The sequence below is a fragment of the Chryseobacterium sp. KLBC 52 genome (assembly GCF_003347605.1).
GTDB lineage: Bacteria > Bacteroidota > Bacteroidia > Flavobacteriales > Weeksellaceae > Chryseobacterium.
This window is the reverse complement of the sequence record NZ_QDFZ01000010.1, coordinates 1-57,671: the sequence shown is the minus strand read 5'-3', so window position 1 is coordinate 57,671 and position 57,671 is coordinate 1. Positions and strand designations below refer to the sequence as shown.

Here is a 57,671-nt window from a genome sequence, read left to right as displayed (position 1 = left end):
TTCGGACGGACTTTCCTTTGAAATTTTTAAATCGGTGGAAATCACCTGCCCTGTGGTTTTCTGTACTGCTTTTGATCAGTATATGCTGGATGCTTTTAAAAGTAAGGGGGTTGACTATGTTTTGAAACCATTTTCAAAAGAAGATATTGCCGAAGCCCTGAGAAAGGTTGATGAACTGAAAAAATTCTTCCAGAAGAACGAACTTCCGGATCTGGAATCCATCATACAGAAAATCAGCCAGCCTGCTGCCTCAGGTAAGAGCAGTTTTCTGGTTTTTAAAAATCAAAAGTATACAACGATCGCTACTGAAGACATTGCTTATTTTTACATTCATAATGAAATCACCCATCTTGTAACATTCACCAAAGAACAGTTTCCCCTTACGCAGCCTTTGGGGCAAGTGGCAGAACAGGTGTCTGACAGGCAGTTTTTCAGAGTTAACCGGCAATATCTTGTTAATTTTAAAGCCATTAAGGAAATGGAACATTATTTTCAGCGTAAAATACTGGTAAAACTTACCATTGAAACTCCCGAAAAACTTTTAATTAATAAGGAAAAGACCCATAGTTTTTTTACTTGGCTGGAAGATAGATAAGGTAGTAAGGAAGCCGGAGGTTGGGCACTGGAAGTACTTGAAGACATGATAATCTATAAAAGTCTTATTTAAATAAATTATAACCCTGATTGATATGATCAGGGTTTTCTTTTGCTTTAATTTTTTAATCTTCCTGGCTTATACTAAAAATAAACCTCTATTCCTTTTCGTGCTCAGAAACTTCCAGCCTCCAGCGTCCCTCTCCCTGCCCTAAAATACTTCCCCCTACAATTTCCGGATTCACCTCTTAATTTGTCCGGTTTACCCTTTTTTGCATTTTTTTGCCCTTGCAGAGTATCTACTTTTGAATCAAATTAAAAGACATGATACTAAAAAACTTAATCACAGTAAGCGCTTTTACCGCAGTATTATTTGCTACTTCAGCATTTATTCATCAAAATAAAGATCAAAAGACAGCACAGCATCCAACATCTGAAAACAGTGGTTTCGCCGTTCTTGAACTGTTCACTTCAGAAGGCTGCTCCAGCTGCCCTCCTGCAGATGAACTGATGGGAAAAATTGAAAAGGAATATCAAAATGAACCTGTTTATCTTCTCTCCTACCATGTGGATTACTGGAACCGCCTTGGATGGAAAGACCGTTTCAGTACTGCAGAAAACTCACAAAGACAACAGCAGTACAGCCGAATATTGAATTCACAGGTTTATACCCCACAGCTGGTAGTAAACGGAAAAACAGAATTTGTAGGCTCTGATGAAAACAATATCAGAAATGCCATTCAGAAAGCTTTGTTTGCTTCTAAAAAAACAAGTTTAGAATTATCTGCAACCGTTTCTCAGAACACAATTAATGCTCATTACAAAGCAACCTCCACAGATTCTCAGAATATACTTCTCGTTAATCTGGTTGAAAAACATTCTTCCACTCAGGTAGGAAAAGGGGAAAATGAAGGACGTCATCTGCATCACTGGCAGATTGTTCACAAACAAAACCCAATCACTTTGACTAAGCAGCAGGAAGGAACGACAACATTTCAACTTCCGGAAGGTTTTTCTCCTGAAAACTGGGAAGTCATCGCTTTTATTCAGAATATGAAAACCGGAGAAATTTCAGGATCAGCAAAAACGGCTTTTAAATAAAATACTATACAGTTTAATTATCACTAAAAAATTTACAACAATGAAAACAAAAACAACAAAAATCATCTATTGGGCAGGCGCAATTTTTATGTCATTATGGTTTGGAGCCAGCGGTTTCTTTGAACTGACAAAAAATCCTGTGGTATGGGACATTACTCAACAACTTGGCTATCCGCCTCATTTCATTTATATATTGGGAGTTTTTAAAATCTCAGGAGTTCTGGTTCTTCTGCTTCCCAATAGATTATTAAGATTGAAAGAATGGGTATTTGCAGGAATGTTTTTTGACATCCTTTTCGCTTTCTTTTCGAAAATTGCTGTGCTTGATTTTCCGTCAACGGTAGATGCAATAATTGCTTTTTCTGTGCTAACAGTAACTTACATCATGTTCAGAAAGCTGTATTCTCCTGAATTGGTATTTGGAGAGGCTTAATATTAATACAACTCTAGTTTTTTCTTATGTTTGAAACAGATCCTTCCGTTGCCTGGGAGGATCTGTTGTATTATAAGTCTGGGCTAAAGCCCTATGAATGAGCATTGTTTGTAAGAGCGGACTAAAGTCCGCTGCGATTGATTAACCACCCCGTCAAAAATTCTGTGAATTTTTGCCACCCCTCCGGAGGAGGGGAATGTTGAGCACCTATTTATTAATCAAGGTCAATGTATTCCTTATCCCTAATCCTCTTTACCTCTCACCTGCTACCTGCCACCTACTATCTGCTACCTGCTACCTAATTCATAAAACTTTCCGGAAACCATTCAAATGCTGTTGCTTTTTTCTTTGTGTATCCCAAACCTGGCCATGGTAAATGATAAGCAAATGCTCTGATTTTGGTATCTGCCAGTTGCTGCAGGAGTTTTTTTCTTGATGCCGTTGCAATATCCAGATCAGTGTCACCAAAATAGCCCCATTCAGGATGTGGGAAAAGAACTACATCGGAATGAATCAAATCTGCGATATAGATCAGCTTTTCATTGCCTGAAGAGATGGTTGTAACGGTTAAACCTGGTGTATGACCAGGTGCTAACTGAAAACTAAAATACTCATATAGTGGATGATTAAGGTCATAGAATTTCAATTTGGGCTGAATGGTTTTCAGAATATTCTGAACTGCCGGAATAACCTGATTAAGAAATTCAGGTTGTGTTTTTAAAGCACTGTTACTGAAATCTTTGACTGTAGCTTTCATCCAGAAATCATGTTCTGTTTTAGAAATAAAAATATTGGCATTGGGAAAAACAAACTGATTCTGTTTATCTACCACTCCTCCGATATGGTCGGGATGGGCATGGGAAATAAAAACATCGGTAATATCTTTCGCAGAAAACCCTGCTTTTTGGAGACTTTTTAATAGAAATCCGGTTCTTTCATCAGCAAAAATCCCCATTCCCGTATCGAATAAAATGAGTTTATTTTTTGTTTTAACCAACAGAATATTCATCGCCATATCGATATAATTTTCCGGTCTGAAATTGTTTTTAAGGATTGATTTCAATTCTGCAACAGTTCCTCTGGGAGCGAATGAGTTCAGGTTTTCTTCATGAATATATCCGTCTGTCAGGACAAAAAGTTCCAGTTCTCCGAGCTTTAATTTTTTAAAACCGGAAAGGTCATCACCAGTTGTTTCAACAGTTGTTTTAGACTGTGCCATTAAGCCGGAGAAAGGAATCATGCTCAATGTTCCTGCCAATAATCCGTTCTTTAATAATTCTCTTCTGTTCATAGCTGAATGCTTTTCATTTTAACATTTAAAACAAAAAAACTGAGTTCCTTCATTATCAGGAACTCAGTTTTTATATGAATCGTTTTTAGTTGTTTACCAGTTTCATTGATCCTTCTGTATATCTTTCCCCTACGTTAGGGTATTTTTTCAGGATCGCATCAATGGTATCCAGATCTGATTGGGAAAGTTCAATATTGATAGCTGCAATATTTTCTTCAAGATATTTAATCCTTTTTGTTCCAGGAATCGGGATAATATCGTCTCCCTGACTCAATACCCATGCCAGGGCCAACTGAGTTCCTTTTACTCCTTTGGAAGCTGCCAACTCGTTAATCTCGTTAGCCAGTTTGGTGTTATTTTCAAGATACTCTTGCTGGTAACGCGGTAGTGATTTTCTGAAATCATCATCTCCAAGATTCTGCACCTCATAAATATTGGTAAAAAGACCTCTAGCTAATGGTGAATAAGGCACCAATGAAATTCCAAGCTCTCTGATGGTTGGTAAAATCTCATTTTCAACATCTTTGGTAAGGATGGAATATTCTGACTGTAATGCTGCAATCGGGTGAATTTTGTTCGCTTTTCTGATAGATTCTGCTGAAGCTTCAGATAATCCGATATATTTCACTTTTCCGGCTTTCACAAGCTCTGCCATAGCGCCTACTGTTTCTTCTACAGGAACATTCGGATCTACTCTGTGGGCATAATACAAATCAATAGTATCTATTTTTAACCTTTGAAGACTTAGATCTACGGCCTGTCTGATCCATTCCGGGGAACCGTCAAAATATGTTCCGGGAGCCCCACTGTGACTTGCTTTACCATCTTTAAACCTGAACCCGAATTTGGTTGCAATAAAAATCTTATCTCTGTTTGGAACTAAAACTTTAGAGATCAGTTTTTCATTTTCTCCATTGGCATACATATCTGCCGTATCCCAAAAGTTGACTCCCAAATCCAGTGCTCTGTGAAGGGTATTGATACTTTCCTGCTCGTCTGTAGGACCATAAGCAAAACTCATTCCCATACATCCTAAACCAATTGCTGATAACTGTTCTTCTGTGTTTCCTAATTTTTTAAATTTCATGATAGGTATGATTTAATTTTATATGACAAAATTAGAACATCCGGAACGCAGCCACGATATAGAATTCAAACTAAGAATTATAAAATTCAAACAACATCCATTCTTAGGGCATTGGGAGTAATTCCGGTTTGTTTTTTAAAGTAATTGGTAAAATAGGCAGGTTCTTCAAAGCCCAATCCATAAGCAATCTCAGAGATATTCCAGTCTGTATGTTTCAACAAGGCATTGGCTTCCTGAATAATTCTTCCCGTAATCTGCTGGCTGGTTGTTTTCCCTGTAATCTCTTTTACCGAACGGTTCAAAGAATTCACATGAATGGAAAGACTTTGAGCATAATCATTCGGAGTTTTTAATTTCAAAAAAGCCTCAGGACTGTCGATAGGAAATTGTCTTTCCAATAGTTCCATAAATAAGGACGCTACTCTTTGTGAAGCATTCTGATAAGGTTCAAAACTCTCCGCAGGCTGCATTCTCATCGTTTCATGAATCATCAGATGGAGGTAGGCTCTCAGCATATCATATTTGTGAATATAATCTGACTGAATCTCCGTCATCATTTTGGTATAGATCTCAGAAAGTATCTTCTGCTGTTCTTCATCGACAAAGAAAACCGGAGTTCCTCCAATCTTGAAAAGCGGAGAATCCTGAAGGTTTCCCATACGGCTTCCATTATGGAGAAACTGATCGGTAAAAAGGCAGAACCAGCCTTTCTGATCCTCATCATCCGCTTCCCAGGAATAAGGAATAATGGGATTGGAAAACAATAACGCAGGACGGTCTACTTTGATCCATTTATCAGCATAATGAAGTTTTCCTTTTCCAATGATGAGTGAAATCTTATAATAATCTCTCCTGCTGTAAGGAGTATGCGGAGAGCAATACTCCCGTGAAAAGACATTGAAGTGCCCCATTTTATTCACCCCAATACATTGAGATGCCAGATTGGGAGCATTCCTTTCATAAAAACCTTTGAGTGATTCGTGTGATTCCATAGATCAAAGTTATAAAAATCAAACCAAATACATCATAACAATTATGGGACTAAAAAATTAAATGGCTGACAATCCTGCCAGCCATTTAAAAGTGAATATTGAGTTGATTATAATCTAATTTCAGTCATCATGTCCATGACCATGATGTTTATTTTGTTTTTTGTAGTATTTCTCCTGATTTTTATAATACTTCTCCTGTTGTTTACGGTATTTTTTATAATCGTTTTTATTTCTTCCGTAAACGATTACAGGGTTTTGTCCTCTGTAGTATTTCTTTTTAAAGATGATATACTTTTCTCTGCCCAGAATTCTTTCCAACTCAGAATAACGGTCGTTTCTCCATCTTCCCGGCTCTACAACATACACTCTGTTCCAGGTATCATAATCACGATATCTGTCATTTAACACATAAATCTGATTAGCCTGTGTTGTTGAAAGCACAAGATCCGTAATTACTCTTTGCCAGTTGATATCTGAGATACTCCTTCTGTAATCATTATAATAATCTGATTGGGCATAACTCAAACTGAAGGTCCCAACCAATAATGCTGTTAATATTAACTTTTTCATTTCATTCCACTTTAAAAATAATTATCAAGTGATAGTCAATTAAAGTGCCAATTCTTAATTACAAATACTAATATTTGTTAAAAAAAACCACAAACAACTGATTATCTTTGAATTATTTTCTGTATTTTTTATTAAATTCTTAACATTAATTATTCTAAAGTTATGATTAGATCCCAAGAATTAGTAAACAACAACCCTATTATATATTAATAATCAACACATTGCAGATTTATAAAAACACCTATATTTAAGTTTCGGCTAAAGCCGTAGGAGAAATTATATATTGTATGGCGGGCTAAAGCCCACCTCTATTGATCCTGACCTACGGATATTTAATGGTAATATCTTTTATCTTTTATCTTTTACCTTTCACCATTTATGTTATAAAATTCGTTAAGATTCCTGAAAATTATTATTTCATATGATTTAATTTTGTAATTTTAATGGAGAGAATGTATTTACGGAGACGTTCTCAAATTATTTTAATCAACCAAATCTTACATTGTTATGGAAAATATAAAGTTTCAGGTATCTCAATATCAGGATGAATTGCAGCTACTTATCGATGGGAAAAAGGCAGGTTATATGTCCATAGAGGTTGACGGAAGACTGCTAATTGTATTTTATACGAAACTTGACGAAGAGCGTGAGGGAAAGGGATACGCCAAACTATTGCTGGATGAACTGGTACGCTATGCAGAAGAAAAAGATTTGCTTGTAGACCCGGAATGTGATTTTGTAAGACAACAGTTTGAAAATCACCCCGCAAGATATAAAGAAATCTGGCATGCCTGATCAGCTTTCCCACCAGGCTGTAAATTTCTGTTCTGAATGATTCAGATCTACTACCTCGCCGATCATTGGAGTGAGGATATTCAGTTTTTTTTCTTTCCCAAGGGCTGTTATCTTTTGTAAAGGCTCATTCCATGGATGAAGCGCCAATGCAAATTTAGCAGCATGAACCGGGATTATATGATCCGCTTTCAGGTCAATAGCAGCCTGAACAACATCTTCAGGCAATGTATGGATATACCTCCATGCCTCTCCATATTGTCCATTTTCAAGAACAGCATAATCGAAAGGTCCATATTGCTCACCTATTGTTTTGAAATGGGAATCATATCCACTGTCTCCGCCCAGGAAAATTTTCTTAGTGGGTGTTATCAGAACGTAAGAACTCCAAAGGGTATCATTCTGTCTTACTCTTCTGCCGGAAAAATGCCTGGCAGGAGTAAAAATAATTTTTATATCATTTTTCAGAGCAGCTTCTGTTCCCCATTCTTCTTCAATAAGTTTACTCTCCGCATACCCCCATCTTTCCAGGTGCGCTCCTACTCCCAAAGGAATTATAGCCATTCCTGTTTTTTCTTCGATAGATTTCACAGTTGGGTAATCCAGGTGGTCAAAATGATCATGCGTTATCACAAGATAATCAATATTCGGAATATCTTCCGGTTTAAAAATATCTGATCCTTTGAAAGCTTTATTAAAGTATTTAAAAGGTGATCCATAAAGACTCAGGACAGGATCTATTAAAAAGGAAACCCCATCGGTCTGCAGATAATAAGATGAATGTCCCAGCCAGATAAATACATCCTCGTTTTTATCAATATTTTTCAGATTGGTATGAAGGGATGGAATGGCTTTTAAAGGTTTCAACAATGGATCTTTTTTTCCTAAAAAGAAATCGTAGGTTACTTTCCACATCTTATAGCCCTCGGTAATGGAAGGAGTATGACTGATATTCCGGAACTGTTTCTTTTTATAAAGTTTCGACTGTCTGATACGCTTCAGTCTCTTCCCTTTTGGCACTCCTCCAAATGCCTTCATATTGATCACTATAAAAAAAGTTATCGTCAAAACAGCTATACACGTAATAATCCAGTAAATCATCTGTAAAAAATAAATATCAAATGTATTGACTTTTGCTTTTAAATGAAAGTTTATTCCATTTTACTCCATTTTTTAACTAAATTTATCATGTATTTTTAAAAATTTATTACCCGTTTAGCTCGGGATTAATTTTAAACTTTCTATTTTAGCACCCTAAAAAACTCAGATATTGAAAAATTATTCGGTAATATTTCTTCTCGTTATTTTTTCGTCTTGTGCCTCTATCAAAAAACACAACGAACAACGGGCTTCATGTATTCCACCGGAGCAACTTAAAGAAGATGTGGATTTTGCGTATTCAAAATTACAGCAAATGCACCCTCAATTATACTGGTATATTCCCAAGAAGGAGCTGGAACGTAAATTTGACAGCCTTAAACAAACCCTCATCGAGCCTCTTACTCCTCTTCAGTTTTATTTCAAACTTCAACCTGTCATTGCAGGAATTCGGGAAGGACATCTTTCATTGAGAATTCCCAGAAAGAAATTTACCAAAAGCGAAATAAAAAAACTGGAACATCAGAAAGGGATGTTCAGTCGTTTTGAATATTATATTTCAGGGGATCGGATGTACATTATTCAGAATAAAGATTCTATTGAACATATACAACCGGGAACTGAAATTTTATCCATTAACAATGTTCCTGTTTCAGATTATATCAAGAAGTACAAAAGCCTGATCAGCAGTGATGGTGACAATACCACTTTCCATCCTTATTTTTTGAAGGACCTGTTCTTTAATTTTTATACCGCAGAAAATGGATTTGACAGCAAAGCTACTCTTGAAACCCTATACCAGGGAGAAAAAAAGACGTATACCTTAACCAGAGAAACAAAATCTGATTCTGATCTTGAAAAGGATAAGGAAATGCAGAAAAAGACCCCGGAAAAGAAACTGAACGATTATGTAGCTTCCAGTGATTCTTATAACAGAAGCTTCAAATTTCTGGACAAAGACAGTACTATTGCTTATATTAAGGTGAAAAGCTTTTCAAGGGATTATTCGGATGAGTTTTATAAAAAGACTTTTGCCAAGATCAACCTTGCAAAATCTCCTTACCTCATCATAGATGTCCGAAATAATTATGGCGGCTCTTTGTATGAAATCAATAACCTGTATTCGTATTTAGCTGATGAACCGTTTACGCTGATCAAACCTTCTCAGTTAACTTCAAGAAATGCCCCTCTGCGCACCAATTATTTCAGAAAAAGCACTCCTTTGGAATATGCTCTTAAAAGTATTGCCTATCCGAGCTACTTTTTTGCCCAGACTTTCAGTACCTATAAAAAGGATGGAAAGGTGTTCTACAAAATGAAGGCTGACAAACCTACAAAACCTAAAAAGGATGCCTTCCACGGAAAAGTTTTTGTACTGATTAACGGAGGAAGTTTCTCGGCATCTTCTATTATTACCGCTAAACTTAAAAATGATAAAAGAGCAACGCTTGTGGGAGAAGAAACAGGTGGTGCCAATGATGGAACCGTTGCCGGTTTTTATTCCTACCAAAAGCTTCCCAATTCTGAAATCAGGTTTCCCATAGGATTACTTTTGGTACAGCCTAATATCAGTTTTTCAGATTCACGAAAAGGGGTTGTTCCCGATGTGACTGTTACTGAAAACATGCAGGATATTATCGACAAAAAAGATCCACAGCTGGATTGGATAAAAAACGAAATTGCCAAAGAAAAAGAAAATAAGGGACAGTAATGCATATAGGTTCGGCGGGCTGAAAGCCCGCCGAACTCTTTGTTATCCTTTTAATTCTTCTAAAAGACCTTCAATATATTGGATATATCTTCCATAGTAGCGTTGATACCAGAATCTTCCAACAAAATAAAGCAAAAATAATCCTACGGTTACTGTACTAATTAAGACCACCGCAATCTTCAATTCACTCAAAGGTTTTGGCCACGGGATAAACTCCAGGACAATAAGAATTTCACAGACAAGAAACGGGGCAAAACTGATGTAGTATGAGAGGTAATACTGTTTATTAAGATTGAGCTGCATCACCAGATCTTTCAGAGAGTCATAGGTTTTGGGGGCTGGATTACTGATTTCATTATACAGTTTAAAGAACTTACTGAAAAAGAAAACAGTAACAATAAGCATGGAAGCAATTAATACGGTTATGTACAATTGAAGTTTAAAGGGTCTGCACACAGCGCACACCAGAAAAGCGAAGACAAAGATTCCTATCATCCACCAGAATTCCACGCGCATATTCTTGCGTATTTTTTCAAGGGGAAGATTCAGTTTATTGCTCTGTTCTATGCTTATTTCGGGAGTTTCCTCCACAATATCTTCGTTCCAGGTATTTTTCAATTCATCGATATTCATTGGATTACTGATTTTAATGTTGGTTGGTTTTTATTTGGCTTAAGATATCTTTAAGTTTGTTTTTGGCCCGGTTCATTTTCACTCTTGCATTGCCTTCTGAAATTCCCATCTGTTCGGCAATCTGCTTTCCTGAAAAATCTTCCAGATAATAGAAGATAAAGGCCTTGTCAATAGAATTAAGCTGATGGATAGCTTTATACATTTCAGTCAGGCGCTCTTCTTTACGCTCATCATAATCTTCCTGAACAATGATCTGATTGGAAAAATCTTCATGGGTAATAAAACTTCTTCTCTTTTCTGTTTTAAGGAAAATAATAGCGGTATTCAAAGCAATTCTGTACAGCCATGTAGAAAATTCACTTTCGCCTCTGAAACCGGGAAATGCTTTCCAGAGCTGATAGGTAGTCTCCTGAAAAAGATCATCACGGTCATCTTTTTCAGTCATGTACATCTTAGCAATCTTAAACAGGATTCCTTTATGCTGTTCAATTTTACTGATAAACTCTTGTTCTAATGAGGTCATAGCTTGTTACTCTATAGAGTTAGTTTTCGTTTAAAAAAATTGTTACAGATTTTTACAAAAGAAATAAAAAAAACCTGGCAGAAAATACAGCCAGGCCTCATTGTGTTTTTTAAGCTTATTACTATTTCCTCAGAATAGTATGAGTCGAAATAATTTTTTCTGACCTAATGAGTTAGTAGAAAAAAAGTAAAAATGTTACATCAAAAAAAGCAATAAGCTGATATTTTTTATATCAGCTTATTTATTTTAAGTATTTAATTCTTTTATTATTTAAAATCTAAGAAATCATCTTTTTCAAGATAATGGTTCAGGGCAGTGATAAGCTGAGAAGAGCTAATATCAGCACGCTGTCTGAAAGCAAGATCCACCACATCCTGAATATTTTCATCAGAACACATATATTGAAGCTTGTTATGGAAAACGAAATCAGGTAAGATTTCATTATCATGCTCACCGATATCCAAAGGATCTCCGATAAAAACTTTCATTTCGGGTTTAAATTCATCTGTTGATGAATAGACTGCATAATTATATTCCGGATCAAAGGATGCCTTCCTATCCTGTTTGCTCTTTACCAGTTCCAGAAATTCCTCTATAGAATACACCTGATTTTTAAAATCATCCATGTGATATTTTTTTACAACTCAATGTTCTAAAGATAGAAATTTTACAGAAGATAGCGTAATTTCTAATTTAGTTTATTTAAAGCCCTCTGCAATGATCCGATATCCAGAAAATCAAGTTTTGCTCCCACTATAATAATGATCAAAAGAACAATTGTCAGAAATAAAATGATAAAAAAGTACATGGATACAAACCATATCACAGTATTCAGAATATTTCCTTTAATCCCCATTTTATTCATAAAAAATTTCTGTGAGCGTTCAAACCATGTCTTTCTCTTTTCAACTTTTGGACTTACGTCAATTCCATTAAGTTCATCTACCAAACGTACTATATCATTAATGTATCTTCCGTACATATAATAGATCCAGTATTTGATGATAAAAGCGATCAACAAAAGGGTAATCAGAAGGCTGATCCCGAAAATAGCCAGGTTATATTCCCTGTCAAAATGAAAATTGATCTGAATCAGAGATAAAAGAAACCCAAGAGGAATATAGGCAATATAATAGGAGATATAAATCTCTTTCGAGATGAGAAGCTGCGTTTTGAGAGTAAACAGATCATAATTTGTATTGGTACTGTTTTTTCTAAGTAGCTTATACAATTTCAGGAAGCGGGAATAAAAATAAACAATAATAGCAAGGGTCAGAATGGTGACAAATACTGAAATCGTTTTAATATTAGAGTCCTTAGAGGCGAAAGGAAAACCTGTTAACAGCAAAGGCAGTGTTACAATCATCAGCCAGAATTCAGTTTCCATATTCACTTTCAGCATCTGCAGCGGAGAGTGTATTTCCTTCTGTTTTTCCAGAGAAATTTCAGGGGATTCCTTCCCTGTATCTTTATTCCAAAGTTCTTTAAAGTTTTCTAATTCCATAGTGTTATTTTTAATAGGAACCTGTACCCTGTCTGGTAATGATCTCTTTCAGTTTTTCTTTTGCTCTCTTCAGCTTTACCCGTGTATTCACTTCAGTAATTCCCAGCTGTACAGCAATCTCTTTTCCGGAAAAACCCTCTAAAAAGAAGAAGATAAGGGCTTTATCTATGGGGCTCAACTGATGGATGGCTTCATACATCCGCTTCATATTCATATCATCCGTATCATTATAAGGTTCCTGGCGGGCACTCAGCCCATCGACATTCTGATTCTGTATAAAACTACGTTTTTTTTCACTTCGCAAAAAAACAATTGCTGTGTTAAGCGCAGTTCTGTACAGCCATGTGGAGAAATCACTCCTCTTTTGAAAATCACCATATGATTTCCAGGCCTGGTAAATGATCTCCTGATAGAGGTCATTCTGATCGTCCTTATTATCCATATACATTTTAGAGATCTTGAAAATAACACCTTTGTGTTTTTCAATTTTCTCTAAAAATTCTTTTTCGGGTGAAGACATGATTTACACACTGATCCTTAGATAATATTTCTAAAAAATACCATCTTATTATAACACAAAACTCTAATTCCGGCATTAAGTTAAAAAAATCCTCAACAAACCAAGGTGTTTATTGAGGATTTTTATTTTATGTTAAATACAATATCAGTCAGAATCAGAAAATATAATCTGTACTTAAAAAGTTAGAATCATGTTCCCTTACAATAGTATTCAGCAGCTCCTTATTGGAATCTGTCAGTTTCGCAGCTACCAGAGACCGGATGGAGAATGAACGGAGCGCATCAAAAACAGAAAGTGTTCCTTCTGCACTGTCTTTTCTTCCGGTAAATGGAAAAACATCGGGACCTCTTTGTGCCTGGCAGTTGATATTGACACGGCTTACAAGATTTACAAACGGATCAATCAGTCTCGCTACTTCATGAGGATCTTCACTAAAAATACTTACCTGCATCCCATGAGAAGCATTCACCTGATATTCTATAGGTTCTTCTATATCTTCGAACGGAACAACAGGAATCACAGGGCCAAACTGTTCCTCATGATAAAGCTTCATATCACTGTTTACAGGATATACTACAGCCGGGAAAACAAAAGATTCATCTGTATAGCCTCCATCTTTATTCAGTACTGCAGCTCCTTTCTGTAAAGCGTCATCAATACATTCTTTCAGATAAGCTGGTTTATTGACCTCCGGAAGTGGAGTTACTTTCACATCTTTCTCCCATGGCAGTCCAGCCTTTAAAGCAGAGACAGCAGCACTTAATTTCTCTGTAAACTCCAATGCCACTTCTTTCTGAACAAATATCAGTTTCAGTGCTGTACAACGCTGTCCATTGAAAGAAAGTGCACCCAAAATACATTCACTCACTGCCACATCCAGGTTTGCATTTTTGGTAACAATGGCTGCATTTTTTGCATCCAGACTTAGGATAGCTCTTAAGCGATTCACTTTCGGGTGTAGTTTTTTCAATCCGTTGGCCACTTTACTGGATCCGATAAAGGCAAGAACGTTCACTTTCCCGCTTTCCATAATCGGAGTGATGATTTCTGATCCTTTTCCATATAATGTATTCACAGTTCCTTTCGGGAAGGCTTCTTTGAAAGCGTTCAATAAAGGATAATGAGCAAGGACACCATGTTTCGGCAGTTTAAAAAGGATGGTATTTCCCATGATCAAAGCCGGGATCAGGGTGGTAAAAATTTCATTCAGAGGATAATTGAAAGGTCCCATACTTAACACTACGCCAAGCGGTGCCCTTCTGATCTGTGCTATAGTTCCTTCCGCCTGTTGAAAGCGGGAAGATTCCCTGTCAAGATCTTTTAATGCATCAATGGTTTGGTTGATATAATCTACAGTACGGTCAAATTCTTTAGTAGAATCAGCCAGTGTTTTTCCGATTTCCCACATCAGTAGTTTGATAACCAGATCTCTCTGCTGGATCATCAGGTACACGAATTTCTGCATACATTTGATTCGTCCTTCCACAGACATTGTCGGCCACTCACCCAGCCCATTATCATAGGCTTTTACGCAAGCTTCGAGAACTTCCATAGCCTCGTTCGGGCCAATATTCGGAATACTTCCCAGAAGTTTTCTTTCCAATCCGTTTTCTGTGGGGATGCATACCGGGGAATAAATTTCCGTGACATCTCCTTTCCATTCTACCAGTTCGCCATTCAGAAGATAGGTTCTCTGATGGATCACCGGAACTTTATACTCTTCCGGAATTTCGTTTTCTCCTTTAAAAATGTGATGGAATGATGCTGTATTTTCTGAACTCATAAATCTTTCTATTTTTTTATGTGATAAGACTGAGATTGTCTCAAAATTTAAATTATTTGACTTTTGTCATTCTGAAAGGAAGAATCTTTGTTGATTTTTATATGAGATTCTTCATTACATTTTATTTCATTCAGAATGACACCTTTGAAACTACTACATTTTATAATATAAAGGTAGAGGTAAAATGTGTTGAAAAAAATAATCTGACAATAGATTCGATCTATTTGAATTAAAATTAATCTTAGCTCCTGAAAAAAGAATAATTTAGCTTAAAAATAAATTTCATGTTTTCAAAATTAGTTTGCGGCACACTGCTATTCTTCTCTGCAGTAGGCTTTGCACAAAAATCTAAAGCAATCAATACTGTTTTAATGGGAGGAAAGGAAGTTCATACCTATGCCAAATTGCCGGCACTGAATAAGCCGGCTCCTAAATTTACCCTTACCGATGTGAATATGAATGACCAGACCTTGGACTCCTTCAAAGGAAGATATGTTATTCTGAATATCTTTCCGAGTGTAGACACTGGTGTTTGTTCTGCTTCTGTACATCATTTCAATGAAGAGGCTGGAAACCTTCCCAATACGGTAGTACTTTGTATTTCCAAAGACCTGCCGTTTGCCCAGAAAAGATTCTGTGGAGCGGAAGGAATTAAAAATGTGGTAATGCTTTCCGATTTCCGTTCGGACTTCGGATGGAACTATGGGGTGGAACTGGTAGATTCTGCAATGAAAGGTCTTCTGAGCAGAGCGGTTGTGGTGATAGATCCTTCAGGTAATATTATCTATGAAGAACAAGTGCCTGATATTTCTCAGGAACCGAACTATGAAGCGGCTATTGCGGCTGTGAAATAATAAATTATTTTAAACCATTAAGAAAAATTAAATAGTTAAGAATATTAAGATGAAGTGCGCAGCTTAAAAAACATCTTCGATGTTTCCCTTAACTTACCTTGACAACTTCAATGCTCTTAATGGTTCAAAAAATAAAACTCAGCGACTTGCTGAGTTTTTTTATGTTATAATTGTTTTGTTGGAAAAACGCTAAGGCGCAAAATGACATTAAAAACTTTCTGTTGTAAGGCGCAAGGATTTTATCGGAGATAAAATTTCACACCACCAATGTCATTGCGAACCGAAGGTGAAGCAATCTCAATATTCTCCGGCAGATTAGGCGAATTAAGCAGATAAATATGAAAAAGATTGTAAGATTTGTGGGAAAATAAAGAGTCTTAATTTGTTTTATATTTTTTTCTTTTTGTAGTAATTACGATTACCCCATCTTTGGCTTTTTCGCCATACTTTACTACAGCAGAAGTTCCTTTCAGAACATTCATTGTTTTTATCAGATTAGGATCCAGTGCATTTAATGCCTCAAAATCACTTATTTTCCCATCTACAATATACATAGGTTTATAGACTGCTCCGCTTGAAGGAGCTCCACCAATACGTATATTGCTATTATCTTTAGGTGCCTTCCCAATAACTCCTGATAATTTTGATACAATTTCTTTATTTTCCTTTTCTTTGACTTCTAATAAAGCACTGGCAGGCATTACTGCAACAGAACCAAGCCATTTTCTGTCTCTTTGAGTACCAAAAACAATTTCATGTTCATCTTCAGTCTTTAGGGTATCACAGGTTTTATTTTGCTGTGCATTCACACTTACAATCCCTCCTGTTGTCAGCATAGCTCCTACCGCAAACTTTACAAAAAGAGAATTAATATAAGAATAATGCAAATCCCTGTTGAGCTGTGATGGATTAAAAGCTCCACAAATTTCCTGCGAAGCATCAGCAAAAACATCTATAATCTCATCATCCGATGCTCTTCTGAAATCTCGCACGGTTTTGGAACAGACCGCACAAAATCTTCCTTTCTCATCTGGTGTCATGGCATTCCAATTTTCATGACAGGGTTTGGGTATGGTTATTTTCATAGGATTCTTTTCTTATAAAGATGCATTAGTGAAAGAATAGGTTGGAATTGCTATTAATTGTTTTTGTTGAAAAACCATTTAATCACTGTTGAGATTCCTTTAGAATGACAATAGGGACAAAGATCTATACTGGTTGTGAGAATTAAATATGCACAACATTTGTCATTCAGAGCGTAACGGAGTGGAGCGTGGAATCTAATAAAGTAATTAACAACATCGGCCTTTGTCCAATATAAAAAGAAAAATACAAAAGGCTTTAACCAAAACTTAATTTTAAATTTCGGCTAAAGCCAATCTTATTACGCACAAAAGAAAACGGGCTAAAGCCCGTTCCTATTGACGTATTGGTACGTACAAAAAATGGGCTTCCTTCGTCTACGCGCAAAATAATAACCTGTTCCTATTGATATTGAGATTCTTCATTCCATTGCATTTCAGAATGACAGTTTTCCTTACAAATATTAGTTATGATTCTACCAGCATTGCACCATCTTTTAAAATCAAATACTCCTGTCCTACTTCCTCAGAAATATTTTTCAAATCCTGCTCGTCAAAAACCTGAGGAATATAGCATTTTTCATGAGCAAACAACCCGTAATGGATAGGCACCAGCTTTTGGGCGTGTAGAAGACGAGCTGCAGCAAATGCTTCTTTCAGATTAAGGGACGCGGGAACCGGGCTGTATTCTAATCCAATGATCTCGAAATTCACTACCACTCCGTTTACGGGTAAGAAAGCGTAATCTATATTGGCGTTTTCTTTTCCAAGCTTCCAGAACTGGTTATGCCAGATGGTATCTCCACCATGAAAGATTTTAGTATCACCATCATCTACAATCCAGGAAGACTGTATTTCTCCTACGCCATCCATCGCAAATACCGGTTTGAAGGTGATGTTGTTTTCTGTGAAGGTTTCATCAAGATCAAGAACGATCATTTCAACATCAGGTACAAGTTTTCTTACAATAGGCTCCAGTCCTGCGTAGACGATCAGTTTTCCATCTTTCTTTAAACATTTTCGGATTACTCCTTTATCAAAATGGTCAAAGTGCATATGCGTAAACAGGATATAATCTGCCTGTACGTGGTCTGAAAATTCTATGAGATTCTCTACAGCATCTCCCAAAACAGGTTTGTGATAAGAGAAATCTTCTACCGCGTCTATTAGGATAGTTTTGTTGTGAGAAGTAATGCGAATACCTGCCCAGTTTAATTTTTGTATTTCCATATTCTTTTTTCAGCAAAGGAAGAAACTTACGGAAGGCCAGTCAATAAACAAAAGATAATTAATGAGGGGGTCTTGCGGATGGGAGCTGGGTGATGGAGGATTGAAGTTGATTATTTCTCTACAGTTTCTATTGCCTTTTCTTTGAATTAACAGTAAGGATTTTATAAACGCAAAGTTTTTATTGATTAACAGCAGATTCTAAGGGGGCAAAGAAGGCGGCAGAGCCGTTGTCTAAGCTAATGGTAAGAGCACGCACGCTTCATCAAATCGATTGAAAATCGATTCATCCTTTGCTCACTTAAAATAATGTGGATTTAAATTGAAACTTTGCGTTAAAAAAACTCAGCAAGATAATATACTCTTAGTAACTTCTTTTATTATCTTCAATTTCCAGCCCTCTTACAAAATTCTTTTTCTGATCCTGCTCAAGGAAATAGGCGTAATCCCGATATAAGAAGCCAGGTATTTCAGAGGAATATTTTGAATGTAATGGGGTTTGTTCTTCAGCAGGTATTCATAAAGGTCTTGCGGAGTGTTTTTCAGCAGAAGCATTTCCCTTTTCATCGCAGCATTCAGTTTTCTGCTCAGATAATAATTCTGTACGAAACGGCAGTGCGGATTTACAGCAAACAGGTCTTTCACCTCATCCAGAGTGATTTCCCATGCCAGTCCTTTGTTGATGGACTCGTAAACGGCATCGGAACTTTTTTCTTCAACAGTAAAAATATCACCGGGAAAGTAGAATTCTGCACAGATCTCGGTGTCGATATCTGAGGTACTGTTGATGTAGTATTTACGGACAAGCCCATCTTCTACAAGATAGGCTTTGTTGTCAGTAAATATATTTTTCTTTGAAAATTCAACCTCAGCAAACTTCTCCCATACAGGATCACTATCCTCTACGTTCAGGTGTGAAAACAGTTTTTTGTTGATGGTTGCCAATGTTGAATTTTTATATTACAATAAGTTTTCGTCTACAAGGTTCGGAAGGGTCACTTTTAAGTTTGGTTCTGCTTCCATCGCTCTTTTAATGGCGAAAACAGCGCCTTCATTTCTTGCCCAGCTTCTTCTTGAGATTCCGTTGTTTACATCCCAGAAAAGCATGGATTTTAATCTTCTGTCGGCATCATCACTTCCGTCAAGAAGCATTCCGAAACCTCCGTTGATCACTTCTCCCCAGCCTACTCCACCACCATTGTGAATGGAAACCCAGGTAGCTCCACGGAAACTGTCCCCAATCACGTTGTGAATGGCCATATCTGCTGTAAATCTTGATCCGTCATAAATATTGGAAGTCTCTCTGTAAGGAGAATCTGTTCCTGAAACATCGTGATGATCTCTACCCAATACAACAGGTCCTATTTCCCCATTTTTAATGGCTTTGTTGAAGGCTTCCGCAATTTTCATTCTTCCTTCTGCATCTGCGTAAAGGATTCTTGCCTGAGAACCAACTACCAGCTTATTTTCCTGTGCTCCTTTAATCCATTGAATATTGTCTTTCATCTGCTGCTGGATCTCTTCAGGAGAATTCTTAACCATTTCTTCTAATACGGCACAGGCAATATCATCTGTCTTCTGAAGGTCCTCAGGATTTCCACTGGAACATACCCAACGGAACGGTCCGAAACCATAATCAAAACACATAGGCCCCATAATATCCTGTACATAACTCGGGTATTTGAATTCTCTTCCCAATGTCGGATTTTCTGCCATTACATCTGCTCCGGCTCTGGAAGCTTCCAGTAAAAAGGCATTTCCGTAATCGAAGAAATACGTTCCTTTTGCGGTATGTTTATTGATGGCTGCTGCGTGTCTTCTCAACGTTTCCTGAACTTTTTCTTTGAATAACTCAGGATTTTCAGCCATCATGGTATTAGATTCTTCAAAACTTTGTCCTGCAGGATAGTAACCTCCCGCCCAAGGATTGTGAAGTGAAGTCTGATCCGATCCGATATCGATTCTTAAGTCTTCCTGATCGAATTTCTCCCAAACTTCCACAATATTTCCAAGATAAGCCAAAGACACGGTTTCTTTGTTCGCCTGTGCTTCTCTTACTCTTTTTACCAATGCATCAAGATCTTCATGAATCTCATTCACCCATTTCTGATCGTGGCGGATTTTCGTGATTTTTGGATTCACTTCTGCACATACGGTAACACAGCCTGCAATATTTCCTGCTTTGGGCTGAGCTCCACTCATTCCTCCTAATCCTGAAGTAACGAAAAGTCCTCCTTTCGGTTCTTTCTTGATTTTTCTGAAGGCATTTAACACGGTAATCGTCGTTCCATGAACAATCCCCTGAGGACCGATATACATATAACTTCCTGCCGTCATTTGCCCATACTGGGTAACACCTAATGCATTGAATTTCTCCCAATCATCCGGTTTTGAATAGTTCGGGATCATCATTCCATTTGTTACAACAACTCTTGGCGCATCTTTATGAGAAGGGAACAATCCCATCGGATGTCCTGAATACATCACCAATGTCTGATCATTATTCATTTCTGACAGATACTTCATCGTCAACAGATACTGTGCCCAGTTTGAGAATACTGCTCCATTTCCACCGTAAGTAATCAATTCATGAGGGTGCTGCGCTACCGCATAATCCAGGTTATTCTGAATCATCAGCATAATGGCTTTCGCCTGCTCAGATTTTCCGGGATAGTCTGTGATAGGTCTCGCCTTCATTTCATAATCCGGACGGAAACGATACATGTAAATTCTTCCGTAATCTTCCAGTTCCTGCTTAAATTCAGGAATCAGTTCTGCATGAAACTGAGGTTCGAAGTAACGTAAAGCATTCTTCAATGCCAGTTTTTTCTCTTCTTCTCCTAGAATTTCTTTACGTTTCGGAGCATGGTTGATATTGGTCTCGTATGGTTTTGGTTGCGGCAGTTGATTAGGAATCCCCTGCTGTATCTGTTCTTGAAATGTCATATTACTATTTAAAGGTCTATGTTTTAAACAATGTTTGAAGTTTTAAAGATATTCAAAATAGGAAATATAGGCAAGGGGTGAGGGGAAGAATGGTTTAAAGTTTAAGGTTTAAGGTTTAAGGTTTAAGGTTTAAGGTTTAAGCAAAATTATGAAATCTGTAAACCAGCCACCATTTGATATTAAATACTATATTTGAATAAATGCGCCTCAATTCCCCTCCCTCGGAGGGGTGGATTTCAAAGTTTTTAACTTTGAAAGACGGGGTGGTCAAAACACAACAATGAAAGAAATCCTCACCATCATCAACGGAATTCCGATCCGCAGGAATTTCGTTGAAAATCTACCCTACAATCCCTATTTAAAAGCATTATCAAAAGAAAAACGTAAAGCCCGGATTTTGGCTGAAGTGATCTTCTGGAAGAAAGTACGTGCAAAAAAATTCTATACCATAGACTTTGACCGACAAAGGATTATCGGAAATTATATTGTTGATTTCTATGTGAAAACTTTAGGACTCATTATAGAAATAGATGGTTCAAGCCATGATGAAAAACAGGTCTATGATGGGATAAGAGAAGAATATCTTGAGTCTTTGGGGCTTTTGGTTTTAGAATCAGTGATTTTGATGTGAGGAATAATCTGAATGTGGTGATGAGGGAGCTGGAGGATTTTATTGTGCTGCACTATGGAACCACCCCGTCTTCAAAAATCTAAAGAATTTTTGAATCCACCCCTCCGAGGGAGGGGAATTGCCCTTACCCATATTAGTCATTATTCAATATAAAAAAACCTTACTGAAATTCAATAAGGCAGATTTTTGTATCGTTAAAGTTTAGGTTAAAACATCATCGTTTTCTTCTTCATGGTCATCTTCATTATCGCTGAGACTCCAGTAGTTGTTTTCTTCATCTTCTGCTCCTATTTCTTCCATTTCATCATCGTCTTCAGCTCCAGGGATATCTAAGCCTTTATCTATTTTATCTTCATCAAAATCTTCATCCAGAATAGGATTTCCGTCTCCATCAAGTGGAATATGTTTTTCTTTCTGGAAAATATCTTCATTGGGATTATAATCCATTTGTTCCAGCTTTCTGTTCTGTTCATTAATATTGTCTTCCGGTATCATGATAATGTTATTTAAGGGTTTACATATTTAAAACAAAAATAATTCCAAGTTATGCTGAATAATCAGAATAAACATCAGGATTTGCGCAATGTGGCATTTTTTTATTTTTCGAAAAGGCGATAATATTTCCTGCAGCCAGTCTGGCCATTCCATTTCGGGCTTCAACAGTTGCAGAGCCGACATGTGGCAGAATGCAGACAGTTGAAAGTCCCAGAATAGGATCATCTGCAGACATCGGTTCCGGATTGGTAACATCCAGACCGGCTCCCCAGATTTTCCTGTCAACAAGTGCCTGATACAGATCTTTTTGGTTGTGAAAACCACCTCTGGCTGTATTGATGAAAATAGCATTTGATTTCATCTGCTCAAATATAGAATAGTTGAATAATTCTCTCTGCTCAGGAGTGAAATTAGCGTGTACGCTCAATACATCTGATCTCTGAATCAGTTCTTCAAAAGAAACATAAGTTGCCCCCAACTCGTTTTCTGCTTCTTTATTTTGATGACGGTTGTGGTAAATGATATTCATTCCAAAAGCCTTTTTTGATTTCTCAGCCATTTCATAGCCGATACGTCCCAATCCAAAAATACCGAGTGTTTTTCCGTACAGCTCCTGTCCTAAAGCATGTAAAGGGTCAAATGTACCCCAATTGTCATCTTTTACTTTCTGAAAATTATAACTTGCTCTTCTGGCAACAGACTGCATCAGTAAAAAAGCAACATCTGAAGTAGCCCTGCTCAAAACATCCGGAGTATTTCCTACCGGAATATTTCTTTGGGTAGCTTCTTTAATGTCAACGTGATCAAATCCTACAGAGTATAAGGCAATAGCTTTGACATTCGGGCAGGCATCAAAAAAATTCTTATCATATTTGAAATCTCCGCCCACATTGAGTATGGTGTCAGTGTTTTTACAGTAATGAATCCATTCTTCGTAAGAAAGGTTTTCTTTTTCCGGAAATATAAGTTCCAGACCGGCCTCATTCAGCATTTCAATTCCTGTTTCGGGAATTCTTCTATTGATAAAAACTTTCATTGTACTGTTCTTTAATGATTGTAAATAAAAAAACCTCACTCGCAAAAAGTAAGGTTATTGAACTTTAATATTAAAAAAATTATTTCTTTTCATCTGAATGTTTCGATTCAAAATCTATTTATTTTCTGTGATGGTGATTGTATACTGAGGGTTTTAATTCTATCAATTTTCATTCCGAAACCGAGTTAAAAGATTTTAAATTTTGATTAAATCAGATGAATTTTATCTATGAAAAATAGATTCTCTAAAAGCCAAACTAGCAGGCTTTTGCCGTTCTGATTGAGAAAGAATTTTATTGACTAAGCTGTATGAGATTCTTCATTACATTGCATTTCATTCAGAATGACGCACTCTTTAGAAATCTCTTACTATTGATTCGTATTCCCGAGCATCGGAACAAATTTATAGGCTCCAAATTCTTCTTTTTCAAATTCTGTAGGACCTACTTTTGTAAATCGGTATAAAACCTGTTCATCCGTTGGGCCTAATGGAATTACCATTATTCCTCCGACATTCAGTTGTTTTAAAAGTTCTGTAGGTAATGTGGAAGCACCACAGGTTACAATTATTTTGTCGAAAGGAGCGAAAGTGGGAAGTCCGGCAAAGCCATCTCCAAAACTTTGGAATTTTGGAAACAGATGAAGTTCTCTGAGTTTCTTTTTGGAAAAATCAAACAGGTCTTTCTGCCTTTCCACCGTATAGACATGAGCTTTCATCGCCATTAACACTGCGGTCTGATATCCGCATCCTGTTCCAATCTCCAACACTTTTTCACCTGGTTTTACCTTCAATAGTTCAGACTGTTCCGCTACCGTGGAAGGATGGGAAATGGTCTGATGTGCGAGAATGGGAAATGCCCTGTCTTCATAGGCAAAATCTTCAAAAATACTTTCGATAAAAAGGTGTCTCGGAACTTCACTCATCGCCGAAAGTACATTTTCATCCGAAATACCAATTCTGTTTCGAAGGTAATCTACTAAAATCTTTCTTTTTCCTTTATGTACAAACGAATCCTGCATTTGACAAAAGTAATAAATTAGAAATTAGATTTCAGAAATTGAAGCAAAGAATTATCCACAAAAATAAAGCAATCAAAAAATGACTGCTTTGTTTTTATTCCTTAATTCCACTTTATCGGATAAGGTCCGTAAAAATCGCTGAAGGTATTATCAGCACATTTTTTTCTCACAAAAAAATTATAATTCACTGTTTTACTTAATCCTACATAAATAGCTTTTTGACCTGCAAACACCAAATCTCCGCTTGCAGGAGGAGCAATACTTGTTGTTAAAACAGTTTCATATGCAGAAACGCCATCATTTTCCCAGGACACTGTAGCATCAAAAACAGAAGAATTCGCAGAAGAGGTTGTTTTTGAATAGGTTGCATACTCCGGCTTTACACAGGTTGTTGTATTAGTAGCCAAAACAGTAACAGGTCCCGCCCAGTGGCTCCGTCCATTAGCTATTCCACAATTTTTTCTCACATAAAGGTCGTATTTATTATTCTTATAGAGAAGAAGGTTATAAAAATACTTGTTGGTGACCACTGTAGTTCCCTGTCCCAAAGAGAAACCCTGTTCCCCATACTGTACTTCAAAATATCCTTCGCCCTGACTTATAAAGCTCCAGGAAAGCTTGTTATTTCCTTTTTCAAATATAAGATTTGTTGGAGTTCCACATTGAGCCTGCGGGTCATATGGACTATCTCCAATACATCCTGCAGTACATAATCCCAGGATGAACACAATCGAAATTATTCTTTTCATAGTTATTTTTCAGACCGTGAATTTACTGTAATTTCTTTAATGAATACATGGGCTTCATCTTGAATATCTCCAAGTGAAAAGTCATGTATTTTATAAATGTACATTCACTATCTTTACAAAAATTTAATACAGCTATGTTAAAAGCAGGTTTGGTAGGTGCCGGACACTTGGGAAAAATACATTTAAAACTTCTTAATCAGTCAGATAGATATGAATTTGTAGGTTTCCATGATAAAGATGTTGAAAACGGAAAGAAATTAGAAGCCGAATTCGGATATCAATATTTTGAAAATTTTGATGATTTACTGGAACAGATTGACATGCTTGACATTGTCACTCCTACAATTTATCATTATGATTATGCTTTAAAGGCTATTGAAAAAGGTCTTCATTTCTTTATTGAAAAACCGGTAACCCAAACTCTTGAGCAGGCAGAAGAAATTCTTCGTTTATGCCAGGAAAGAGGAATCAAAGCACAGGTAGGACACGTTGAGCGATACAACCCAGCGTTTATTGCTACCAAGGAATACATCAGTACTCCGATGTTTATTGAAATCCACAGGCTGGCTGAATTTAATCCACGTGGTACAGATGTTTCTGTAGTATTGGATCTTATGATTCACGATCTTGATATTTTATTAAGCATTGCTAAATCTAAAGTGAAAAATATCCACGCAAGCGGTGTTTGTGTAGTAAGCAAAACTCCGGATATTGCCAACGCAAGAATAGAGTTTGAAAACGGATGTGTGGCCAACCTTACCACTTCCAGAATTTCTATGAAGGCGATGAGAAAAAGCAGATTCTTCCAGAAAGATGCTTACATTTCCGTTGATTTCCTTGAGAAAAAGGCTGAAGTGATCAGAATGAAGGATGCTCCTGAAAACCCTACTCCATTTGATATGATTATTGAAAATGCAGAGGGAGAAAAGAACCAGATTCTGTTTGAATATCCGAATATCCAGCCTAACAATGCTATTCTGGATGAATTAAACTCTTTCGCTGATGCGATTACGGGCGACAAAAATGTAGAAGTTTCTCTTGAAGATGGAACCGAAGCATTGAAAGTAGCTTTAGAGATTATGAAACTGATCAGTTAACATGAAAATAAAGTCTGCACTATTTTTGGCAGCAATCACAATGCTATCTTGTCATCAGAAAAAAAATGGTTACGAGATAGATTGTGATGATCAAAAAAAGCAGGCACAAAATGATTTCAATTATAAAAATTATACCTGGACCAATTTCTCTGGCTTAGGCTATGATTATCTGGGTGAAAAGGAATTTATAGAGCTTCTGAATCAGAATCATATAAAAACACAGCAAATTCCCATATCTTGTGTAAGATTTCCGAATGATCAGTATGAAAACTGCCGGGAAATCGAGATGAACAGACTTATTTTAAAAAGATTCGGAAAGAAATTTATAGACTCATTGCGCTTTACCGCAAAGCAACTGTTTATAAAAAATCATCCCGATGAAATATTTTCATATGAAGAATGTGATGATATTTCGCGCTATCCTAGCTCTACCACAGACAATCAGTTTGAAAAACTACAAACTGATTATCTAAAAAAATTTCCTACACCCCAAGGATATAATTCAAAAAAGGAAAAGTTTTATTCCTACACTTCAGCTTCTTTTATTATTACTAAAAACGGAAAAATTAAGGATTTATCAGTAAAAAGTGAATTTCAAAACAAAAAAAACAATATATTTGAAAAACAATTCAATAAACAATTGAAAGATTTTGTTTTACACACGCAATGGATTCCTGGCAGAATAAATGGTCTGAATGTAGATTCTTACTATGATGCCACCATTCATTATGACTAATTTCTAAAAAATTCCTATTATTTAAATCATTGAAACTACTATGAAAAGAGCCATTCTATTATCCGCACTTTTATTGTCTCAATTTGGGACATCACAATTACTGAAGACTTCAGGACAGAAAATCGTTAATGATAAAGGTGAAAATATTCAATTGAAAGGCCTTGGGCTGGGCGGTTGGATGCTTCAGGAAGGATATATGCTGAAAACTGCTGATTTTGCAGGCCCTCAGTATAAGATTAAGGAGAAAATTGCAGAATTAATTGGTGAAGACGGAATGAATGAGTTCTACAAAGCTTATCTTAAAAATGGAATCACAAAGCAGGATATCGACTTTCTGGCCAAAGCAGGATTCAATTCTATAAGGCTTCCTATGCATTACAATCTTTATACACTACCGATTGAAAAGGAACCTGCTAAAGGAAAAGATACGTGGCTGGAGGAAGGTTTTAAAATGACAGATGATCTTCTTCAATGGTGTACAGATAATAAAATATATTTGATTCTGGATCTTCATGCTGCTCCTGGAGGGCAGGGAAATGATGCGAACATCTCTGATAATGACAAATCCAAGCCTTCACTTTGGGCGAATGAAGAAAATCAGAGAAAAACAATTGCACTTTGGAAAAAACTGGCTGAACGATATAAAGACAATCCATGGATCGGAGGGTATGACCTGATTAACGAACCCAACATCAATTTTACAGGTAAAAACCCGAATGGTACAGATGAAATGTCCAATGCTCCGCTCTGGAAACTTCAGAAAGATATTACAGCAGCCATCAGAGAGGTGGACAAAAAGCATATTATTTTCATTGAAGGAAACGGCTGGGGGAACAATTATAACGGACTTCCGGCGATCTGGGATAATAATATGGCCTTCAGTTTTCATAAATACTGGAATTACAATGATGATCAAACGATTCAATTTGCTCTTGATCTCAGAGAGAAGCACAATATGCCGATCTGGCTTGGAGAAACCGGTGAGAATTCCAATGTATGGTTTACCGAGCTGATTCAGCTTTTGGGCAAGCATAATATCGGTTATGCCTTCTGGCCGATGAAAAAGATTGATAATATTGCAGGAATCACCAATGTAAAAATAACGCCGGAATATGAAAAGCTATTGGATTACTGGAAAAACGGAGGTGAAAAACCTTCTAAAGAGTATGCCAAAAAAGCTTTACTACAGATTGCCGATCATTATAAACTAAACAATACGGAAATTAAAAGAGATGTGATTGATGCGATGTTTAGACAGATTACAGATGCTTCTACGAAACCTTTCGGAAATCATCAGGCTCCGGGAAGAATATTCGCTTCAGAATATGATTTGGGAAGAATGGGTGCTGCGTATCTGGATAAGGATTTCATCAATCTTTGGGTAAGTGATCCGGCAAAAAGATCAGAATGGAACTCCGGACAGCAGATGAGAAATGATGGGGTGGATATTTATAAATGTAATGATAAGGTGACGAATCAATATTATGTAGGAAAAACAGAAAACGGAGAATGGCTTCAGTACACAATTCAGTCCAAAGAAAACAAAAATTATACATTTGATATCAGGTATGCATCAGCCAATGATTCTAAAGTAAGAATTGAAACAGCTTCCGGAAAAGTTTTAGCTACAGTTTCATTGGCATCTACTGGTGGAAATGAAAACTGGAAAACGGTTTCAGCAAAAAACATCAGCCTTCAGAAAGGAGAAAACAAGATCAGAATTGTCTTTGAAAATGATGGTGTTAATCTGAATTATTTTGAATTAAAATAGTAATAATTGTCTTAAATTGCAGCTCTCTTCCGGTCTTCGGAAGAGAGCTTTTTTAATGATCATATTATGAAAAAAACAGCATTCTTTTTCCTTCTGATTTCAGCATTTACCTTTGCTCAGACCTCTTTATTAGAACAGAAAATAAACTCAATTCTCAAAAACAAAAAAGCGACGGTAGGTGTTTCTGTCCTAGGTTTTGAAAATGGATTTACATACAATAAAAATGCAGACAAAAAGCTCCCGATGCAGAGTGTATTTAAATTTCACATTGCCGCAGCAGTTCTGAACGATGTAGATCAGGGAAAACTTTCTCTGGATCAGAAAATAAAATTGGATCAATCAAACTTGCTGGAAAATACATGGTCGCCACTTCGTGATCAATATGCCGGAAAGAATGCAGAAGTTCCGTTAAGTGAAGTCATTGAATATACGGTTGCCAAAAGTGATAACAACGGCTGTGATATTCTTCTCAGACTATTGGGAGGAACCCAGACTGTTCAAAAATTCATGGATTCCAAAGGGGTAAAAGGTTTTCAGATCAAATATAATGAAGAGGACATGCATAAAGACTGGAATGTTCAATATGAAAATTACAGCACGACAAAATCAGCAGTTGATGTCCTTAAAAAATTCTATGACGGGAAATTACTTTCCAAAAAATCTACCGATTATCTGATGAAAGTACTATGGTCTACTTCTACAGGATTGAACAAAATGGTTGAACAGCTTCCAAAAAACACTCTTGTGGCAAGAAAAACGGGAGCTTCCGGAAAGAATAATGCGGGCTTAACGGGTGCAGAAAATGAAATCGGAATCGTTACTTTACCTAATGGAAAACATTATGCATTAGCTGTATTTGTCAGTAATTCAACGGAAACTGATGCTGTCAACTGCAGGATGATTTCAGATATTTCCCGAGAGGTTTGGGAATATTTTAATAAGTAAAATTTTAAGCTTATTTTTAAAGCGATTTAACATGAAAAAAATAATAATAACAACGGCTCTATTGGCTTTCACATTCTTTTACTCACAGAAGAATCAGAATTATTTAGAGATCAGCTACGGAAGTGTATGCTGTGGTCCTCCATCTGATAAACCTGTCATGAGTTTTCTGAAAGAATTTAAGAACAAAAGCCAGATAAAAAGCCTGGAAGTCCTGATCCAAAAAGGGATGGGAAGAGAAGGCGAATATACGTTATACGTGGGCACAGATTTTCTCACAAAGAATCAGAAAAAACGATTAATAAGAGGGTTAACAGCCACTGTTTCCAACCAGAACAATAATAAGAAAAGTCAAAGTACCGGAAATGTTTCCTTTGACTCTACAGCTGTTGTCACACAATCGGATCTTACAGACGTAAAAAATTTAACTATCTATAAAAAATAAAGGAAAAATGATCAAAAACATTGTAGTTATCGGAGCGGGAACCATGGGGAATGGTATTGCACATACTTTCGCACAAAGCGGTTTTAAAGTAAATCTTGTAGATGTATCCCAGGAAGCTCTGGACAGAGGTTTAAAAACCATTACTACCAATCTTGACAGAATCATTGCAAAAGGAAACCTTACAGAGGAGCAAAAAGCTGAAACTTTAGGCAACATCACTACTTTTACAGCACTGAATGATGCTGCAGGTTCTGCAGATCTTATTGTAGAAGCTGCAACAGAAAACCTGGATCTTAAACTGAAGATCTTTGGTCAGATGGATGAACTGGCTCCAGCCAACTGTATCCTTGCAACCAATACTTCTTCTATTTCTATCACAAAAATTGCTGCAGCTACCAAAAGAGCTGATAAAGTAATCGGTATGCACTTCATGAACCCGGTTCCAATCATGAAACTGGTAGAGATCATCAAAGGATATTCTACTTCCAAAGAAACTTTTGATTCCATTTATGAAATGAGTAAAACTTTGGGTAAAGTTCCTGTAGAGGTGAATGACTATCCAGGTTTTGTGGCGAACAGAATTCTAATGCCAATGATTAATGAATCTATCGAAACACTTTATAACGGGGTGGCTGGTGTAGAAGAAATTGATACGGTAATGAAACTGGGAATGGCTCATCCTATGGGTCCGCTTCAATTGGCAGACTTTATTGGTCTTGATGTATGCCTTGCCATTCTGAACGTAATGTATGATGGTTTCAAAAATCCTAAGTACGCTCCAAACCCATTGCTTGTGAATATGGTGACAGCCGGAAAACTGGGTGTAAAATCAGGAGAAGGGTTCTACGATTATTCTGAAAGCAAAAAAGCTGAAAAAGTTTCAAAAATGTTTTTGAAGTCATCTTAAATCAATAATTTTATTTATCTTTGAGAAAGTTAAAACATTAAAAAAATGAAATTACCAAAGTTTTTATTAGCAGATAATTCGGAGTTTCCAGAGGATCTATTCGTAGTTCATACAGAATATCCAAGATTTATCCTAAACGTTGAGGAAGAAGAAGTTGAGTGGTTAGATGATCTTGAAGGTGATGATGAAGAAACGATGGCAGACGAGGCTACTAAAGTAGTAGAAGCAGCGTTCAAATGGTGCGACGAAGAGTTGGCTAAGTACGACGAAGAAGAGGAAGATTAATAACACTCTAAACATAAAAAAGGAACTCAATAGAGTTCCTTTTGTTTTTTTATTCTGATTTTGTAAATTTCAATAGCAAAAGATTGTCTTTGTACAATTCCAAAGTATTTCCGGAAACCACATATTTGTTAGCTTTTCCCATCATATCCATAAAGTTCTGCTCCACTCCGATGTTGCTGCACATCATTTTCGTAGATCCCATCTGTCCTGCTGTAAAACTTCCTGTAGACGGATCTATTGTAGCCGTTCCGAAATAGTTGTTACATCCTGCATTTCCAGTGATCTTTTCTCCTTCAATATTCAATGTCGGAACTTTACCTTTTACCGTTTCAGCCAAAGTCCATTTAGTGCTGGCAAGAGCAGGCTGAGCTTTTCCTACTTTAGATGCAGACGGGCTTGTCATGGATCCACATGAAGCCAATACTGCCGCTGTACATATACTTAAAAAAAGATTTTTCATTTTTTTCTTTTTGAATTAACCCAAATTTACGGAAATTATATTATTTAAACGGGTTGCCGTGAATTTTATTATTCTTTAACAATTGATATTTTGAATATTTTTCCGAGCAAAAGATCTTATTATGAGGTCATAAGTTGGAAAACGCAAAGACGCAAATTTCTTAATATACAGCAGGTTTAAGATGCAAAGATTTTATCTCCGATAAAATTTTTCGGTGTCTTTGTTATTCCGGGCAAAGCAAGGAATCTATACTATAATTGGTTTATAAAATATATTGAGACTCTTACGGAGTGATAAAGACTGTGGATAGATTGTTTTTATACAAAATTTCCATTTTAAACACTAATAACACTAATATTTTCACTAATATCACTAATGCAGTTCAATAGGAACGGGCTATAATCCTGAGCATAGTCGAAGGGAGCTTGTTTTTCTATCAACAAAAAATTCATTTGGCTTTAGCCGAAACATATTAATGGATACATTAAAAACAAAAAAACGGACTTAAAAAAGTCCGTTCCTATTATTAATGAAATATATTTTCAAATATTAAGATCTCAACTCAGCGTTGAATTCTTTCTGGAAAGCTTTGATCAGAGAATCCATAACTTCTGTAATCTCTTTTTCTTCCAGTGTCTTTTCTTCGTTTAATAACTCGAAGCTCATGGCATAAGACTTCTTGCCTTCCGGAAGATTTTTACCTTCATACACATCGAATAGGTTAATATTCTTAATGAATGGAGATTTGTTCTTCTTAGCCGTCTGGTATAAATCCTGATAGTTTACCGTTTTATCAATCAATAAAGCTAAGTCTCTTCTTATTTTGTTGAATTTAGGAATGTCTTTGAATTTCAATTCATTTTTAGAACGTAATTCCTGAGCAAATTCAAGTTCAATTTCAGCGTAGAAGCATTCCTGATCGATATCAAAGTCTTTCAATAAAGCAGGCGCTACTTTTCCGATTCTTACCAAAGTTTTACCTTCTGCCTCATAAGCCAAAGCATCAGAGAACCTTTCGTCAGAAAGAGCAACTTCCTTGTAGTCTACCGCAAGTCTTTCCAATAAAACTTTTACGTAAGCTTTAAGGTTATAGAAACTTACCGCAGATTTTGGCTGAAGCCAGTTTTCGGCAACATCTCTTCCAGAAACCAATAATGCCAATTGTTTTCTTTCTTCGTATTTATCTTTTTTGTGATAGATTTTTCCTAATTCGAAGAATTTGATATCCTGATTTTTTCTGTTGATGTTATATACTGTATTCTGAAGAAGTCCTTCTAATAAAGACTTTCTCATGAATGCTAAGTCACCGCTTAAAGGATTCAATAGTTTTACAGCATCTGTTTCATCTTTTACAGAAGTTAAAGAATTGTTCATTACTTCATTGAAACCAAGACCTTGTAAAGTTCTTGCCCAGCTGTTTTCCAGTTCGTCCTGATCGTTGGCACTTAGTTTAACAGGCGTAAACGAAATCTTCTGTGGAGCATCAATTTTATTATATCCGTAGATTCTTAAAATCTCTTCAATCACGTCAATTTCTCTTGTTACATCTGCTCTGTATGCAGGAACTGAGATTTCAAAACCGTTTGGAATTTCATTTAAAACCTGAATTTCCAATGCTTTTAAAATTTCTTTTACCTTTTCTCTGTGAATTTTTGTTCCTAAAATCTGTTCAATTTTAGAGAATCTAAGGATCACATAGTTATCCTCTATTTTTTTAGGATATTCTTCCAGTAACTCACCTACTAATTTTCCTTCAGCAATTTCCTGAATCATTTTAATAGCGTGAGTGATGGCTGTTCTTGTCAGGTTCGGGTCTACTCCTCTTTCAAATCTGAAAGAAGCATCTGTATTCAAACTGTGTGCTTTTGCTCCTTTTCTTACAGCAATCGGGTTGAAGTAAGCACTTTCAAGGAATATTGTTTTTGTAGTATCAGATACTCCTGAGTTCTCACCACCGAATACTCCGGCAATACACATTGGCTTATCTTTACCGTCTTTGATCATGATTTCAGAACCGTTCAATGTTCTTTCAACACCATCTAAAGTCGTGAATTTTGTTCCCGGTTTTACTACACCTACTTTCACTTTCTTATCTGCAATTTTATCTGCATCAAAAGCGTGAAGCGGCTGTCCGTACCCGTGAAGAATATAGTTGGTAATATCTACAACGTTATTGATCGGGCTTAATCCAATCGCTTTTAATCTGTCTTTCAACCAGGATGGTGATTCTGCAACTTTTACGTCTTCAATAACCGCTCCGATATATCTTGGACACAATTCTGCATCTTCAATTTCCAGTTTGAAATCATGAGTTCCTTCATTATTCAAAACTTCAGAAGCAACTTTATTAAATTGCGACTTCAATTGGTTTGTAGAAAGATAAGCATGCAAATCTCTTGCAACACCATAGTGAGACATGGCATCTGTTCTATTCGGTGTTAAACCGATTTCAAAAACCTCGTCATTGGTTAATTCGAAATAGTCTGCAAAGTTTTTTCCTACTTCATATTTGGTTTCATCCAGCACCATAATTCCTCCGTGATCATCGCTAAGACCTAGTTCGTCTTCTGCACAGATCATTCCCTGAGAAACCTCTCCTCTGATTTTTGCTTCTTTAATTTCAAAAAAGTTTCCGGTTTTGTCATAGATTTTTGTTCCGACAACGGCTACAGGAACAGTTTGTCCTGCTTCAACATTAGGAGCTCCGCAAACAATGTTCAACACTTTTCCGTTTCCTACATCTACTGTTGTCTTCTTCAGTTTGTCAGCATTCGGATGTTTTTCGCAGGTAAGTACTTTACCTACAACAATTCCTTCCAGGCTGCCTCTTACACTTTCAAATTTATCTATCCCTTCAACCTCAAGACCTATATCTGTAAGGAATTCACCGATTCTTTCAGTTTTTGATTCCGTTTTTACAAAGTCCTTCAGCCAGTTGTTTGATATTTTCATTTGTTAATCTATCTACTTATTTAATTCGTCAGATGTACCCTAAGGTTTTATCTGCTCTATTTTGAAACTTTTATTTGAAATCCCACCCCTTTTCCGGTATGATTTTTCGAGCTACAAATGTCGTGTTTTTTTGAGAAATAGAGAAATTTAGAAGCGATTTTAAGATAATAAATTTTCGTTAATCCTTCTGCTGCTGCTTCAGGAAACTATTGGTCCAACGGTATCACCAGCTTCTTCAGACTATCAGAAAATAATACCAACCCTCCTGCCATCATGATAATATCCTTCAATACAAGACGTCCTGCTCCCGACAGATAGGGAAATCCATATTGAGGGGTAGCATAATCTCCACCCAGATTGGGGACGTAAACTTCAGGGGTTGTTATCAGAAATGATAGCGTGACAAGAGACATTAAAAACGTTAAAGCACCACCAACAGCTCCTATTTTAGGAAACCAGATTCCTAAGAGCACCAAGAATCCGATCACAACGATCATTGTTCCCAAACCATAAGAAAAAGCGTATGTTCCGTTTTCCTGATGCCAGTTGATATTTTTCTGAACTACTTTTCCTTCCGGATTTTTATACAAAGTGTATTCTGCAACCCGTTTTTTATCTTCATTAATAACTTTATGGTCTGCATTTTTGTAGAAAAAACTCATCAAAGGGCTGTTGGCAACGAAAGGAACAATTCCATCCGCTTCGTAATGAAAGGCTTTCAAGCCTCCAATCCATGCCATAACGATGAAAATTGAAATTCTGAGAAAATTTAAAAAGTAAGCATCCCATTGTAATAATTGGTGATAAAGTCTGCTATTTTTCATGTGATTTATTTTTTACCAAAGGTATTCAGATGCCTGCAGCACCAACATAGACATTTCAGGACATTACATGGACATTTTCGCCACTACGGATATTCCTACTTTTTCTCTGTAATTTTTAGGAGAACATCCTACTGATTTTTTGAAATATCTGCTGAAATAAAATTCGTCTTCAAATCCCAGCTCAGAGGCAATTTCCTTTACAGATCTGTAGGTTAAATGCAGTAGTTTTTTAGATTCCAGAATAATTCGCTCATTGATAAGCTGAGTTGCTGTTTTTGCGAATTCTTTCTTCACTGCCTTGCTTAAGGTATTATTGGTAATGTTTAGCTTATCGCTGTAGAATGACAGTTCTTTTTCATTTTTAAAATATGTTTCCAAAAGTTTCTGAAATTCTACAGCATTTTTATTGGGAAGCTTTTCGTGAGAAACCACATTGTTTTCAATACTGCTTTTCTGTTTGCTTCCAATGGCAAGAATAAGCTGTATATAGGTCTTGATAATGGATTCAGAGAACGGATGTTGTTCTGATTCTTCTTTTTGAATATAGTTATAAAGCTCAAGAATATAATAATAACTCTCTTCCGACAGCTCAACGCCTGGATTCAGATAAATATTATTGAAAAGAAGTCCGTTGCATGCCACTTCTTCCTTGTGATATTCTATACAGTAATAATCTCCGTGAAAGAAAAGTACATGGATGTTTTCCTCCGATTCCGAAACCAGTTTCATCTTCTGATAAGGAGAAAGAAAGAGAATATTGTATCCGCTGTAAGAATAGTTAATAGCGTCTACAGAAAAAATGCCAGAACCTTTCCATAGAATTACACTGTAATTTTCTGTAGTGAACTCAGAAGGAAAACCTGTGGTAGGATAAGACTGTATTTTTATTTCCATGAGGAGTTAATTTAAACACTAATGACGCTAATGATTCACAATCGTATCAACATTTCTTTCTTATATACTTTTACCTTGAAGCAAAAGTATACAAAAGTTCAAGACAGGAATCATCCGCTAAAAATTTGAATGTACTCCTAAAATTTCCAAACTCGCATGGATTGTCCGGTTCTTCTTCGGTTCTAAATTTTGTCCATGCTCAAACAATGGAAATTTTTTAACGGATTACATTTAAATTTTCTTAACGCTCCTGATTCCTAAGTCGATTAGCCCCTATTTACAACTATAAGTCAGAGAGCAGACTACAAAAAAAGCCGGAAAATTCCGGCTTTCTATTATTTGTTATCTTACTATTACAATCCGATTACCGGCATTGATAACATTAAGATATTTTCGTTTTCTTCAAGACCATCAAGAGGTTCGATGATTCCCGGTCTGTTAGGCTGAGACATTTTCATGGTGATATCGTCAGATCCTAAAATTGTCAGCATTTCCGTTAAGAATTTGGAACTGAATCCGATGTTGATATCTTCTCCGTTATAGTCGCAAGGAATCTGCATGTCTGCTTTGTTGGCATATTCAGTATCTTCTGCATGAAGGTGAAGAATATTTCCGGAAAGCTTGAATCTTACCTGGTTGGTAGATTTGTTAGACATGATAGATGCTCTTTTGATGGCACCTAACAACAAGTTTCTGTTGATTGTCAATACATTCGGGTTTTCTTTTGGAATTACCGCTGTATAATTCGGATATTTTCCATCAATCAGTCTACAGATCCAGATGTGTTTACCAAAAGTAAATTTAGCCATATTCTCATTGAAGTCGATGGTAACGTCTTCATTGGAACTTGCCAGGATATTTTTGAAAATGTTAAGAGGCTTTTTAGGCATGATAAACTCCATCGGCTCAGCATTCATCAGGTCTGCTCTTTTGTACACCACCAATCTGTGGGAGTCTGTAGAAACGAAATTGGTTTCATTTTCTCCAAACTGGAAAAGCACTCCTGTCATTACCGGACGAAGGGAGTCGTTACTTGTAGCGAATAGTGTGTTTGTCAAAGCTTCAGACAAAACTCCTGCCGGCATCGTTACACTTTGGGAAGCGTCGAATTCCGGTAATTCAGGATAGTCATCAGCATTGTCTAATGCTACTGCGAAATTATCTTTTTCATCTAAAATCTCAAGCTGGCTTCCAGTACCTTCGGCATTGTCTTTTACAACAAATGTCAGAGGCTGTTCACCATATGTCTTGATAAAATCCTGAAAAATTTTAGCAGGAACAGCAAATTTACCTGTATCATCAGACTTTACTTCCAGAGAAGTAACAAGAGTTGTCTCGCCGTCAGATGCTGTAATGGTAACATTATTTCCGTCTAATTCAAAAAGATAGTTTTCTAAAATCGGTCTCGATTGAGAGCTTGATATTACGCCACTTACAGTTTGCAAAGCCTTCTGCAGTTCACCACTTGAAATAATAAATTTCATAGATTTATAAAATAAGTTTCTACAAATATAATAAATACATACAACAAAGAAAAGAATAATATGGAGGAGTTTTTAACAAAGATCCTTAATTTGTTTTGAGCCTTGACATTATGCTTGTATTTCTTTGGTGATTCATTTTTTTATCAAAATACAAAGACTATCTTTGTGTGAAAAGTTCACAATCATGCAAAAACCTCCTATCCATAAAAGTTTTCTCCATGCTTTCAGAGGTGTTTTGATGATGATTAAAACGGAAAGAAATTTCCAGATTGAGCTTCTGGCATTCTTTGCCAATCTCTTCCTTATTTTATATTTTAGACTGAACAGCACAGACGCAGCTTTGATTATTATTGCCTCATTCGCTGTTTTAAGTGCTGAAATTTTCAATACTGCTATTGAAAAGATCTGTGATATCATTCAGCCCAACTTCGACAAAAGAATCGGCTTTATTAAAGATATTGCTGCTGGTGCTGTAGTGCTGACAGCTATTGCTGCGGTGATTGTTGGGGTTTTGGTGTATTGGAAATATATTTTCGGGTAAAGAAATCTGAAATATTGCTGGCGAATATTTAAGTTATATGCTTAACCACCCCGTCAAAAATTCTTTGAATTTTTGACACCCCTCCAGAGGAAGGGAATATCACGTCTTCAGTTCAAAGGTCTGTGAAAGTATGAGATTTTTCCCTTTTTATTTCACAGCGATGAAAATATCAACTTCTGCGTCTGATGGATTTTGTGCTTTTTCTCCATAGACTTCAAAATCGGCAGTAAATATCCTTCCTAAATCCATATTCCAGATTTTAAGCCACTCACTGATCACCAGGTCTTTTGAAAGGTCTCCTTTTGTGGTAAATTTCACATATTCTCCTCCATCAAAAGTATAGCCGACCATTCCTTCCGGGATGTTATCTAGGTTTTCCACTTTACATCCAAGAACTGTTGTATAAGGTTTTGTATGATCTTTTTCGTAATCGGTGTAGATAGAATAAATGGTATTGTCTATTTTATTTGGAATTGAATTGACAATATTCCCGCTGATCATTTTTTCCCATAAAACCGGAATATCTTTTCCTGCCTGTCCATTTTCATTGGTGGTTCTTACTGAAATACCGATGACTTTAAAAGGTGCTATTTTTACGTTCTTCATTATTAATTCTTTGTTATAGAGCAAAGATAAGGACAGGTTGTGACAAGGGTCTGTCAGCAGTTTTTTAAATTTGGGCTAAAGCCAATGAATTTATTTATAAGATAAGTGGGCTAAAGCCCACTTCTATTGAGTATTAAATTTGTCATATTAATAGAAAAGCATCTATTAAGTCTAAAAGTTACTTCATTTGCAAAAGCTGTGAGAGAACATTCAAGTTTAGATTCCTTGCTTTGCTCGGAATGACAAAGGTCCCGTTGGAATTTCATAGGAGATCGTGAGATTGCTTCGCGTTGCTCGCAATGACTATTTTCCCACATAGATAAAACCTTTTTTTCCGGATTTAAAAACGGTTTCGATTCTTTTGTAATCATCAACTTCATATTCATCTGCCTGAAGAATTTCTTCTTCTGTCACCTCAAAAAGCACTCCTTCTACCTGATCATTATCCCTCCCTGAAAATTCAAGAACAGGATGGTATTGCTGGCCGCTTTTCCGAAGTACTTCAGGATCTGTAATTTCAAGCATATTTAATTTATATCCTGATAAAACATCTTTTTCACCTTGCAAAAGTCTTCCGAAGGTTTCCATTTGAACCTGCTCTTTTTGCAGCGTTCCGTAAGAAAATAAATTGGGCATTATAAATATTTTTCAATGATTGGGATTGCAATTTCAGCCATCATTCCATAGCCTTTTTCGTTGGGATGTACACCGTCTGCAGAAAGCAGGATTTCTTTGTCATCCAGGAAAGCAGAATAAAAATCAATATATCCCAATGAGTCTTCTGCCGCAATATTTTTCAAAATCTGATTATACGCGACAACATCTTCGCTGATTCTTTTCTTTCCGGAACTTACCACTACTCCATCTATTTTTTGAGAAAAAGGAAGAATGCTTACGAGATAAATGGTATTGGAAAACTGTCTGGCATGGGCAACAGCTTCTTTGATATTGGTTTTAAATTTTTCAGGATCTACGATCTGTACTCCGTCTTTCACAGCAAGATCATTGGCTCCGTAACTTAGAAAAACGATATTTCCATCAGCAGAATTTCTTACAGCCAATTCATGAGGAATTCTTTTGAGCAATCCATCTGTGGTTTCTCCTCCTATGCCCAGATTGAACAGAATGAGCTCATCTCCGTTTCCTTCATGAAATTTCTGCAGGGCATATCTTTTCAGAATATCTACCCATCCGCCAAAAACTCCGTCATATTCTCCATAGGTAATGCTGTCACCGAAGAACAGCCCGTAAATAATTTTCTTCATTCAACTTCTGTTATTTCCTTTTTTAAAGTAAAAATAGTGAGAAAAATTGTTAATATCTTTCAACTTGCATAGTTTTTAACGCAAAAGACGCAAAGTTTTATATTAATTTTTTCGTTCGCAAGGGTGTTTCACTTAGCTATAGACCAATTTGCGCCCTAGTTGAATAAAATTATTTGAACCATTAAGATTTTTGAAGGGATGAAGAATTATTAAGGCAACAGCTAAAGCTATTATAAGTAGAATGCCTTATTCATCAGCGATGAATCTTAACTTTTCTTATAATCTTTATTCTTCTTAATGGTTTAAAAATTCGCACTCATTACTCATTACTCATTACTCATCATTCCAGGCTCAGTGTAATATTCGTATGTGATTTTATAATTTCAATCAGGATTTCAAAAAGGGTTTGCCCTTTTCCTTCTATCAATTCATCTAATTTTTGCTGAATTAATTCTATGTTGAAAGGTTTTCCCTGTCTGATTTTATTTTCATAGAATTCACGGGTAGCCTTAAAACCTAAGTCTTCTTTTGACTTCTGTGATTCTTTCCAGATGATTTCAATTTCTTCTTTGTTTTCGAATACTCCGAAACCTCCGTAAAGGATATCATCAAAGCCGTCCAGAGTTCCTACTTTCCAGTCTGTATCCTTCATCAGAACGTTAGAAGCTTCTTCGTAGAAACCTCTTAAAGACGAAAAATGACCGCCATGAATGACGATCATTTTTCTTGTATTGTTATTTGAAGTATTCAACACCGTTTTTGAATATGTTGTGATAATTCGCGGTTGGTATATTCTTCATAAGACCTTCTGCAAAACGCTCCGGGTGGCCCATTCTTCCGTAGATCTTTCCACATGGGCTGGTAATTCCTTCAATTCCGAATAATGAATTATTAGGGTTGAATGGCATACCGTGGGCAATGTTTCCATCAAGATCAATGTATTGGGTAGCAATCTGCCCGTTTTCATACAATTTCTTAATCTCTTCTTCTGAAGCCATGAAACGTCCTTCTCCGTGGGAAATCGGAATTGTGAAAGTTTGTCCTTTCATTCCTTTTAACCAAGGGCTTTCGTCATTCACTACTTGTACAGTAACCATCTGAGAGATGTGTCTTCTGATCGCATTGTGCGCTAACGTTGGAGAGTTTTCATCCAGATCTTTGATTCTTCCGTAAGGTAATAATCCTGACTTCACAAGCGCCTGGAATCCGTTACAGATCCCGATGATCATCCCGTCTCTGTCTAATAATTCGTGAACTGCATTTTTCATTTTCTCGTTTTTCAAAACGTTTACAATGAATTTTGCAGAACCATCCGGCTCATCTCCAGCAGAGAAACCTCCTGAGAATGCCAGAATCTGAGATGTTCTGATCTCTTCTACCCATGCATCAATGCTTTCATCCAGTAACTGGTGATTGATATTGATTAAAGGCAAGCTGCTTACTACAGCTCCTTCTTTCTGGAATGCATTCAGCGTGTCATACTCACAGTTGGTTCCCGGGAATACCGGAGCAAATACTTTAGGCTGTGCGATTCCGTGTTTTTTGATGATGATATTTCTTGGATGGATTGAGTTTGATTTTTCATCAATTTCAACCGTGATCTTTTCTTTTTCTACTGTTGGGAAAAGGTTCTCGAAAGTACCAGTAAAACTGGATTCGAGATTTGAAATTTGAAATTTGAAATTGTTGATGCTCAAAATTTCATCCTCGACTACTTTTCCAATCAACTGAAGGTTTACATCGCTTAATTCTTCTTTTGCTTCAATGATTAAGCTACCGATATTTTTACCCAATAAAACAGCTTCCTCAGCATTGATTTCAGCACCTAATCTGTTTCCGAAGCTCATTTTTGCTAAAGCTACTGCCAAACCTCCTTCTTTCACTGTTTTTACAGAAACAATTTTTCCTGCTTTGATGTTTTCGAAAATGAATTCAAAAGCTTCTTTTAAAGCATTATAGTTTGGTAGTCCGCTTTCCTGAGCAACGTGATTGAAGAAATACAGTTTGTTCCCTGCACTTTTCAATTCAGGAGAGATGATATTTTCTTTATCTCCGTTGGCACATGCAAAAGAAATCAAGGTTGGCGGAACATTCAGATCCTGATAGGTTCCGCTCATGGAATCTTTTCCTCCGATGGCTGCAAGACCTAAATTGATCTGAGCATCATAAGCTCCTAAAAGTGAAGCTAAAGGTTTACCCCATTTTTCAGGATTTTGCCCTAATTTTTCGAAGTATTCCTGGAAGCTTAGTCTGATGTTTTTATAATCGCCTCCCATCGCTACAATCTTCGCCACACTCTCTACTACAGCATAAGATGATCCTAGCAATGAGTTTTGTTTTGAAATTTCAGCATCGAATCCCCAGCTTGCCAAAGAAACGGTTTTAATATCTTTTGCTCCTAAGATCGGTAGTGTCTGCACACTTCCTTCCATGAGTGTCTGCTGGTATTTCCCTCCTAAAGGCATTGCTACGGTAGTTCCTCCTACTGAAGAGTCGAACATTTCCAATAGTCCTTTTTGGGAAGCTACATTTTTATCTTTTAAGATGTTCAGGAAGTTTTCTGTTGTGAAGGCTTTTGCTTCTTCTTTTACTTCTTCAAGGTGAGTGATTTTCACTTCCTGAGATTTTGAACATCCGTTAGTATCTAAGAAAGCTCTTGAAAGGTCTACAATTTTGTCTCCTTTCCAGAACATCTGCATTCTTCCGGAATCCGTCACTTTTGCTACTTCTACGGCAACAATGTTTTCAGCTTCACAGAATTTGATGAATTTTTCTTTATCCTGAGGATCTACTACCACAGCCATTCTTTCCTGAGACTCAGAAATAGCCAGCTCGGTTCCGTTTAATCCTTCATATTTTAATGGTAATACATCAAGGTTTACTTCTAAAGAGTCTGCAATTTCACCGATTGCCACAGAAACTCCTCCTGCTCCGAAATCGTTTGATTTTTTGATCAACTTCGTTACTTCAGGACTTCTGAATAATCTCTGGATTTTACGCTCTTCTACAGCATTTCCTTTCTGAACTTCAGAACTCATCGTGTGGATAGAAGTCTCGTTCTGCTCTTTTGAACTTCCGCTTGCTCCTCCTACTCCGTCACGACCTGTTGCACCTCCTAAGATAATAATTGAATCACCATTTTCAGGTTTCTCACGTCTTACCCAGTCTACAGGAACAGCTCCGGTAACGAAACCTACTTCCATTCTCTTGGCTTTGTATCCTTCGTCATAGATTTCGGAAACCATTGTCGTGGCAAGACCGATCTGATTACCATAAGATGAATATCCGTTGGCAGCTTGCTTTGTAATGGTTTTCTGAGGGAGTTTCCCTGGTAATGTTTTGTCAACAGATTCTAAAACGTCTGCCGCACCCGTTAATCTCATCGCCTGGAAAACGAAAGATCTTCCGGATAATGGATCTCTGATAGCCCCTCCCAGGCAAGTAGAAGCTCCTCCAAAAGGTTCAATTTCTGTTGGGTGATTATGCGTTTCGTTTTTGAATAATAAATACCAAGGCTCTTTTTTACCGTCGTATTCTGCTTCGATCTGAATGGTACAAGCATTGATCTCGTCTGAAATAACAAGGTTATCAAGATTCCCTGTTTTATGGAAATATTTACCGCATACTGTTGCCAGATCCATTAAGGAAATTGGCTTCAGCTCACGGCCTAAGAATTTTCTTTTTTCGATATAATCATTGAAAATAGTTTCCAATGTATGTTTGAACTGACCTTCAAACTGAATGTCTGACAACTGTGTTTCGAAAGTGGTGTGACGGCAGTGGTCGCTCCAATACGTGTCTAATACCTTTAATTCTGTTTCCGTAGGATTTCTATCTTCAGTTTTGAAGTATTCCTGAATAAATTTCAGGTCATCCAATCCTAATGCAAAACCATGATTGTTGTAGAAATTTTCAAGTTCAGCATCATTGAAATTGATGAAATTTTCGTGGATGATTACTTTTGACGGGGTTTCATCTGCAGGAATATCCAGAATAGATAAGTCCTTTTCCTGAGATTCTACTTTGTTGATCAAAAGGTCTTTAATTTTAACCAGATCAGCTTCGGAAACTCCTTCAAATTCGATTAATTTTCCACTTCTTACTTTTGATTTTTCATTTTCAGTCAGTAAAGCGATACACTGTTGTGCAGAATCTGCTCTCTGATCATACTGTCCCGGCAAAAATTCCATTCCGAAGTGAATAGCTTTTGCAGGGTTTTCTGTATGTAAAATATCAGTAACAGGGTCTACGAAAGTGTTGTTCACCACTTTTTCAAATTCTCCGTCATTCAAATTGAAAATATCATACACATTGTATACTTTCACACTTTGAATTGCCGGGACAACCGCTTTTACTTCATCAAAAATTTTTGGACTTTCAACATCGAAAATTCCTCTTTTTTCTACGAAAATTCTTTTGTTATTAGACATTAGATGTCAGATTTTTAATATTAGATTTATTTTTCTTTTTTACTTTTTCTGAGTTAAAGTTTTTTTCTTTAAACCCATCTATATTGGAAATTTTTGAAAGAGATTTTCCCTCCAATCATTATTCTGTACAAATTTAAAGGAATAAGTCGTATTTTCTTCAAATTTGACCTATGGAATTTCCAAATTTATTTTATTTGTTTATAAACTTATTCGGATTATCCTTATGTTCTTTCTGAAAGTCTTCTGCATTTTTTATTTCTTCTTTCAGCCAGTTTTCAAAAGGAACTTTCTTTTCATTAAAATCCTCAATGGCATAAAATGTTTTTCCATCTTCTGAAACAAGAAACTTGAAGCGGTAAAGCATATCTAAGTCTTTTTTCCTATCATTATAAGTATTCACCTGATAATAGGGAAAATTTTCTTTTGGCCTTTCTACGATTTCAAAAAACAGATTCTTTTCTTTTTCAGATAATTTGTCATAAAAATTCACATAATAAAGATCTGACAGTTTTTTCTTCTGCTTTTCAAAGAACTGAAGGATATTCTTCTCCTTTTCATTATACTGAAACGGATTCGGGTAGTATTTCCCGTCTATTTCAACATCCTTTTCTGATGGTTTTGCCAATGGCAGAACAGTTTCTCCTTTGACATTCATCACGCCCCATTTACCACCTACAACAGACCTGTGTTCATCATTTGTTTTTTCCCAGTCACAGCCGTCACAAAAGGTGGCGTATCCATAATTAAAAGGAAATGCAAAGTCGTGCTTAGCTACAATAACAGTATTCCCGTTTCGGTCTGCAAATCCTACTTTACCATTTTTAACCAATCTTCTCAGTCCTTCAGAGAAATAATCTGCTCCATTGTCAAAAAGGAAAGGCTGATACAGGAACTTCCCATTTCTGTCATACACATATCCCCATGCATTTTTCTCTGGTTCTTCGCCTTCTTTAGTTCCGTCAAAAAGAATGGTTTCTCCTTCTACAGGATCTCCATCTTTAAAGAATGAAAAGACTTTGAACTGTGCAGGAACAATTATTTTTCCTGCTTTATCTTTTACTCCTACTAAAGAATCTTTGGATTTGAAATAATGTAAATCTTCTTTACTCTGAGAAAAAGAAATGATTGGTGTTAATAGGATGGTTAATAGCAGTTTTTTCATATTAATTGGAGTGGGAAATAAAATATGCAGCCCAAAAGACTGCATATTGTTTTATACTTTAAGATCAGCTTCCAATCCTATTAAGTCTTTGTTTTGGTCTATAATCGGCTGTACTTCATTTTTGATGAATTCCTCCGTCTGGATCGGCGCGAAACCAATAAAGTTTTTAGGATCTAAAACTTCTTTCAGTTTTGATTTGTCTAGTTTTAAAGAATCATCATTTAAGATTCTTTCGATAAGGTCGTTTTCTTTTCCTTCTTCTTTCACTTTCTTGGAAGCTTCCATAGAGTGAACTCTGATCACTTCGTGGATTTCCTGACGGTCACCACCAGCTTTTACTTCTTCCATGATAATGTATTCTGTCGCCATGAAAGGAAGTTCCTCCATAATGTGCTTGTTGATTCTGTTTGGATAAACAACAATTCCGTTCATGATGTTGTTCCAGATTAACAGAATAGCATCAACAGCTAAAAACGCCTGAGGGATTGTTAATCTCTTATTTGCAGAGTCATCCAATGTTCTTTCAAACCATTGTGTAGAAGCTACCATTGCAGAACTTGTCGTCAGAGACATTACATATTTTGCCAATGCTCCGATTCTTTCGCTTCTCATCGGGTTACGCTTGTATGCCATTGCCGAAGAACCGATCTGGTTTTTTTCGAATGGTTCTTCAATTTCCTTAAGGTTTTGAAGTAAACGTAAATCGTTTGTGAATTTGTGCGCAGACTGTGCAATATTTCCCAATAAAGCAACTACTTTAGCATCAATTTTTCTATCATAAGTCTGTCCGGAAACTCCGAAAACTTTTTCGAAACCGAATCTTTTTGAAAGTTCTTTATCTAAGTGTTTTACTTTAGAATAATCACCGTTGAACAATTCAAGGAAGCTGGCAGCAGTTCCTGTAGTTCCTTTTACTCCTCTGAAACGTAGGGTTTCAAGGAAGAAATCCAATTCTTCAATATCAAGAACCAAACTCTGTAACCAAAGGGTAGCTCTTTTCCCAACTGTTGTCAGCTGAGCCGGCTGGAAGTGTGTGAATCCTAAAGTTGGAAGGTCTTTATACTGAATCGCAAAATCCGAAAGATTTTTCATCACGTTCACCAACTTTTTCTTTAAGATTAAAAGTCCGTCACGGATTTGGATTAAGTCTGTATTGTCTCCTACAAAAGCCGAAGTAGCTCCCAGGTGGATAATTCCTTTTGCTGAAGGCGCCACATCACCATAGGCGTGAACGTGAGCCATTACATCATGACGGAATTTTTTTTCGTACTCTGCAGCTTTTACGTAATCGATGTTTTCAGCATTAGCTTTTAACTCAGCGATCTGCTCGTCTGTGATTTCAAGTCCAAGGTCTTTTTCGATTTCAGCAAGAGCTATCCAAAGCTTTCTCCAATTCTGGAATTTGTTATTGTGTGAGAAGTTAAATAACATTTCTTCACTGGAGTAGCGCTCTTCCAATGGATTTTTGTAGGAATTCATTCGTTCTTTTACTTTTTAGATGTACAAAAATACGGTTTTTCAGTGAGAGATGAAAATCCAGATTTGATGATTTTCATTCATAATTTATACTTATACTTTTGCCTTGAAGCAAAAGTATGCAAAAGTTCAAGACGGGAATCATCCGCTAAAAATTGAAAAGTAATCCTAAAATTTCCAAACTCGCATGGTTCGTTCGATTCTGCTTCGGTTCTAAACAAGTCCCATGCTCAGACAGTGGAAATTTTTTAACGGATTACATTGAAATTTTCTTAACGCTCCTGATTCCTAAGTCGATTGGTGGTGAGCACATAAAAAGGCTGTCCCATTTCTGAGACAGCCTGTTTTTACTATTTTTTAATTATTCGACAATAAGTCTGCATGGTGACGGGCGATTTTTCAAAAGTAATTCTCCCAAAAGAATCCTGCTCCAGGAATCGAATCCAGTTTTTGTTTAATCAGTGGATTTTTTTCAATCCATTTTTTTAATTCTGCATTAGTTTTTAAACTATCTTCAATAGGAACATTAGCGTATACTCTATTATTGTGAACATCACTATTCAAGTATATTACTAAATACTCTTTATTGACTTTCTTTTCAGCAACTGAATATGATAAGTTTCCCACATCACAATTTGATTTATACCTTTTACCATTCAAAGTAAAGGTATAGATAAACTTAAAACCTGTTCCTCTGCCATACCCTTTAACTTCCTGTATTATACCGGTAGTATACAAACCTTCTTTTTTATATGAATTTTTAAACTTTTGTAAGAATAAATGGTCATAGAAAAAGAGGCCCCCTATTATAATGACAATAATATAAATATAATATTTTTTAAAAATGATCATATCAGTTACTTTTGTTTTTTTCTGAATTTATGTTGTATTTGCTCCTGTCAATGCATACAAAGTCCCAGACGGGAATCATCCACTAAAAATTTGAATGTACTCCTAAAATTTCCAAACTCGCATGGATCATCCGGTTCTGCTTCGGTTCTGAACAAGTCCCATGCTCAGACAGTGGAAATTTTTTAACGGATTACATTGAAATTTTCTTAACGCTCCTGATTCCTAAGTCGGGCATTAATGAGTAATATACTACTTTTTAAATAACTGGTAGCTAATACCATCAACAAGTCAAAGACACAGACTAAAAGAAGTGGAACAAGTAAATTGGGAAATATTTAATATGATTTTCAACTATACTTTTGCCTTGAAGCAAAAGTATACAAAAGTTCAAGACGGGAATCATCCGCTAAAAATTTGAATGTACTCCTAAAATTTCCAAACTCGCATGGATCATCCGGTTCTGCTTCGGTTCTGCGTAAGTCCCATGCTCAGACAGTGGAAATTTTTTAACGGTTTACATTGAAATTTTCTTAACGCTACTAATTCCTAAGTCAGATATTAACGTAATAATCTACCTTTAGCATTGAATTGTTATCGTAATAAAAGCCAGAAAAGTTCCTAAAATGGCTATAACTATTCCTAATATGTTCAGTGCTAACATTATAAATTCACTTCTTAAGTTTTTGAAAAATGTTCCAGCTGCAGGAAAGATAAAAACATTTGAAATCATTAATAGGGTAGAAAAATTTAAGCCTCCTTCAAAGACACGAAAACCATTTCTTATTATGTATATATTTACCAGTAATATTATAACATTCAAAAAAATGATACCAACAGCAAGAATATAATTTGTTCTGGATCGCACGAAAGTTCTGTAATTAAGACTGCAAAATAACATTTTTTTCATTTATACTTTTGTCTTAAAACAAAAGTATACAAAAGTTCAAGACGGGAATCATCCGCTAAAAATTTAAATGTACTCCTAAAATTTCCAAACTCGCATGGATCATCCGGTTCTGCTTCGGTTCTGAGTAAGTCCCATGCTCAGACAGTGGAAATTTTTTAACGGATTACATTCAAATTTTCTTTACGCTCCTGATTCCTAAGTCGATTGGTGGTGAGCACATAAAAAGCTGTCCCATTTCTGAGACAGCCTGTTTCTACTATTTTAATTAGTTAATCGATAATAAGTCCGCATGGTGATCCTACCGGAATACATTTTCTTTCCAATGAACACCAGAAGTATCCTGCCAGACACATCGGGATACCACCCTGAACAGTTTTCAATTCTCTTTTTGAAAGTTTTCTTAAGTTTTTCATAGTAACATTTTTTTGATTTTTTTCCTACTCTATATGCTTTTCGGATTACGCTTTAATTTGGTAATACAATATACAGATTTTTGGAATACAAAAACATAACCTGTTCATTTTATATAATTTACAAATACAATTTTTTATTAATTTTTGATGATTATCCATATCTTTTTCTTAACACAAGAAATAAAAAACCTCCGCTGTTGCAGAGGTTTTTGTTTTATTTTTGGACACGAGCAAGACGCTCGCGCCAGCGAGGAGTAGGTATTTTATTTCTGACCTTTTATTCTATTTATAAAAGGAAAACTTTCATTATACTCTACCCAAACTGTATCCCCTATCTTATAACTATCATCATAACTAGGATTTGAATATTTCTTATCTTTTACAGAAAATTCATAATAGTAATTGAATGCTCCTGTTATAAAGCCCCTTCTTTGGGGTTCTTTTTCATCTATAATCAATCCTTGAGTCTGTTTTAGAGGAATGATTTTCATTAGAGGTCTGTATATCATAACATTTCTATTAAGAAAAATCATAAATAGTAATATTAAAATTAAAAAAAAACTTTTCTTAGTCATTTGTCTTATCTTTTACTTTATCCACTTTATTTTTAGTAACTGCATTAGTAGAATTTTCAACAGTTTTATTGGTAAAGTTTTTAACCCCATTACTTACCTGCTTTGAAACCGCCTTTACATCAAGCTTTTTTGAAACATTACTTGATCTTCTAGAACTAAATCCAGTTATTTTTTTTACAAAATTCTTAGCTTTAGCATTACTGTTTAAATTAACTTTAGTAGCCAATTTATCTATCTTTTCTAATTTTGCCGTTTTAGCTAATCCCCCAATTTTCTTAGTAACACCTCCAGCAGCCGCATCTATAAGAGTATTTTTTGCAACATTCTGAAAATTAGTCTCCATTTTAGCTCCTTTCGTTGTATTTACTTCCACCGTATTTTTTGCTATCATTACGGTTGTCTTTACAGCTGCTTTTCTAAGTGCACTACTGCCTTGTGTTAATCCCCCTTCTAAAGCAGATAAAGCAATTGATGAAAGAGAGATGTTGTCTGTCCACTTATTTTTAACTTCAGGATCAAGATAGTTTGCTGCGACCTGTAATCCATATTCTGTAGCAGCTCCAACCACAGCTCCAACGATACAAGTTGGACATCTTCCATCTGGGTCATCGAACTTTATAGGATTGTTATAGCCATAAGAATATGGGCTTAGGTTATCAGGATTGAAAATTCCACCGCCATTACCCAAAGTAGTTTCAATTGCACTTGCTACTTCGTCATCATCAATATTATTAGGGTCAAAAGTAAAATCTAAATCCTTTATCAGTGGATCTGACTGTATCCATCGACCCAAGTCAGGCATATATTGACGCCAGCCATAATCATACATTCCTGTCTCCTGAAGTTCTTTGCCGTTGTACTTGTATTTATACAAAGGATTTCCTGCCAATACATTATACCCTTCATGCTTCAATCCAAACGGATAATAATTACTTTCTTCAATGATCTCTGTTCCTGTTCCATTCTTAGCATAGCTTAATCTGGTATTTCCAAGGTGATCAGTATAGTTATACACATACTTTCCGGTCTCCATATTAAAATATCCTTCCGCGGTTGGGAAAAACTTTAATATCGAATTGGTATACTGGAAGCCATCCAGATAATCAGTTGTTTCTGTTCCAAAAACCTTTCTTACCTTCACACCGTCTGCCCGGTAAACATAATCAGTTACTTTGGAGCTTTGGGTAATCTTACCCGGTAAATTTAGATAATTATATTGGATGGAGGAATATAATTATTTGAACCTGTTTATAAACACAAAAACCACTGCTATTTTGCACTACGATGGCTTTATTATATGCCATGAGAGACGAGCGAGATGCTCGCGTTAGCCGGGTAAATTTATTTAACAATCTCACAAAGTCTGAAGACTTTGCACAGCTGGGATCATTATATATCAATAGAGCTTCTTAAGACAAAATAAATCAAAACCTCCGCTGTTGCAGAGGTTCTGATTTATTCGTAGGCACGAGCGAGACGCTCGCGCCAGCGGGGGGGATCATCATTATATATCAATATAGTTTTTCAAAACAAGAAAATAAAAAACCTCTGCTGTTGCAGAGGCTTCGTTATTATTTGTGGGCATGAGCGAGACGCTCGCGCCAGCTGGGGAAAGTTTATAAAACTTTGGCATCGGAATCTAAAATATCAGATTTATAAAATTCTAATCTGACTGATTTTACATTTATAACCCCTGGCTCTAAACTTTCAGGGTATTCGTGTAACTCTGTTCCTAATGTCAAGTGTATATGATCTTCACTTTGCTTAACAAATTTTAAATATTCTATTAATTCCTCTATTCCTTGTTTATCAACAATAACCTCTAATTGTTCAGGAACATCTTTGTAATTTATAAATGATATCATATTAATCTTCTTTTGTTGGTAATTTCTTCTTAGGTGGCATGTTTTTAGGCTTAGGATTTGGATAGTTAACATCAATATGTGCAGGCTCTACTTTTTTTCCCGTTTTTCCTGATTTTCCAGTATCTACATTATATGAATAACCAGATTTTTTATTTTTATAAGAAATTGAGCCACTTTTAGGGTCCGTATAGACTTTATCTAATTTCCCTTTATTAACTTGTTTTTCCATTGCATTATTTACCTGCGAAGTCGTTTTTGTTTTGAACTGATTTCCTAAGCCAGGATCTTTAGCATTTCTTATACCTTTAATTCCTCTTCCCAAACCATCTGTAGTCGCTACAATAATAACTTCTGCCGCTTTTTCCCCTGTTATTTTCCCTGCTGTTTTAGAATCTCCTTGTATCAGTGCTCCTGCTGTTTTAGCCGTTCCATAAATACCAAACGTCATAGAATTAGCCACACTATCACCATAATCACTCCAAGTGTAATTGTTAACTGCATTTTTTGTCCCATCAATAGGATGGGCTATAAAATTTCCAATTCCTTTGAATGTTCCGACAAAGCCCTCTTTTACCCCAGTAAAAAATTCATTACAACAATCATCATCTCCACCATCATATGGAGCTCTTCCATCAGGATCCGTTAAACTTATCGGATTATTATAAGCATAAGGATCTTCTGTATTTTCAACTAGTGGATCTAACTGCGTCCAACGTCCCACATCAGGCATGTAATTTCTCCAGCCGTAATCATACATGCCACTTTCCTGAAGTTCCTTTCCATTATACTTATACTTATAACTTGGATTTCCTGTCAATACATTATATCCCTCATGCTTCAATCCAAACGGATAATAATTACTCTCTTCAATAATCTCTGTTCCTGGTCCATTTTTAGCATAACTTAACCTAACATTTCCAAGGTGATCAGTATAATTATATACATACTTTCCGGTTTCAACATTAAAATATCCTTCCGTGGTTGGGAAAAACTTTAATATTGAATTGGTACACTGAAAACCATCCAGATAATCGGTTGTTTCTGTTCCGAAAACCTTTTTTTGTTTCACTCCGTCTGCTCTGTAAATATAATCCGTTATTTTTGAGTTCTGGGTAATCTTTCGTGGTAAATTTAGATAATTATATTGGATGGAGGAATATAATTATTTGAACCTGTTTATAAACACAAAAACCACTGCTATTTTGCACTACGATGGCTTTATTATATGCCATGAGAGACGAGCGAGATGCTCGCGTTAGCCGGGTAAATTTATTTAACAATCTCACAAAGTCTGAAGACTTTGCACAGCTGGGATCATTATATATCAATAGAGCTTCTTAAGACAAAATAAATCAAAACCTCCGCTGTTGCAGAGGTTCTGATTTATTCGTAGGCACGTGCGAGACGCTCGCGCCAGCGGGGGGCACCATAATCATACATACCAGTCTCCTGCAGTTCCTTTCCGTTGTACTTGTATTGATACGAGGGATTTCCTACCAATCCATTATACCCCTCATGTTTAAGTCCAAACGGGTAATAGTTACTTTCTTCAATGATCTCTGTTCCTGCTCCATTTTTAGCATAGCTTAATCTTGTATTTCCAAGGTGGTCCGTATAATTGTACACATACTTTCCAGTTTCAACATTAAAATATCCTTCTGCGGTTGGAAAAAACTTTAATATCGAATTGGTATACTGAAAGCCATCCAGATAATCGGTTGTTTCTGTTCCGAAAACCTTTCTTACCTTCACTCCGTCTTCTCGGTAAATATAATCCGTTACTTTGGAGTTTGGGGTAATCTTTCCAGGTAAATTTAGATAATTATATTAGATGAAGGTATATAATCGACTGAAACAACTTATAGTATAAAAAAACCTCCGCTGTTGCAGAGGTTTCGTTTTATTTGTGGGCACGAGCGAGACGCTCGCGCCAGCGGGGGGATCTCTGGATTATCTCGTAGGTTCTACAGATATTCTACTGGATAAAAATATTGTCGCTAAAATCCTCGATATCCAAAAACTAAAAGAGAACGACAGACAACATGTCTTCGCTCTACTTGATGCTTTCCTTAAACAAACTAAATTGCAATCTATAATGTAAAATAAAAGCCACTCAATGAGTGGCTTTGGTTATTAATTTTTTTCTTAATAATTGTGTTATTAGAAGAGCTATTATAGCAACTATAAAAATATTTCGCTGTTTTTCATACATGATAGCCCAGTATATAAAAGGGATGCTAATTATAGCCCATTCAAATAATAACTTTAAAGTAAGTTTATCCTGATTAGGAACTATCAGTATTAAATCTAAAATAATAAGAGCTAATATAAAGCCCGCCCAAAACATTATGCCGTATAAGAGGATTAAAAATATTGCAGCAAATATTGACTGAAAAAAATTTCTTGTAACACCATCATCAACAGTAAAATTAAAAATGATGGAATAAGTTAAGAGGAATATAAAGACACCTAATATATTTATCCAATTTGTTCGTAGTATTTTCATTCTAATTTTTTGTTTATTATCTTACCATTTCAAACTCCAATGATCCTGGCTCTGGAATAGGAACTCTTTCAACAGCTGGTTGCGAAGTCATTGTTTTATTCCAATCACCAACAGAGTATGTTTTATCTCCTTTTTGCACTCCTGTAAATACGCCATTCTTGTCCATTGTTACTGTAAAATTATTACTCATCATTGGTTTACTGCCGTCTCCTGGTAAACTCGTGTAAGGATTTCCTACTGCAGGACTAACACCTATCATCAATTGATTCCCAGCTGTATCACCAATCATTGTCTCTGCTGAAGGAAACCCATCTCCTGTTTGAGTAACGCTAACCCCTAAAGTTCCTGCATCTTTATTCTCTGTTAAACTAAAATTAGTTTTTACATCAATATCAGGAGAACCTGGAACTAATGGATTGTGCCCTGCCATTGTAGATGTCCAAGAAGTTGTAGTACTTCCATCTTTATTTGAGCTATATACAGCATTTGTAATTGTACCACGGTCATCTGTTGCTGTTGCAGAGCCAAACAAAAAATGAGTAGAAGGACTGGAAGTAGCTCCATAGTTAGTGTAAGTATGATTATCAGTATTCATTACATAGCTATGTGATAATCTAGACGTAACAGATTGAGAAGTAGAAAACCCTCTATTATCACCTCCAAACCATCCTCCAAAAGACTCAAATGGAGCAAAAGAACGTGTAATTACAGGGTATGGCCACATTCCATCAGGATCGATAAATCGAATCGGATTATCTAGAGCATAAGTATAAGGACTCCACCTTCTACCTAACTCACTTTTAGGATCCACCACACCCCATCTTCCAATATCCGGCATGTAGAATCTTGCTCCATAGTCATACATACCACTTTCCTGCAATTCCTTCCCGTTGTACTTGTACTTATACGAAGGATTTCCTACTAATGCATTATATCCCTCATGTTTCAATCCAAACGGATAATAATTACTTTCTTCAATGATCTCTAATCCTGCTCCATTCTTATTATAACTTACTCTAACATTTCCAAGGTGGTCGGTATAATTATATACATACTTTCCGGTTTCAACATTAAAATATCCTTCTGTGGTTGGAAAAAACTTTAATGTAGAATTTACATACTGGAAGCCATCCAGATAATCGGTTGTTTCTGTTCCGAAAACCTTTTTTTGTTTCACTCCGTCTGCTCTGTAAATATAATCCGTTACCTTAGAGTTCTGGGTAATCTTTCGTGGTAAATTTAGATAATTATATTGAATGGAAGAAATTCCTTTATCCAATTGGGTCGTCATATTTCCGTTATCGTCATAGCCTATTTCATTTCCTCCTACAGGATATCCTAAACTGTTAAGATAGGCATCAGATACTTTGGTAAGCCTGTTTCCCGTGTAGCTGTAGATCAGATTATCGATCACCATGGCCTCAGTACTTCCCGGGAGAAGTCCCTGGGTTCTTACCAGATTCAGAATATTCCCGTTCAGGTCATAAGCAAAGAGTTCATTGTATTCTTTCCCGGAAGGGTTGGTGTCTTTTTGATAGAAACCGGCTGTAAGCCTGTTCAACGGGTCATAAACATATCCGTATCTTCTCACATTATCATTCGCTCCTGTAGAGGTTTTCCAATCAACTTCAGCGATATTGCCGTTGTATTTCGGTTTTACTTTTTGGTTCGGATAATTGGTATTGGGGACTTCCAGACCTTGTACTTCATTATATCTGATTTTATATCCAAACAGGTCATTTCCAAGATTGGCAGGATCGTTAATCTGGGTCAGCCACCCACGGATATTATATTGGTAATCTATCTGCTGAAGCGGAGAAGAAGCCGTAACTCCTCCTACTTTTTTATTCGTAACCTGGGAAATTTCATTATAGGTATTCTGAGCCAGGATTTCTTCAGCATTATTATCAATCTTATGTTTATGGGTAACCAAGCGGTTCTGACTGTCATAATCAAAGGTTTCTGTGATGACCCTTTCGGTATCCGTACTCAGTCTCTTATGCCTTGTTACAGTCTGTTTCGTGATTCCTGCAAAATCAAGTTTGGATTCTGTGCGGGTATAGCCTCCCAAATGATTCACAGAATGACTGCCAATAGCTCTTCCTTTCTGATCATAATAGGTATAATTCCTGGTCCAGTTGTCATCCTCAATATTCTTTACAAAACTCATTACAGGTAGTCCTTTGGTACTTCTTCCATCAGCTGTATGAGTGTCTGTCAATACTGGTTCTCCCTGAATTGTTGAAGGAAATGCCGGATTAAAACTGTAGGCAGGATAAGAGTCGTAATAATTAACCGACAAAATACTTTCAGGGGTAAAATAGACAGCGGTATAATAAATATTGATTCCATTCCTTACAAAACCTGTAGAATGGCGCGCATCATAAATAACCAAATCCTTGATCTGATCCTGTATTGTCGCCCTACTGTCATTTGAACTGAATATGCCTGTATAGGCAACTCTTCCCCACTGGTCATACTTGGTCATCAGCCATTTTCCAGATCCTTTCATATTGGCATCCTGGCTAAGCATCAGCCTGTCGGCTTTATCATATACCATAAACTCCCAGCCTTTGCCGGGAAGCTTTTTTTCCACAAGTCTTCCCCTGCCGTCATAACGGTACTGATAGCATAAGGTATTGAGTAGATCATCCGTAATAGACTTATGAACAGCCAGAGGAGGAATAACAAAAGCCAGCTGATCATATTCATTATAAACATAATAGGTATCCACATGTTCTGCAGGGCTCATGACTTTTCTTACTAATACAACCTGTCCTCTACCGTTTTTAAACTCTATGGTTTCATTATCATCCTCATCTTTGACAGAGTTTTTATACAATTGGTTGGGGGCATAAATGGTGGCAGGCGATAAGCTCACTACACTTTTTGTAGCTCCATCTACCCAGCTTGTGCTCGTGGTAAACTGATAGACTTCATTAAATCCGTTGGTGTCATAGCTAAACTTTACAGATTTTCCGTTCCAGTCATTACCTACCTGTTTCTGCTCCAGAATCCGATCCAATGGTGAGCTTTCCAAAACTTTTTCAGAATAGATCTTTTCATTACCGTAGGTTGTAGGATAAACACCCAAAGGTCCTGAATAATAGTTTCCATTGCTTGTGGAAAGTTGGGGAACAGGAAGATAATCTTTGACCTGTCTTCCGAACGCGTCATATTCAATATGAGTAACCACATCCCGTCCCAGTGGTGATGCAGCTATGTTAACAATCTGTTTTGCCCTTCCCAGTCCGTCAAAATACTGTACAGATTCTGAGGATTTTGTAGCTGTGGTACCATTATAATCCAGATACGTTTTGGTCTGAATATAGTTTTCATTGCTTGAAATCGTGGAAAGCTGGGCATAAGTTATATTGGATAAGAGCAACGCTCCTATTGGTATTATCAATTTTTTCATCAGTTTTAGTTTTTATAGTTGTATTTCATTTCCTTCAACACTTTGCCATTCACATCGATCACTTTCTGAAGTCTGTTAGCAGAGTCGTAAACATAGCTTTCCCTGATTCCGGATGGTGGTGTGATGCTTCTTACTCCTACTAAAGGATCATAAGTGTAAGTGGTAATCTGATAACCGGATAATGCAG

Annotated in this window: 54 protein-coding genes and 2 pseudogenes (1 of these 56 running past the window's edge); 15 read left to right on the top strand and 41 right to left on the bottom strand. The window is 36.4% G+C overall.

Features of this window, described 5'->3' with window-relative positions:
* The 3 genes from DDF69_RS12265 to DDF69_RS12255 all read left to right on the top strand — a co-directional run.
* Positions 1-595: the 3' portion of a LytR/AlgR family response regulator transcription factor gene (locus tag DDF69_RS12265; protein ID WP_114821026.1), read on the top strand. Its footprint begins 170 nt before the window's first position; only the last 595 of its 765 coding nucleotides appear in the window; its start codon lies beyond the left edge, outside the window; the stop codon is at positions 593-595.
* 323 nt (positions 596-918) lie between these two features.
* Positions 919-1,695 carry a DUF1223 domain-containing protein gene (locus DDF69_RS12260; protein ID WP_114821025.1) on the top strand — a complete coding sequence of 259 codons (777 nt, stop codon included), beginning with the start codon at positions 919-921 and terminating at the stop codon, positions 1,693-1,695.
* A gap of 40 nt (positions 1,696-1,735) precedes the next feature.
* Entirely contained in the window at positions 1,736-2,128 is a 393-nt protein-coding gene (locus tag DDF69_RS12255; RefSeq protein WP_114821024.1) for a DoxX family protein, read from the top strand.
* Between the two features lie 298 nt (positions 2,129-2,426).
* Here the strand turns inward: DDF69_RS12255 and DDF69_RS12250 are convergent, their stop codons facing one another.
* The 4 genes from DDF69_RS12250 to DDF69_RS12235 all read right to left on the bottom strand — a co-directional run bounded on the left by DDF69_RS12250 (position 2,427) and on the right by DDF69_RS12235 (position 6,068).
* Positions 2,427-3,419 carry an MBL fold metallo-hydrolase gene (locus DDF69_RS12250; protein ID WP_114821023.1) on the bottom strand — a complete coding sequence of 331 codons (993 nt, stop codon included), beginning with the start codon at positions 3,417-3,419 and terminating at the stop codon, positions 2,427-2,429.
* Between the two features lie 85 nt (positions 3,420-3,504).
* Positions 3,505-4,506 (bottom strand): aldo/keto reductase, encoded by a 1,002-nt coding sequence (locus DDF69_RS12245; RefSeq protein ID WP_114821022.1) that lies wholly within the window; start codon positions 4,504-4,506, stop codon positions 3,505-3,507.
* An 86-nt stretch (positions 4,507-4,592) separates the two neighbouring features.
* Positions 4,593-5,498, bottom strand: coding sequence for a helix-turn-helix domain-containing protein (locus DDF69_RS12240; RefSeq protein WP_114821021.1), 906 nt, complete (start codon positions 5,496-5,498; stop codon positions 4,593-4,595).
* Between the two features lie 120 nt (positions 5,499-5,618).
* A complete protein-coding gene (locus tag DDF69_RS12235; protein ID WP_114821020.1) occupies positions 5,619-6,068 on the bottom strand; it encodes a hypothetical protein in 450 nt (149 codons plus the stop codon).
* A 507-nt stretch (positions 6,069-6,575) separates the two neighbouring features.
* Between DDF69_RS12235 and DDF69_RS12230 the strand changes: the two genes are divergently transcribed.
* Positions 6,576-6,863, top strand: a complete 288-nt coding sequence (locus tag DDF69_RS12230) for a GNAT family N-acetyltransferase (protein WP_047433564.1) — start codon at positions 6,576-6,578, stop codon at positions 6,861-6,863.
* Here the strand turns inward: DDF69_RS12230 and DDF69_RS12225 are convergent, their stop codons facing one another.
* Entirely contained in the window at positions 6,864-7,898 is a 1,035-nt protein-coding gene (locus tag DDF69_RS12225; RefSeq protein ID WP_228411982.1) for an MBL fold metallo-hydrolase, read from the bottom strand. It abuts the gene before it with no gap.
* Positions 7,899-8,274: 376 nt separating this feature from the next.
* Here DDF69_RS12225 and DDF69_RS12220 point away from each other — a divergent pair, with 376 nt between their 5' ends.
* Entirely contained in the window at positions 8,275-9,669 is a 1,395-nt protein-coding gene (locus tag DDF69_RS12220) for a S41 family peptidase (protein ID WP_228411981.1), read from the top strand.
* A 42-nt stretch (positions 9,670-9,711) separates the two neighbouring features.
* On the opposite strand, the gene DDF69_RS12215 is transcribed toward DDF69_RS12220, so the two are convergent.
* The 6 genes from DDF69_RS12215 to DDF69_RS12190 form a co-directional block, all read right to left on the bottom strand.
* Positions 9,712-10,302, bottom strand: coding sequence for a hypothetical protein (locus DDF69_RS12215; RefSeq protein ID WP_114821017.1), 591 nt, complete (start codon positions 10,300-10,302; stop codon positions 9,712-9,714).
* A 13-nt stretch (positions 10,303-10,315) separates the two neighbouring features.
* Positions 10,316-10,825, bottom strand: a complete 510-nt coding sequence (locus DDF69_RS12210) for an RNA polymerase sigma factor (protein WP_114821016.1) — start codon at positions 10,823-10,825, stop codon at positions 10,316-10,318.
* Positions 10,826-11,091: 266 nt separating this feature from the next.
* Positions 11,092-11,451, bottom strand: a complete 360-nt coding sequence (locus DDF69_RS12205) for a hypothetical protein (RefSeq protein WP_114821015.1) — start codon at positions 11,449-11,451, stop codon at positions 11,092-11,094.
* A 62-nt stretch (positions 11,452-11,513) separates the two neighbouring features.
* A complete protein-coding gene (locus tag DDF69_RS12200) occupies positions 11,514-12,329 on the bottom strand; it encodes a hypothetical protein (protein ID WP_114821014.1) in 816 nt (271 codons plus the stop codon).
* Between the two features lie 10 nt (positions 12,330-12,339).
* Entirely contained in the window at positions 12,340-12,849 is a 510-nt protein-coding gene (locus DDF69_RS12195) for an RNA polymerase sigma factor (RefSeq protein ID WP_114821013.1), read from the bottom strand.
* Between the two features lie 154 nt (positions 12,850-13,003).
* Complete coding sequence (locus DDF69_RS12190) at positions 13,004-14,632, bottom strand: NADP-dependent glyceraldehyde-3-phosphate dehydrogenase (RefSeq protein ID WP_114821012.1); 1,629 nt, start codon at positions 14,630-14,632, stop codon at positions 13,004-13,006.
* Between the two features lie 284 nt (positions 14,633-14,916).
* On the opposite strand from DDF69_RS12190, the gene tpx reads away from it, so the two are divergent.
* A complete protein-coding gene (tpx, locus tag DDF69_RS12180) occupies positions 14,917-15,486 on the top strand; it encodes a thiol peroxidase (RefSeq protein ID WP_185144344.1) in 570 nt (189 codons plus the stop codon).
* A gap of 377 nt (positions 15,487-15,863) precedes the next feature.
* On the opposite strand, the gene DDF69_RS12175 is transcribed toward tpx, so the two are convergent.
* From DDF69_RS12175 to DDF69_RS12160, 4 genes are all read right to left on the bottom strand, one after another.
* The gene (locus DDF69_RS12175; RefSeq protein WP_114821009.1) at positions 15,864-16,571 is read right to left on the bottom strand and encodes a TonB-dependent receptor plug domain-containing protein; all 708 of its coding nucleotides are present in this window, start codon (positions 16,569-16,571) and stop codon (positions 15,864-15,866) included.
* Between the two features lie 465 nt (positions 16,572-17,036).
* Positions 17,037-17,798 carry an MBL fold metallo-hydrolase gene (locus DDF69_RS12170; RefSeq protein WP_114821008.1) on the bottom strand — a complete coding sequence of 254 codons (762 nt, stop codon included), beginning with the start codon at positions 17,796-17,798 and terminating at the stop codon, positions 17,037-17,039.
* 399 nt (positions 17,799-18,197) lie between these two features.
* Complete coding sequence (locus DDF69_RS12165; RefSeq protein WP_114821007.1) at positions 18,198-18,740, bottom strand: Crp/Fnr family transcriptional regulator; 543 nt, start codon at positions 18,738-18,740, stop codon at positions 18,198-18,200.
* Between the two features lie 15 nt (positions 18,741-18,755).
* A complete protein-coding gene (locus tag DDF69_RS12160; RefSeq protein ID WP_114821006.1) occupies positions 18,756-20,741 on the bottom strand; it encodes a urocanate hydratase in 1,986 nt (661 codons plus the stop codon).
* Positions 20,742-21,021: 280 nt separating this feature from the next.
* Between DDF69_RS12160 and DDF69_RS12155 the strand changes: the two genes are divergently transcribed.
* Positions 21,022-21,372, top strand: a complete 351-nt coding sequence (locus DDF69_RS12155; RefSeq protein ID WP_228411980.1) for an endonuclease domain-containing protein — start codon at positions 21,022-21,024, stop codon at positions 21,370-21,372.
* Positions 21,373-21,573: 201 nt separating this feature from the next.
* Here DDF69_RS12155 and DDF69_RS12150 read toward each other — a convergent pair whose 3' ends face one another.
* The 4 genes from DDF69_RS12150 to DDF69_RS12135 form a co-directional block, all read right to left on the bottom strand.
* Positions 21,574-21,867 carry a hypothetical protein gene (locus tag DDF69_RS12150; protein WP_114821005.1) on the bottom strand — a complete coding sequence of 98 codons (294 nt, stop codon included), beginning with the start codon at positions 21,865-21,867 and terminating at the stop codon, positions 21,574-21,576.
* 49 nt (positions 21,868-21,916) lie between these two features.
* Entirely contained in the window at positions 21,917-22,903 is a 987-nt protein-coding gene (locus DDF69_RS12145; protein ID WP_114821004.1) for a 2-hydroxyacid dehydrogenase, read from the bottom strand.
* A gap of 368 nt (positions 22,904-23,271) precedes the next feature.
* A complete protein-coding gene (locus DDF69_RS12140) occupies positions 23,272-23,922 on the bottom strand; it encodes a protein-L-isoaspartate(D-aspartate) O-methyltransferase (protein ID WP_062671873.1) in 651 nt (216 codons plus the stop codon).
* Between the two features lie 101 nt (positions 23,923-24,023).
* On the bottom strand, positions 24,024-24,671 hold the full coding sequence (locus DDF69_RS12135; RefSeq protein WP_114821003.1) for a hypothetical protein: 648 nt from the start codon (positions 24,669-24,671) through the stop codon (positions 24,024-24,026).
* Between the two features lie 134 nt (positions 24,672-24,805).
* Between DDF69_RS12135 and DDF69_RS12130 the strand changes: the two genes are divergently transcribed.
* From DDF69_RS12130 to DDF69_RS12100, 7 genes are all read left to right on the top strand, one after another.
* On the top strand, positions 24,806-25,768 hold the full coding sequence (locus DDF69_RS12130) for a Gfo/Idh/MocA family protein (protein ID WP_114821002.1): 963 nt from the start codon (positions 24,806-24,808) through the stop codon (positions 25,766-25,768).
* Position 25,769: 1 nt separating this feature from the next.
* On the top strand, positions 25,770-26,504 hold the full coding sequence (locus DDF69_RS12125) for a hypothetical protein (protein WP_162800918.1): 735 nt from the start codon (positions 25,770-25,772) through the stop codon (positions 26,502-26,504).
* Between the two features lie 40 nt (positions 26,505-26,544).
* The gene (locus tag DDF69_RS12120) at positions 26,545-28,275 is read left to right on the top strand and encodes a cellulase family glycosylhydrolase (protein ID WP_114821000.1); all 1,731 of its coding nucleotides are present in this window, start codon (positions 26,545-26,547) and stop codon (positions 28,273-28,275) included.
* A 66-nt stretch (positions 28,276-28,341) separates the two neighbouring features.
* Positions 28,342-29,220 carry a CGA/CIA family class A beta-lactamase gene (gene bla-A, locus DDF69_RS12115; RefSeq protein WP_114820999.1) on the top strand — a complete coding sequence of 293 codons (879 nt, stop codon included), beginning with the start codon at positions 28,342-28,344 and terminating at the stop codon, positions 29,218-29,220.
* Positions 29,221-29,251: 31 nt separating this feature from the next.
* A complete protein-coding gene (locus tag DDF69_RS12110) occupies positions 29,252-29,662 on the top strand; it encodes a hypothetical protein (protein WP_114820998.1) in 411 nt (136 codons plus the stop codon).
* Between the two features lie 10 nt (positions 29,663-29,672).
* Entirely contained in the window at positions 29,673-30,569 is an 897-nt protein-coding gene (locus DDF69_RS12105) for a 3-hydroxybutyryl-CoA dehydrogenase (protein ID WP_185144346.1), read from the top strand.
* Positions 30,570-30,614: 45 nt separating this feature from the next.
* Positions 30,615-30,854: a hypothetical protein gene (locus tag DDF69_RS12100; protein WP_002977986.1), complete on the top strand. Its 240-nt coding sequence runs from the start codon at positions 30,615-30,617 to the stop codon at positions 30,852-30,854.
* Between the two features lie 49 nt (positions 30,855-30,903).
* On the opposite strand, the gene DDF69_RS12095 is transcribed toward DDF69_RS12100, so the two are convergent.
* From DDF69_RS12095 to dnaN, 5 genes are all read right to left on the bottom strand, one after another.
* The gene (locus DDF69_RS12095) at positions 30,904-31,314 is read right to left on the bottom strand and encodes an META domain-containing protein (RefSeq protein WP_047433591.1); all 411 of its coding nucleotides are present in this window, start codon (positions 31,312-31,314) and stop codon (positions 30,904-30,906) included.
* Between the two features lie 549 nt (positions 31,315-31,863).
* The gene (gene pheT, locus DDF69_RS12090) at positions 31,864-34,266 is read right to left on the bottom strand and encodes a phenylalanine--tRNA ligase subunit beta (protein ID WP_114820996.1); all 2,403 of its coding nucleotides are present in this window, start codon (positions 34,264-34,266) and stop codon (positions 31,864-31,866) included.
* A gap of 206 nt (positions 34,267-34,472) precedes the next feature.
* Entirely contained in the window at positions 34,473-35,090 is a 618-nt protein-coding gene (locus DDF69_RS12085; protein WP_114820995.1) for a DUF417 family protein, read from the bottom strand.
* Positions 35,091-35,153: 63 nt separating this feature from the next.
* Positions 35,154-35,984, bottom strand: a complete 831-nt coding sequence (locus DDF69_RS12080) for an AraC family transcriptional regulator (protein WP_114820994.1) — start codon at positions 35,982-35,984, stop codon at positions 35,154-35,156.
* Between the two features lie 353 nt (positions 35,985-36,337).
* Positions 36,338-37,468, bottom strand: coding sequence for a DNA polymerase III subunit beta (gene dnaN, locus DDF69_RS12075; RefSeq protein WP_034699704.1), 1,131 nt, complete (start codon positions 37,466-37,468; stop codon positions 36,338-36,340).
* Between the two features lie 184 nt (positions 37,469-37,652).
* Here dnaN and DDF69_RS12070 point away from each other — a divergent pair, with 184 nt between their 5' ends.
* Complete coding sequence (locus DDF69_RS12070) at positions 37,653-38,009, top strand: diacylglycerol kinase family protein (RefSeq protein ID WP_114820993.1); 357 nt, start codon at positions 37,653-37,655, stop codon at positions 38,007-38,009.
* A gap of 147 nt (positions 38,010-38,156) precedes the next feature.
* Here DDF69_RS12070 and DDF69_RS12065 read toward each other — a convergent pair whose 3' ends face one another.
* From DDF69_RS12065 to DDF69_RS11980, 17 genes and pseudogenes are all read right to left on the bottom strand, one after another.
* Positions 38,157-38,615, bottom strand: a complete 459-nt coding sequence (locus tag DDF69_RS12065) for a GyrI-like domain-containing protein (RefSeq protein WP_114820992.1) — start codon at positions 38,613-38,615, stop codon at positions 38,157-38,159.
* Between the two features lie 303 nt (positions 38,616-38,918).
* Positions 38,919-39,251, bottom strand: a complete 333-nt coding sequence (locus DDF69_RS12060; protein WP_114820991.1) for a gamma-glutamylcyclotransferase family protein — start codon at positions 39,249-39,251, stop codon at positions 38,919-38,921.
* Positions 39,251-39,880 carry an SGNH/GDSL hydrolase family protein gene (locus DDF69_RS12055; protein ID WP_114820990.1) on the bottom strand — a complete coding sequence of 210 codons (630 nt, stop codon included), beginning with the start codon at positions 39,878-39,880 and terminating at the stop codon, positions 39,251-39,253. Before DDF69_RS12055 ends, DDF69_RS12060 begins: the two co-directional genes overlap by 1 nt.
* A gap of 340 nt (positions 39,881-40,220) precedes the next feature.
* A complete protein-coding gene (locus DDF69_RS12050; protein WP_114821134.1) occupies positions 40,221-40,634 on the bottom strand; it encodes a ribonuclease inhibitor in 414 nt (137 codons plus the stop codon).
* Positions 40,615-44,310 (bottom strand): phosphoribosylformylglycinamidine synthase, encoded by a 3,696-nt coding sequence (locus DDF69_RS12045; RefSeq protein WP_114820989.1) that lies wholly within the window; start codon positions 44,308-44,310, stop codon positions 40,615-40,617. The genes DDF69_RS12050 and DDF69_RS12045 overlap by 20 nt, the downstream gene beginning before the upstream one ends.
* Before the next feature lie 190 nt (positions 44,311-44,500).
* Positions 44,501-45,472 carry a WG repeat-containing protein gene (locus DDF69_RS12040; RefSeq protein WP_228411979.1) on the bottom strand — a complete coding sequence of 324 codons (972 nt, stop codon included), beginning with the start codon at positions 45,470-45,472 and terminating at the stop codon, positions 44,501-44,503.
* A gap of 51 nt (positions 45,473-45,523) precedes the next feature.
* The gene (purB, locus tag DDF69_RS12035) at positions 45,524-46,951 is read right to left on the bottom strand and encodes an adenylosuccinate lyase (RefSeq protein WP_034699682.1); all 1,428 of its coding nucleotides are present in this window, start codon (positions 46,949-46,951) and stop codon (positions 45,524-45,526) included.
* A gap of 396 nt (positions 46,952-47,347) precedes the next feature.
* A complete protein-coding gene (locus tag DDF69_RS12030) occupies positions 47,348-47,800 on the bottom strand; it encodes a hypothetical protein (protein ID WP_114820987.1) in 453 nt (150 codons plus the stop codon).
* A 1,176-nt stretch (positions 47,801-48,976) separates the two neighbouring features.
* Positions 48,977-49,120, bottom strand: coding sequence for a bacteriocin-like protein (locus DDF69_RS22070; protein ID WP_156121528.1), 144 nt, complete (start codon positions 49,118-49,120; stop codon positions 48,977-48,979).
* Positions 49,121-49,383: 263 nt separating this feature from the next.
* The gene (locus tag DDF69_RS12020; RefSeq protein WP_162800917.1) at positions 49,384-49,611 is read right to left on the bottom strand and encodes a hypothetical protein; all 228 of its coding nucleotides are present in this window, start codon (positions 49,609-49,611) and stop codon (positions 49,384-49,386) included.
* Positions 49,612-50,454: 843 nt separating this feature from the next.
* A pseudogene (locus DDF69_RS22290) lies at positions 50,455-50,923 on the bottom strand (RHS repeat-associated core domain-containing protein); the annotation flags it as partial.
* Between the two features lie 388 nt (positions 50,924-51,311).
* Entirely contained in the window at positions 51,312-51,560 is a 249-nt protein-coding gene (locus DDF69_RS12010; protein WP_114820983.1) for a hypothetical protein, read from the bottom strand.
* Position 51,561: 1 nt separating this feature from the next.
* Entirely contained in the window at positions 51,562-52,629 is a 1,068-nt protein-coding gene (locus DDF69_RS22435) for an RHS repeat domain-containing protein (protein WP_306597670.1), read from the bottom strand.
* Positions 52,630-52,955: 326 nt separating this feature from the next.
* Positions 52,956-53,387, bottom strand: a pseudogene (locus DDF69_RS12000) (RHS repeat-associated core domain-containing protein); the annotation flags it as partial.
* A 286-nt stretch (positions 53,388-53,673) separates the two neighbouring features.
* Positions 53,674-54,066 carry a hypothetical protein gene (locus tag DDF69_RS11990; RefSeq protein ID WP_114820980.1) on the bottom strand — a complete coding sequence of 131 codons (393 nt, stop codon included), beginning with the start codon at positions 54,064-54,066 and terminating at the stop codon, positions 53,674-53,676.
* Between the two features lie 16 nt (positions 54,067-54,082).
* A complete protein-coding gene (locus tag DDF69_RS11985) occupies positions 54,083-57,484 on the bottom strand; it encodes a DUF6443 domain-containing protein (protein ID WP_114820979.1) in 3,402 nt (1,133 codons plus the stop codon).
* Between the two features lie 5 nt (positions 57,485-57,489).
* Positions 57,490-57,671: RHS repeat domain-containing protein (locus DDF69_RS11980; RefSeq protein WP_162800898.1), on the bottom strand; the 182-nt coding region annotated here is incomplete at its 5' end.

What these genes read in the sequence shown, in the direction of transcription:
- DDF69_RS12260 (WP_114821025.1), top strand. Translation starts at nt 919, where the DNA reads ATGATACTAAAAAACTTAATCACAGTAAGCGCTTTTACCGCAGTATTA.
- DDF69_RS12255 (WP_114821024.1), top strand. Translation starts at nt 1,736, where the DNA reads ATGAAAACAAAAACAACAAAAATCATCTATTGGGCAGGCGCAATTTTT.
- DDF69_RS12250 (WP_114821023.1), bottom strand. Translation starts at nt 3,419, where the DNA reads ATGAACAGAAGAGAATTATTAAAGAACGGATTATTGGCAGGAACATTG.
- DDF69_RS12245 (WP_114821022.1), bottom strand. Translation starts at nt 4,506, where the DNA reads ATGAAATTTAAAAAATTAGGAAACACAGAAGAACAGTTATCAGCAATT.
- DDF69_RS12240 (WP_114821021.1), bottom strand. Translation starts at nt 5,498, where the DNA reads ATGGAATCACACGAATCACTCAAAGGTTTTTATGAAAGGAATGCTCCC.
- DDF69_RS12235 (WP_114821020.1), bottom strand. Translation starts at nt 6,068, where the DNA reads ATGAAAAAGTTAATATTAACAGCATTATTGGTTGGGACCTTCAGTTTG.
- DDF69_RS12230 (WP_047433564.1), top strand. Translation starts at nt 6,576, where the DNA reads ATGGAAAATATAAAGTTTCAGGTATCTCAATATCAGGATGAATTGCAG.
- DDF69_RS12225 (WP_228411982.1), bottom strand. Translation starts at nt 7,898, where the DNA reads ATGAAGGCATTTGGAGGAGTGCCAAAAGGGAAGAGACTGAAGCGTATC.
- DDF69_RS12220 (WP_228411981.1), top strand. Translation starts at nt 8,275, where the DNA reads ATGCACCCTCAATTATACTGGTATATTCCCAAGAAGGAGCTGGAACGT.
- DDF69_RS12215 (WP_114821017.1), bottom strand. Translation starts at nt 10,302, where the DNA reads ATGAATATCGATGAATTGAAAAATACCTGGAACGAAGATATTGTGGAG.
- DDF69_RS12210 (WP_114821016.1), bottom strand. Translation starts at nt 10,825, where the DNA reads ATGACCTCATTAGAACAAGAGTTTATCAGTAAAATTGAACAGCATAAA.
- DDF69_RS12205 (WP_114821015.1), bottom strand. Translation starts at nt 11,451, where the DNA reads ATGGATGATTTTAAAAATCAGGTGTATTCTATAGAGGAATTTCTGGAA.
- DDF69_RS12200 (WP_114821014.1), bottom strand. Translation starts at nt 12,329, where the DNA reads ATGGAATTAGAAAACTTTAAAGAACTTTGGAATAAAGATACAGGGAAG.
- DDF69_RS12195 (WP_114821013.1), bottom strand. Translation starts at nt 12,849, where the DNA reads ATGTCTTCACCCGAAAAAGAATTTTTAGAGAAAATTGAAAAACACAAA.
- DDF69_RS12190 (WP_114821012.1), bottom strand. Translation starts at nt 14,632, where the DNA reads ATGAGTTCAGAAAATACAGCATCATTCCATCACATTTTTAAAGGAGAA.
- tpx (WP_185144344.1), top strand. Translation starts at nt 14,917, where the DNA reads ATGTTTTCAAAATTAGTTTGCGGCACACTGCTATTCTTCTCTGCAGTA.
- DDF69_RS12175 (WP_114821009.1), bottom strand. Translation starts at nt 16,571, where the DNA reads ATGAAAATAACCATACCCAAACCCTGTCATGAAAATTGGAATGCCATG.
- DDF69_RS12170 (WP_114821008.1), bottom strand. Translation starts at nt 17,798, where the DNA reads ATGGAAATACAAAAATTAAACTGGGCAGGTATTCGCATTACTTCTCAC.
- DDF69_RS12160 (WP_114821006.1), bottom strand. Translation starts at nt 20,741, where the DNA reads ATGACATTTCAAGAACAGATACAGCAGGGGATTCCTAATCAACTGCCG.
- DDF69_RS12155 (WP_228411980.1), top strand. Translation starts at nt 21,022, where the DNA reads ATGAAAGAAATCCTCACCATCATCAACGGAATTCCGATCCGCAGGAAT.
- DDF69_RS12150 (WP_114821005.1), bottom strand. Translation starts at nt 21,867, where the DNA reads ATGATACCGGAAGACAATATTAATGAACAGAACAGAAAGCTGGAACAA.
- DDF69_RS12145 (WP_114821004.1), bottom strand. Translation starts at nt 22,903, where the DNA reads ATGAAAGTTTTTATCAATAGAAGAATTCCCGAAACAGGAATTGAAATG.
- DDF69_RS12140 (WP_062671873.1), bottom strand. Translation starts at nt 23,922, where the DNA reads ATGCAGGATTCGTTTGTACATAAAGGAAAAAGAAAGATTTTAGTAGAT.
- DDF69_RS12135 (WP_114821003.1), bottom strand. Translation starts at nt 24,671, where the DNA reads ATGAAAAGAATAATTTCGATTGTGTTCATCCTGGGATTATGTACTGCA.
- DDF69_RS12130 (WP_114821002.1), top strand. Translation starts at nt 24,806, where the DNA reads ATGTTAAAAGCAGGTTTGGTAGGTGCCGGACACTTGGGAAAAATACAT.
- DDF69_RS12125 (WP_162800918.1), top strand. Translation starts at nt 25,770, where the DNA reads ATGAAAATAAAGTCTGCACTATTTTTGGCAGCAATCACAATGCTATCT.
- DDF69_RS12120 (WP_114821000.1), top strand. Translation starts at nt 26,545, where the DNA reads ATGAAAAGAGCCATTCTATTATCCGCACTTTTATTGTCTCAATTTGGG.
- bla-A (WP_114820999.1), top strand. Translation starts at nt 28,342, where the DNA reads ATGAAAAAAACAGCATTCTTTTTCCTTCTGATTTCAGCATTTACCTTT.
- DDF69_RS12110 (WP_114820998.1), top strand. Translation starts at nt 29,252, where the DNA reads ATGAAAAAAATAATAATAACAACGGCTCTATTGGCTTTCACATTCTTT.
- DDF69_RS12100 (WP_002977986.1), top strand. Translation starts at nt 30,615, where the DNA reads ATGAAATTACCAAAGTTTTTATTAGCAGATAATTCGGAGTTTCCAGAG.
- DDF69_RS12095 (WP_047433591.1), bottom strand. Translation starts at nt 31,314, where the DNA reads ATGAAAAATCTTTTTTTAAGTATATGTACAGCGGCAGTATTGGCTTCA.
- pheT (WP_114820996.1), bottom strand. Translation starts at nt 34,266, where the DNA reads ATGAAAATATCAAACAACTGGCTGAAGGACTTTGTAAAAACGGAATCA.
- DDF69_RS12085 (WP_114820995.1), bottom strand. Translation starts at nt 35,090, where the DNA reads ATGAAAAATAGCAGACTTTATCACCAATTATTACAATGGGATGCTTAC.
- DDF69_RS12080 (WP_114820994.1), bottom strand. Translation starts at nt 35,984, where the DNA reads ATGGAAATAAAAATACAGTCTTATCCTACCACAGGTTTTCCTTCTGAG.
- dnaN (WP_034699704.1), bottom strand. Translation starts at nt 37,468, where the DNA reads ATGAAATTTATTATTTCAAGTGGTGAACTGCAGAAGGCTTTGCAAACT.
- DDF69_RS12070 (WP_114820993.1), top strand. Translation starts at nt 37,653, where the DNA reads ATGCAAAAACCTCCTATCCATAAAAGTTTTCTCCATGCTTTCAGAGGT.
- DDF69_RS12065 (WP_114820992.1), bottom strand. Translation starts at nt 38,615, where the DNA reads ATGAAGAACGTAAAAATAGCACCTTTTAAAGTCATCGGTATTTCAGTA.
- DDF69_RS12060 (WP_114820991.1), bottom strand. Translation starts at nt 39,251, where the DNA reads ATGCCCAATTTATTTTCTTACGGAACGCTGCAAAAAGAGCAGGTTCAA.
- DDF69_RS12055 (WP_114820990.1), bottom strand. Translation starts at nt 39,880, where the DNA reads ATGAAGAAAATTATTTACGGGCTGTTCTTCGGTGACAGCATTACCTAT.
- DDF69_RS12045 (WP_114820989.1), bottom strand. Translation starts at nt 44,310, where the DNA reads ATGTCTAATAACAAAAGAATTTTCGTAGAAAAAAGAGGAATTTTCGAT.
- DDF69_RS12040 (WP_228411979.1), bottom strand. Translation starts at nt 45,472, where the DNA reads ATGAAAAAACTGCTATTAACCATCCTATTAACACCAATCATTTCTTTT.
- purB (WP_034699682.1), bottom strand. Translation starts at nt 46,951, where the DNA reads ATGAATTCCTACAAAAATCCATTGGAAGAGCGCTACTCCAGTGAAGAA.
- DDF69_RS12030 (WP_114820987.1), bottom strand. Translation starts at nt 47,800, where the DNA reads ATGATCATTTTTAAAAAATATTATATTTATATTATTGTCATTATAATA.
- DDF69_RS22070 (WP_156121528.1), bottom strand. Translation starts at nt 49,120, where the DNA reads ATGAAAAACTTAAGAAAACTTTCAAAAAGAGAATTGAAAACTGTTCAG.
- DDF69_RS12020 (WP_162800917.1), bottom strand. Translation starts at nt 49,611, where the DNA reads ATGAAAATCATTCCTCTAAAACAGACTCAAGGATTGATTATAGATGAA.
- DDF69_RS12010 (WP_114820983.1), bottom strand. Translation starts at nt 51,560, where the DNA reads ATGATATCATTTATAAATTACAAAGATGTTCCTGAACAATTAGAGGTT.
- DDF69_RS11990 (WP_114820980.1), bottom strand. Translation starts at nt 54,066, where the DNA reads ATGAAAATACTACGAACAAATTGGATAAATATATTAGGTGTCTTTATA.
- DDF69_RS11985 (WP_114820979.1), bottom strand. Translation starts at nt 57,484, where the DNA reads ATGAAAAAATTGATAATACCAATAGGAGCGTTGCTCTTATCCAATATA.